The organism is Microbulbifer thermotolerans, assembly GCF_001617625.1.
Taxonomy (GTDB): Bacteria; Pseudomonadota; Gammaproteobacteria; order Pseudomonadales; family Cellvibrionaceae; genus Microbulbifer; species Microbulbifer thermotolerans.
In genome coordinates this window covers 1942808-2000478 of sequence record NZ_CP014864.1, presented here as the reverse complement: position 1 = coordinate 2000478, position 57671 = coordinate 1942808, and the positions used below count along the sequence as shown (strand labels likewise).

Sequence of the window (57671 nt, the reverse complement as noted above, 5' to 3'; positions counted from 1 at the left end):
CTGGGTCTTTTAGCTGGTAGTGATGTGTGCTGATTTTTTCGTAGGGAAGTTCCGATGACCACCCTTCGGGCAGCACCAGCTGTAGCTCCGCCTTGGAGTGCCCGCCACCGGTGACCGCCATTGAGGGGATCAGCTTATCGGAGCGGAGTATGGCCCATTGGTCGGTCATCAGGGAGTCGTAGCTGCCGCTGCCTTTGCGGTTGTCGACCATAAATTTGTAGCTCAGTTTGGCGCTGGTGCCCTGTGGGCGCCAGATGGCTCTGTTCTTTTGCAGTTCCAGTGGGGATTCGCTTTCAAGGGCTGAATAGCGGCCTGAGGAAATATTGAGAGACAGTTCACGGGGCAGCTTATCTCCGTCGAGGTGGATGTCCACTGCAGCCATACCGGAATCGGGGTTGAATTCTGCACGATAGAGAATGCTGTAGCTATCAGCAATTGCCCCTGTGGGCAGTAAAAATAGAAGGTAGACAACTAATCGCAATGACATAGATACGCCTATCTGGAAACCTGAGTCAGATTTGACAACGGGCAAGCGTAACGGTGCCCTGGACAAGGGTTCAAGCTCAGTGGAAGGGGATTTCGATGCCCGATGGGCGCTGTGTATGAGCGGTATAAGCGTAAGCGTGCGCCATAAGAAGCTGATAGGGCGAAGCTCGGGGAAAACCTGGGGAAGGCTATTGGTTGATATGAAGTTGGTCGGTGAGAGAGGATTCGAACCTCCGACCCCTTCCTCCCGAAGGAAGTGCGCTACCAGGCTGCGCTACTCACCGACATTTGAAGTGCTTCATCAGTGAAGCGGGGCGCATTATAGCAGCGATTTCCCCGCTGTAAACCATTGATTTACTTTTTAATTTGCCGAATCAGACCCTCCTGGGCCGTAGAGGCGACCAAAACGCCCTCGCGAGTGAAAATTTGGCCTCGGCAAAAGCCCCGCGCACCACTTGCTGACGGGCTGTCGGTCACATAGAGAAGCCAGTTATCAGCCCGAAACTTCCGGTGGAACCACATGGCGTGATCGAGGCTGGCCGGCATCAGATGCGGATCGAATAGGGACATAGGGTGGGGCTGCAGACTAGTGCCGAGCAGGGCGATATCAGAGGCGTAGCTGAGCGCGCAGCGGTGTTCCAACGGATCGTCGGACATTTCGCCCTCGACTCGAAACCAGAACATGCAGCGCGCCTCTCGAGCCTCCGAGTTGAAGTAACTGTGGGGGTCCACGGGTCGAAAATCGACCATATACCGGCGCTGGTCATGTTGGACAGTGGGAAGGCCAGCTTCTGCGGCCAGTTGCTGTGTGTTCTTAAGCCGCTCAGGTTCAGGAATGTCGCCACTGGGCATGGCTGCCTGGTGATCGAAGCCGGGCTCCTCAATTTGGAAGGAGGCGGACATATTAAAGATGGCGCGGCCCCTTTGCTTGGCCACCACGCGCCGGGTAGTAAAGCTGCCGCCATCCCGAATAGGGTCGACATCATAGATGACCGGTAATTCACTACTTCCAGGACGCAAGAAGTAAGCGTGCAGCGAGTGGGGCAGTCGCTCCTTTACAGTGCGGCTCGCCGCCATTAAGGCTTGCCCCAGCACCTGTCCCCCGAAGAGGATCTTGCGATAGTTTTCCACGTGATGACGGCTGCGGAACAGGTTGTGGTCCAGCTCTTCGACATCGAGTAATTTGCTCAGCTTGTCCAGCATGGTGGTACTGCCTTTTTTTGAAATGTTGCTAGTCAGCATGAGGAAGCGCGCAGGCTTGCCCTTTGGCTGGGGATAATAGCAATAGTTGGTGCTTTGGCCATTGCGGAATTGATCAAGGGGCATGTCCTTGTGGGCTTTCAAGCGGCCCAGTTGCCAGATGTGGGATGTCCGCACGCCCGCTCAGGGCAGCCTTGACCGGGCTTACCTCCAAATGAATCTCTCACAGGAGCGGCGGCGTTAAACCGACACTATTTTTGGGCTCTGCTTTCCCAAGCTGCGCGAATTGCCTATCATTCATGAATGAATAGTCAATTTCAGTCTCCAAGTTTAGGTATGCGGACAGGTAAGGTCGGAAGTATGGACAAGGCAAAAGAGAAAGTGCAGCGTTTTCGCGCCCGCGAGCAGCGCATTCTGGATGCAGCGCTGGAACTCCTGTTGGAGCACGGTGAAGAGAAGGTCACCGTGGAGCAGATCGCCGAACGCGTGGATATCGGCAAGGGTACGATCTACAAGCATTTCATTTCAAAAACAGAGATTTACATGCGTTTGTTAATGGACTATGAGAAGTCCTTGACCGAGCGCCTCAAGACCGCGCTGGCGGCGGCGGAACAGGGTGATATCACAGCGCCCGCCCGGGCATACTTCGAATCGCGTATGGCTGACCCTTCCAAGGACCGCCTGTTCCAGCGTCTCGAGGAGAAAATTATTGCATTGAATCTGGCGCCGGAGATGATCGAAGAATTGCACGCGATTCGCAATTCCAATGCCTCTGCTCTGAACCGGGTCTTCGAGCGGCGTATGGAGCAGGGTGTGCTGAAAAAAGTCCCAGCCTACTACTACTATTCCACCTACTGGGCGCTGGTGCAGGGTGCGGTTGAGTTGTACCACTCTAAATCCTTTGCCAATGTCATCGAGGACAGAGAAGGGTTGATGGAGTTCATCATGGATGTCGGCGTGCATATCGGCGATATCTCCGGCCGCCGTCCCGCTGGCGAGGCGGCAGATAATTTGAACCGGTGAGGGCCTGTCTTGGCTGAGAGTCTGTTTGAAACGCTGCAGCGCATGCAACGGGAGTTTTCCGGCCATCCTCCGGTACACAAGTGGAATCCGGACTTTTGCGGCGATATGGATTTGGTCATTCGACGCGATGGGCGCTGGATCCATGAGGGGGTCGAGATTCGGCGTCAGCCCCTAGTCAAGTTGTTCGCCAGCGTTCTCAAGCGGGAAGGTGATGACTACTTTTTGGTCACTCCGGTAGAGAAGCTACGTATTCGTGTTGAAGATGTGCCCTTTATTGCCACACAGGTGGCAAAGGGGGTGGAAGCCGGGCGCGAGTGTCTGCTTTTTACTTCAAATACCGGGGACATAGTACCGCTGGAATCCGGTCGCGGCTGGCAACTGAAACCCTACGGTGATCCCCCCTTGCAGATTCCCTACATAGAGGTGCGTCAAGGCCTAGAGGCGCGGATTTCCCGTCAAGTTTATTATCAGCTGGTGGATTGGGCCGAGGACAGGGCGGGCGAGAACTGCCGTCAGCTGTGGTTACACAGTGATGGTGAACAATTTCTGCTCGGTAGTTACTAGGGAACTTCTGATTCATTCACTTTCTGGTGGCAGAGATTCTTCGCGGGCAGATGAGAAGCTCTGGTGAGAGGATGGATATTTCGAAACCGTCGGATACAGGGATGTATCCGACGGAGCTACAGAGAAGTACTCGTGCGTTTTCGAAATATCCGTCCTATTGGCTGAGCGCCCCAAAACCTACCATAGTATTCACGCGGATTAATCAGAGGTTCCCTAGGTAACCTATGACGAATGCAGGTGGGGGAGTGGGCTTTGGGGTGGTCACTTCATCACCTGAGTTTCTTGTTTGGCGCCAAAGCAACCTTTCCGTCATGAAATGACATCGTCAGAGACTCCCCCGGTTTCTCACTTTGTCGCGACAAATCACTATTGGGTGAACTGGCCCGCGGGTGAGCGCTGCGCATGAATCAGTGGCTCTCTTGGGGTAGGCCGCACTTGGTCAGCGCGCGCGATATACTCTATCACTTTACCAACTGCCGCCCGGCATCCGCTGGTAATTTTCCCTTTTGATTCGACAAGTACCCCCTGGACGCGATGTCATTTCGGTTTACTGTAATAATAACTGGAAAATTGATTGCCGCGACTACCTGCAAATTTGTCCGATATTTGTACTTCTGAAACCTTATTGCAATAAAAATGTCATTTGTTTATTGAGATGAAAATATATTACAGGTTTTTTGAAAAAAAACTCCAAGAGTAACATTTTCGCAACATTCCCTTCCTAAACTCCCCCGCGTCCGAATCGCTCTGGCGAATAAAACAAGTCACAGTTTCAGGGCAGCCTGAAGATCGGAACCCAAATTCAGGACGCACAGCTGAGTTAGAAAAACAGGTTTTCAGCTGCCAAAAATTGCAACACTTCCTGTAGGGGGAAATATGAAGCGAGTAAACAATAAACTTCTGCTGGCAGCCGCAATTTCCGCGTTGTTGGCTGGTTGTGATAGTGGTGGTATCGATATTAATCCTACTACTGTCGACAATTCCGTTGACAACTCCACAAGTGGTGGCGGTAGCAGCGACAGCTCAGACAATCCCTGTGCATCTTATGAAAAGAGCGGTCAAGTCAAACAGGGAAGCTTTGATGGCACACACTGCACATACTCTGCTAGCTTCGTAGATTCCGGTAACCCGTTGACTGTCGACCTGTATATTCCGGCTCTGGACAATGGTGGTGTGCATATTTTCGAAGGAAGCCTGTTCGTCGGTAACAACTATGATGACGATGCCACTATGGCTGCGGCTGGTATCACTGAAGGTGGCGATGGCGCTAAACTCACCATCGAGGCGGGTTCGACCATCGCTTTCCCCGACAGTTCCAAATTTATCGTAATCAATCGCGGATCTCAGATCTTCGCAGTCGGTACCGCTACGGACCCGATCACTTTTACTTCCACATCTGATGCCATAGACGGAACTGTTGCCTTTGATGATGTGCAGCAGTGGGGCGGTATGGTGATCAATGGCTTCGGTATTACCAATAAATGCGCCTATGATGGCAACCTGAAAACTTCCGAGTGTCACGTGCTGGCAGAAGGTGCCGCCGGCAAGGATCAATCCAACTACGGCGGTGACAATAATGAAGACAATTCCGGCCAGCTCGAATATGTCCGTGTTAAGCACACCGGTGCCGAAGTAGCCAATGGTGACGAGCTGAACGGTATCACTTTCAGCGCCGTGGGTAGTGGAACTATCGTCAAAAACCTCCAGGTTTATTCCACTTATGACGACGGCATTGAAATGTTCGGTGGTGCGGTAAGTTTTGAGAACTATGTGGCTCTGTATGTACGTGACGACGCCATCGATATCGACGAAGGCTGGCAGGGCTCTATCACCAATGCGCTGGTGATTCAGGCTGAAGCCGACGGCAACCACTGTATCGAGGCGGATGGCATTGGCAGCTACAGTGACAGTAATGACTACTCAGCTCTGATTGCCGCCGGCTTGAACAGTCGCCCGACAATCAACGGACTAACCTGCATTATTTCCGCCCAGGCTGGTGGTACACACGATCCGGGTGCCGGCTGGCGTTTCCGCGAAGGTATCTTCCCGAAAATTACCAATTCCATGGTGGTGGCCTCTTTGACCGCTGATGAGAATGGGGCGGAAGGCAGCAATTACTGTCTGCGTGTAGAGAGTGCCGAAACGCTAGCCGAAGCCGAGTCGGGCTCAGAAGTGCAGATCGAGTCCAATATCTTCGCCTGTGAAGATAAGACCAAAGGCGGTCCTGTCGGTGCAGACTCTCTGGAAGACTGGGCTGTTGCCAACAACAACGTCTTCGCCGATGTAACTGGCGCTGTGGATGCAACAGCTATGAACAGCACGGAGCTGCAACTGCTTGAGGGCACACCGGCTGTTTACTCTATCGATACCGCCAATATGCGTGTCAACGATGCCGCTGTTGCGATTTCCCCAATTTCCCGCGCTTACTTTGGCGCTCTGAGCCAGGGTGGTACCGATTGGACTCAAGGCTGGACATATGGCTTGCATGAAGGCAGCCGCGCGCAGGCACTGTGGTTCGAGCAATAAGAAATATAAGTTGTAGAAATGGTTGGGGACTCGCTCCCTGATCCCACGGGGCGCCACTTTCTCAGCGGGAGTCGGCGCCCCGTTTGATTCTACCGCAGTGTTAACAGGAACGATTAAGAGGCCTGTGTAATGGTTAAAATCGATAAATATCAGAGAGCGCCGTTGGTACTGGCTATCGCCACGGCCTCAGCAGTTGCCCCCAACACATGGGCGCAGGTGGAAATGGACAATGTGCTGAGCCCGCAAGCCCAGCAGATCGAAGAAGTGATGGTGCAGGGGCGTCTGCGTGACTCGGCTGAATTGCTGATCAATGAACGCCTGGAAGAAGAAGTCGTGACGGATATTCTCGGTTCCGAGATGATCGGTCGTGTGGGCGATTCCACAGTGGCCGCAGTGCTGCGCAGGGTATCCGGCTTGTCTTTGGTGAACGGCAAATTTGTCTATGTGCGCGGCCTAGGAGAGCGCTACTCCAGTACGACACTGAATGGCGCTGCCGTGCCATCGCCGGATCTCACACGCAACGTGATTCCCCTGGATATATTTCCCACTTCTGTCGTGGACTCCCTGGCGGTGCAGAAGTCCTATTCCGCCGATCAGGCCGCGAGTTTTGGTGGCGGTAACGTGGATATCCGTACCAAGGGCATCCCGGATGCTTTGACCTATTCCCTTGAACTGGGTACCGGGTTCAATACGGAAACGGAAGGCGATGTACTGACCTATGATGGCGGTGACGACGATGTATTCGGGACGGATGATGGAACCCGGGCACTGCCGTCAGAACTGGCAACAGCTTTGCAGCGCTTTAAGGGGAGTCTGGGCGTCAGCGAAATCCGCACCACGCTCGAATCTGAAGGTAACGAGTACGGCTCGCCTCAAGAGGCCATTACTGCCGCACAGGCGCTGAACCGTGAACTGGCCCTGAGTCTAAATCGCGATATCGCGATCGAGGAAGAGTCTAGTAGCCCCGATAGCGATGTAAAAGCCAGTGTTGGTAATCGGTTTTACATCGGGGACAGCTGGGAGCTGGGTTTCCTGGCCGGCGGCTCCTACAAGAGCAGGTGGAGAGAGGAAGAGCGTATCAAGCGCAGCTACGGTTTTCCGGAAGAACGTATAGACACTCAGAACAAGTCTACATACTCGGTGGACCTCAGCGGCAACTTAAACCTTGGGTTGCGTTACGCGGATGAGCATGAGGTTTCCACAACCAGTCTCTACCTGCGCAATACTGACGACGAGACCGCGATTCGCGATTACTTCAACGAAAACCGTGAAGTTTCCGATGGGCGGGGCTTCCGCGAGTACACCATTAAATATGAAGAGCGCGATTTGCTTTTACATCAAGCGAAGGGGCGCCACTCATTGGGCCCTGAAACCAAGGCACTGTTCGGCTCTTACCTGGACTGGGTGCCCGAGGAGTTGGTGCTGGAATGGTTTTATTCGGACGCCACGGCCGAGACAAGTATCCCCAATGAGGTTAGCGTAAGCGCTGATACCATTACCAAGGAAAATGGCGAAGCGATAAGTTCAACCGTCAGTGTCGGTGTAAACAGCTCAGGGTTCCGCTTTACAGAATTGGAAGATGAAGTAACGAGCTACGGTTGGTCCGCGATGGTGCCTATGGAATTCTCCAGCTCGACTCTTGAGTTGAGTGGTGGTTTTTCTCGCACTGAGAAAGGGCGGACTTACAAGGAAACCGAGTTCCGTCTCGGAGCGTTGAGCGTAGCGGATCCGGATTCTTTGAGCGGATCCCTGGATCAGGTTTTCAGTGACAAGCAAATTACTGATCCAAATAACAACTATGTTTTCGACCGGGCTGGCACAAATAATCAGAGCTATATTGCCGCTACCACCACCGACGCTGCTTTCGGTAAAGTGGACTGGACGCTTAATGAAACCTGGCGTATTGCCGCCGGAGCCCGTTGGGAAGACTACAGTCAAGTCGCTCTAGACTGGAACCCCTACGGCTACAGCATCGACGACCCACAGATTACTATGGACGTTGAGGCGCTGAAAAATGCCACCTTTACCGAAGACGCAGTTTATCCTTCGCTCTCTTTGACTTATATGGGTTCCTTGTGGGCGGAAACCTTCCAGCTGCGTTTCGCTGCCAGTAAGACCGCGGTGCGGCCGGACTTGCGCGAAATCACTGATGCGATTTATATCGATCCGATTACCGATGAGCAGGTGAAGGGTAATCCGAATGTTCGGCCATCTGAAATCAATAACTACGATGTACGTGCAGAGTGGTTCTTTGATAACGGCGACAACCTCACAGTATCCGTTTATTACAAGGATATTGCGGACCCGATCGAATTTTTCGAATTGGCTTCCAGTGATACCAACGTGGCCCGCGAAATAATTAATGCTGAGTCCGGAGAAATCACGGGTGTCGAAATTGAGGGCCTGAAGACGCTGGAATTCCTCGGCGGAATCATGGATAGCTTCTTCGTGCAGGGCAATATCACCTTGCAGGATTCTGAACTGGTCGCCGGCTCTGAAGCGGATGCGCCTACCAATCCGGTAAGAGAGATGACGGGCGCCTCGGAGTATGTTGTCAATATGCTGGTGGGCTTCGATTCTCCGGACGGCGCCCATGCGGCCACCCTGGGCTACAATGTCTTCGGTGAACGGCTGTACCTGGCCGGCCGTAACGGTGCTCCGGATGCGTTCGAGCAGCCATTCCACTCTCTTGACCTGACGTATTCCTGGTACCCCACCCAGGAAATCACTGTCAAGGCCAAGATTCAGAACCTGTTGGATGAAGCCGTAGAAATCGAGCGCAGCGACGTGATTGTCTTCGAGGAGAAACCGGGGCAATCGTTTATGCTGAGTGCCCAGTATAAGTTCTAAGCAGCCAGATTTAGCAACGACTAAATCCAATAACAAGGAGAAGTTCACAGGGAATAAACCGGTTGCGGATAGCAACCGTAGGGCATGCGCTATGGAAGGCGCATTAAAACCGGATGCCGTTTTGGTATTCGGTTTTTTTATGCGCCGTCTGTGTGTAACACAAACAAAAAAGCGCCCATTGGGCGCTTTTTAAATGGCTCGCTTACATATTGGGGTAGTTGGGGCCGCCGCCTCCCTCTGGAGCCACCCAAACGATGTTCTGGGTTGGATCTTTAATGTCACAGGTTTTGCAGTGCACACAGTTCTGGGCATTGATCTGAAAACGCTGTTTACCCGCTTCCTCGACGACCTCGTATACTCCGGCGGGGCAGTAGCGCTGGGCCGGCTCGTCGTAGATGGGCAAATTGTGATTCAAGGGGATTTCGTCATCCTTTAACGTCAGGTGACAAGGCTGATCTTCCTCGTGGTTGGTATTGGAGATAAATACCGATGACAGCTTGTCGAAGCTGAGTACCCCATCGGGCTTCGGATAGTCGATTTTCTTACAATCCGCAGCCGGTTTTAGTTGGGCGTGATCCGCCTTGGAGTCACTCAGCGTCCAAGGCAGTTTGCCCTGGAAAATGTTGATATCGATAAAGGCGTAGGCGGAACCGAGGATATTGCCCCACTTGTGCTGTGCCGGACCGAAATTGCGCTGTTTGTAGAGCTCCTTCCAGGCCCAGCTGTCGCGGTACCTGTCGGTGTATTCAGTCAGCTCGTCGTTGGTGCGCCCCGCTTTAAGTGCTTCGACAATCACTTCGGCAGCGATCATGCCGGATTTCATCGCGGTATGGTTGCCTTTGATCTTGGCGAAGTTGAGGGTACCGGCGTTGTCACCGATCAGCAGGCCGCCGGGAAATGTCATTTTGGGCTGAGACTGGAGGCCGCCTTTAGTGATAGCGCGGGCACCATAGGCAACGCGCTGACCGCCTTCCAGGTACTGTTTGATCACGGGGTGATGTTTGTAGCGCTGGAATTCGTCGAAGGGGCTGACATGGGGATTGCTATAGGCTAGGTCAGTGATCAAGCCCACCACCACTTGGTTGTCCTCCAGGTGATAGAGGAAGCCCCCGCCGTGGGAGTTACTTTCATCCAGCGGCCAACCGGCGGTGTGCACAACCAGGCCGGGCTTATACTTGTCGTCGGCAACCTTCCAGATTTCCTTGATACCGATGCCGTAGTGCTGTGGGTCTTTACCATCAGCGAGTTTGAAGCGCTCGATCAATTGTTTGCCAAGGTGGCCGCGACAGCCCTCGGCGAAGAGCGTGTATTTGGCATGCAACTCCATGCCGGGCATGTAGGAATCCTTGTGAGAGCCGTCGGCGGCTACGCCCATATCACCAGTGGCGATGCCTTTCACAGAGCCGTCTTCGTTGTAGAGCACTTCTGCGGCGGCGAAGCCGGGGAAAATTTCCACACCCAGGGCCTCGGCTTGTTCCGCCAGCCAGCGGCACAGGTTGCCGAGGCTGATGATATAGTTGCCCTCGTTGTGCATGGTGTTGGGTACAAAGAAGCTGGGTACCCGCATCGCCTTGTCGGCGCTGCGCATCACGTAGATGTCGTCACCTTTTACCTCGGTATTGAGGGGGGCGCCGCGCTCTTTCCAGTCCGGGAATAGTTCGTTAAGGGCTGTGGGCTCAAAGACTGCCCCGGAGAGGATATGGGCACCGACTTCGGAACCTTTCTCCACTACACACACGGAGATATCTTCATTGAGCTGGCGCAGTTTGCAGGCCGCCGCCAAGCCGGAGGGGCCGGCACCGACTATCACTACGTCGTATTCCATTGATTCGCGTTCCACGGCGCTCTCCTCTGTTTATTCTATGGGTTCTGGGAGCCCACTTGGGCTACTTCAGGTGCGGGGGCATGCCGCAAGGCTTCCCGGCCCCTCCAACAGCGGGTATTCACAAAGGCAATAAGTTATCGGTGTGAATCCTGGCTATCATTGGCCGCGAAGTATATAGCGATTCAAACAGCCCTACCAATTGCAGGACTATTCAATTAGTGTGGCAAATACGCCGCATTTCAATGGCTTAGGTGGCTGAATTGCCCCTTTTTATACACAGAAATAGATTTGCTGAATGACGGTGTGGCTCTCTATTTGGCTATTGATTTTGAGGTATAGAAGGGCCACCATACACGCCGTTCAAACAGTTGTTTGACCGCTAGACCCTATCCGTTCGCGATTGTGAACAATCAGTCGCGGCTCCCAAAAGGCTTATTGAAGACGGGATTTCCATGAAAGTTCTAGTAGCTGTGAAACGCGTTGTGGACTACAACGTCAAGGTCCGCCCGAAGGCGGATGGCTCTGACGTCGACACCGCCAACGTAAAAATGTCTATCAACCCCTTCTGCGAAATTGCTGTAGAAGAGGCGGTCCGCTTGAAAGAGAAGGGCGTTGTCAGCGAGATAGTCGCCGTTTCCATGGGCCCCAAACAGTGTCAGGAGCAAATTCGCACTGCCTTGGCACTGGGTGCCGACCGGGGCATCCTGGTAGAGACCGACGCTGAATTGCAGCCGCTGGCAGTGGCCAAGTGCCTGAAGGCCATCGTAGAGAAAGAGGAGCCGCAGCTGGTGATTCTGGGTAAGCAGTCGATTGACGGTGACAACAATCAGACTGGCCAAATGCTCGGGGCCCTTACCGGCATGGGGCAGGGCACTTTTGCCTCTGAGGTCACCGTTGAGGGTGAGAAGGTTAAAGTAACCCGTGAAATCGATGGCGGCCTACAGACGCTGGAATTGAAGCTGCCGGCCATTGTCACCACCGACCTGCGTTTGAATGAGCCGCGTTATGCCTCTCTGCCCAATATCATGAAGGCGAAGAAGAAGCCGCTTGATACCACGACTCCGGATGAGCTCGGGGTGGATATCGCTCCGCGCACCAAGACACTTAAGGTTGAGCCGCCTGCTGAGCGTAAGGCTGGTGTCAAAGTGGAGAGCGTGGACGAACTGGTAGATAAACTGAAAAACGAGGCGAAGGTAATCTGATGAGCATTCTGGTTATTGCGGAACACGACAACGCCGAGATCAAGGGCGCTACGCTCAATACCATCGCCGCGGCCAAGGCGATTGGTGACGATATCCACCTTTTGGTTGCAGGTGCGAACTGCGCTGCCGCCAGCGAAGCCGCCGCCAAAATCGAGGGTGTGAGCAAAGTGTTGGTTGCGGACAATGCCGCCTACGAGCATCAACTGGCGGAAAACGTGGCCAAACTGGTTGCAGATCTGGGCAAAGACTACAGCCATATCCTGGCGCCAGCTACCACCACTGGTAAGAATATGCTACCGCGCGCAGCGGCCCTGCTGGACGTGCAGCCTATTTCCGACATCATCGCCGTGGAGGCCGCTGATACCTTTAAGCGCCCGATCTACGCCGGAAATGTGATCGCAACTGTACAAAGCTCAGACACCATCAAGGTGGTCACTGTGCGTGCAACTGCATTTGATCCGGTGGCGGCTGAAGGCGGTAGTGCGGCGGTCGAAAGCGTCACTATCGCTGAGGATGCCGGTGTTTCCACCTTCGTTGGTGAAGAGCTTGCTGCCTCCGACCGTCCGGAGCTGACTTCCGCCCGCGTGATCGTCTCCGGCGGCCGGGGTATGCAGAGCGGTGAGAACTTCGAAATGCTCTACAAACTGGCAGACAAGCTCGGAGCCGCAGTGGGCGCTTCCCGCGCTGCGGTGGATGCCGGTTTTGTGCCCAATGATATGCAGGTGGGGCAGACGGGTAAGATTGTCGCGCCGGACCTCTATATCGCCGTGGGTATTTCCGGTGCTATCCAGCACTTGGCGGGCATGAAGGACTCCAAAGTGATTGTGGCGATCAACAAGGATGAGGAGGCGCCGATTTTCTCGGTTGCCGACTACGGCCTGGTTGATGATCTTTTCAAAGTGATACCTGAGTTTGAAACAAAGTTGTAATCATCGATTAATATACTGAACTGCAGCTGGAAGGGCGGCATTGAGCCGCCCTTTCTTTTGGTTCAGGTCGTGTACGGCCCGAGCACCTGTGGCGCCTAAATTTTCTTTCGATCCAATAATTGCCGTAGGAAGAGGCGTGAAGCGAAGTGCGGCTAGGAATGTGTGATTTCTATGCAGTATCATCCAAAGCTTCCAGAACGTTGCCTTTCGTTAAATGACGAAAGAGAATAGGCGTCAATAATCAATAAATTCAGTCAATCGTTGCGCTGATATACAGGTTTGTTCATGTCCGCAGTAAAGCGAGCCGTTGGGGTCATCGGTGCCAGATTTGCGTCGCGAGAGCAGCGCAAACCCTTGCCGCGTAGCGCCGTTGTTTCCGTAGCTGTGATCGCCGGCTGGCTGTTGGTCAATTTGATGGCCTATGGCTCGCTGCTGATGCCCGCTGAACAGGCGGAGTCACTGCTGGTCGAGCGCAGTAGCCGTACCGCGCGAATCCAGCGGGCAGCCTCAATCCCAGATACTCCGTTCTTCGGCGTGGCCTCTGTAGAGAAGGCGCCACAGCTGGACTTGGACCTGTCGAACATCCCTATCACTCAGCTCAATCTAGTGCTGTCTGGCGTACTGGACAGCAGTGTAAAGGAAAGGGCCAGCGCCCTGGTGGCGGAAAAGGGCAAGCCGGCGCAACGTGTTTATATTGGCGACAGACTTCCGGGTGGCGCGGAACTCTATTCTGTGGCTGTTGACCATATTGTTCTGCGCCGTAACGGCAAAATGGAAAAGCTGACTTATCCAGACGAGGATGGTCGCCCCAGCGTCCCGTTGCGCAATTATTCTAATTATATTCGCCAAGCGGCTGAAATTAGCGCGGCCACCGGGGCCAATCGCTCGGAGAAGCAGCAATCTATCCGCGAACGCTTGGAAGAGTTGCGCGCCCAAGCGCGGAAGCACCGTGCTGAACGCAGAAATTAATTGAATTTTTTTGCCAAGACCATTTTAAAAAAATCAGAAGAGCCAGATACATAATGAAGAGGATGTTCTGTCAGCGGCTGCTTGCTGTCGGCCTGGGATTGTTGATATCTATCGCAGTACTGGCTCAGCCTCCGGAAAGAGTTACCCTATCTCTGGACAATGCCGACATTCGCGACCTGATCAACTGGGCCGCCGATTTCACCGGCAAAAATATCATTGTGCACCCGAATGTGAAGGGCAAAGTCACCGTGGTCGCCGGCGACCCGATGACTCATGAGGAGGCCTTTGAGGTCTTTATGTCCGTGCTGCAGGTCAATGGCTTCAGCCTGGTGGAGCAGGGTAGTACATGGAAGGTGGTACCAGACGCGCTGGCCAAGCAGCAGGCCATTCCGGTGACAGACGACGGGGTGCGTGTTCCAGGGGAGTCTCTGGTGGTGCGTACCGTGCGTGTCGAGAATATTTCCGCAGCACAACTGATCGCCATGCTGCGCCCCCTCATCCCCCAGACTGGCCACTTGGCGGCCTATGCCGACACAAATACACTGATCATTGCCGATCGGGCTGCGAACATCGACCAGATAGTGCGTCTGGTAAAACAGTTGGATCGCGCGGGAGCCATCGACATAGAACTGGTGCCTCTGCAGTTTGCTTCTGCCAAGGAAATAAAGCAGGTGTTGACTGAACTGCTGCAATCCGGAGGCAAGGCCGGCAACGAAGTGCAGCCTCTGCGTATTGCTGTTGATGAGCGCTCCAACAGTGTGCTGCTGACCGGCGACCCCGTCACCCGCCAGCAGCTTAAGAACGTGATTCACCGTCTCGACCAACCGCTGACGGGCGAAGGTAATACTGCGGTCGTTTACGTGCAATATGCCAACGCCGCGGATCTGAAACCGATCCTCGAAGGAATGAGCGGAAGTATCCAGAAGACTGAGAAGGATCAGCAGGCCGCGGATGTCGAGGTCAGTATTCAGGTCAACGAATCCCTCAACTCACTGGTACTTACCGCGCCGCCGTCCCTGCTGCAAACCATGAAAGAGGTTATTGCCAAGCTGGATGTGCGCCGTGCCCAAGTGCTGATCGAAGCGATTATTGTCGAAGTGTCTGAGGGCACCACAAGTGAGCTCGGTATTAAATGGATCGCCGGTGCCGACGACGACGTTTTTGCGGGCTTTAATAATGATGCCTCTGATGTGCCTTTAGAAGATGACGACGGCAACGAAATTCTGCCCTTTAACCCATTTTCTCTCAGTCCCGCTTCGCTCATCGGCAGCGGTTTGAACCTGGGTTATATCAGCGGCACCGATATCCGTGTGGCAATTAATGCGCTCGCAACGGAAAACAACGCGAATATTCTGTCTACCCCTACGATTATGGCGCTCGACAATGAGGAAGCGGAAATCCTAGTGGGTCAGAATGTGCCATTTATTACCGGCGAACAGCTGCTTTCCGGGAGTACCAGCGATCCATTCACCACCATCCAGCGCCAGGATGTGGGCACTACCTTGAAAGTAACGCCCAGGGTCAATAACAACAACTCCGTTACGCTGGAGATAGAACAGACAGTAGAGAATGTCCTGCCTGTAACGGCTGAAGCGGCCACCGGGGCTTCCGACATCATCACCAGCAAGCGGGAAATTAGGACCAAGGTTTTAATCGATGACGGCGCCATACTGGTGCTCGGCGGCCTGATTGAAGATACAGTTACTGAGACCAAGTCCAAGGTGCCGCTGCTGGGAGATATTCCCGGGATCGGACGTCTTTTCAGAACGAGCAACAAAGACGTAACCAAAACCAACCTGATGGTGTTTTTGCGCCCCAGAATCCTCAGTACCCAAGTGGCGGGATATGAAGAGACCCGCAGGCGTTATCTCGACCTTCAGCAAAAACAGATGAATCTGAAAGACAGGACCAGCTTGATTTGGGACTGGCATAGGGGTGACGTGCTGCCGGATCTGTTGCCACCCAGTGGCAGTTATGACGATGGCGATCAGGAGGCGCCGGTCGAAGTGCTGGAGGCGGAAGTCGGGAAATGACGTCGGAAGCTGTAGACACAATAAGTGCGGTGCGGCGTCTCCCCTATGCCTTCGCCAAGCGCCATCGGGTGTTGCTGGGTGACAGCAACGGCTGCCCGAGTTGCCGTTATGTTGAGCCGTTGGACCCCACGGTGCTGGCGGAGGTACAGCGCCTGTGCGGATGTGCGGTGGACTTGGAAGCTGTAGAAGAGGAAGCCTTTCAGGCCGAACTTCAGCGCCAGTACGAGAACCGCGAAGGTGGCAATCTGTCCGAGGTGGAAGGGCTTGGTGAAGAGCTGGATCTGGCCGCGGTGGTGGACTCCCTGCCGGAGGCGGAAGATCTGCTGGAGCAGGAAGACGACGCCCCTATCGTCAAGCTGATCAACGCAATCTTTGCCGAGTCCCTCAAACAGGGGGCCTCGGATATTCATATCGAGACGTTTGAGAAGCGCCTGGTGGTCCGCTTCCGGGTGGACGGCGTCCTGCGCGAGGTGCTACAGCCGCGGCGGGCTCTGGCGCCGCTACTGGTATCCCGTATCAAAGTAATGGCGAAACTGGATATCGCGGAGAAGCGTGTTCCCCAGGACGGTCGCATCTCTTTGTTGATGGCGGGGCGTGAAGTGGATGTGCGGGTTTCCACCATGCCGTCTTCCGCCGGTGAGCGTGTGGTGATGCGCCTTCTCGACAAGCAGGCGGGCCGTATGGACCTGACCAAGCTGGGTATGTCTGACCGGGACCTCAAGGTCATGACGGACTTATTGTCACGTCCCCACGGAATTCTGCTGGTCACCGGACCGACCGGCTCTGGTAAAACCACCACGCTCTATGCCGGCCTCGGTTCGATCAATAACCGGGAAAAAAACATCCTGACTGTCGAGGACCCGGTTGAATACAACCTGGAGGGGGTGGGGCAGACCCAGGTCAACACCAAGGCGGATATGACCTTTGCCCGCGGTCTGCGCGCTATTCTGCGTCAGGACCCGGATGTCGTTATGGTGGGGGAGATTCGTGATCTCGAAACCATGCAGATTGCGATCCAGGCAAGTCTCACCGGGCACTTGGTGCTATCCACATTGCATACCAACACTGCCCTGGGGGCGGTGACACGTCTGGTGGATATGGGGATCGAGCCTTTCCTGCTGTCGTCCAGCCTGATTGGTGTTCTGGCCCAGCGCTTGGTGCGGGTCCTGTGCCCGGAGTGCAAACAGCCCCACGCGCCAGACAGTAACGAGCGCCAGTTGTTGGGATTAGATCCCTCCGTGGAGGCCGCCATATACCGTCCCAATGGCTGCGAGCAATGTAACCACAGTGGCTATGTCGGACGGGTGGGCATCTACGAGCTGGTGCCGGTCAATGAAGTCATGCGCCAACTCATTCACGATCGCGCCTCTGAAAGCAAGTTGGTGGCCGAGGCGCGCAAGGTGGCACCGAGCATTCGCGAGGACGGTGTGGCCAAGGTGCTCGCGGGTATCACTTCACTGGAGGAGGTGTTGCGTGTTACACAAGAATCGTAAAAAAAGCACACCGTTTTGCCAGCCTGAATCTCGTTTGTCCGGGCCTGGAGGTGCCTGACGGTGGGGGCCTTTGAATACACAGCCCTGACGGATTCCGGGCGCAAGAGCCGTGGGACCCTGGAGGCAGACAGCGCGCGCGCCGCGCGTCAGCAGTTGCGTGCCAAGGGGTTGGTACCGCTGGAGGTGGCCCCGGCCACTGAAACGGGCAACGGCAGTGCCCGACTTTTCTCCGGTAGCCCAGGACTCAGTATTAAGCACCTGGCGCTCCTCACCCGCCAAATAGCAACGCTGTTGCGCGCCGGTATTCCACTCGAAGAGGCGCTCGGTGCCATTGCCAATCAGACCCGAAATCAGAAAATTCGCCGCATCGTTTTGGCTGTGCGGGGCAAAGTACTGGAAGGACACAGTTTCGCTCAGTCTTTGAGCAGTTTTCCGCGTGCCTTTCCCAAGCTGTACCGCGCCACCGTGGAAGCGGGAGAGCACTCAGGACACCTGGACGCCGTCTTGGAACGCCTCGGAGACTACACGGAAAACCAGCAGAAATTCCGCCAGAAGGTGCAGCTGGCGCTGATCTATCCTGCGGTACTGGTGGTGATCTGTATTTTGGTTGTGACAGGCCTGATGGTCTATGTGGTGCCGGATGTAATAGAGGTTTTCACTGGTACCGGCCAAGTCCTGCCCCTACCAACGCGGATACTGGTTGCATTTAGCGACTTTATTTCCGCCTGGGGCTGGTTGGTGCCGCCAGCCGTAGCGGCCTTGGTTGTCGCGATTGCAGTGTTGCTGCGCCGTCCGGCGGTGCGGTATCGCTTTCATCACAAGTTACTCGAGCTGCCAATGATCGGCTGGCTGGTACGCGGCAGCCAGAGCGCCCGCTATGTGGGAACCCTGGCCATATTGACCGGCAGCAGCGTACCCCTGGTGCAGGCAATGGGTATCGCCAGTGGCGTTATGAGCAACGATTTTCTCAAGGAGCGCCTGCAGATTGCCCAAAAGAACGTGCGGGAAGGCGGAAGCCTGCGCAAGGCTTTGGAGGATGTGGAATATTTTCCCCCCATGATGATCTATATGATCGCCAGCGGTGAATCCTCTGGCACATTGGACGAAATGCTTGGCCGCGCCGCTGAATCCCAGGAGCAGGACCTCCAGGGGGCGGTGACGGCTTTTGTCAGCCTATTTGAACCGGCCATGTTACTGCTGATGGCCGGTATCGTTTTGTTTATCGTCATGGCTATCATGATGCCCATTATGAGTATGAATCAACTGGTGGTTTAGATGCCTGTATCGAGGCGAGGAAAAAGGAAGATGAAAACTTTGCGAAAAAGCGGCGGCTTTACGTTGATCGAAATCATGGTGGTAATCGTGATTCTTGGCGTGTTGGGAGCTCTTGTGGTCCCGAATGTCTTGGGCCGCACGGGTGAGGCGCGCGTAAAAGCGGCACAGGTGGATCTCCGCGCGATCGAAACTGCGCTGGACATGTACCGCATGGACAATTTCGTCTACCCGAGCTCCGAGCAGGGTTTACAGGCGCTGGTGAGCAAGCCGTCCGGTTTTCCCGAGGCGAAAAACTGGACGGAACCCTACCTCAAAAAGGCGCCCAAGGATCCCTGGGGCAATGAATACCAGTACATCAGTCCGGGCAGCGATGGCCCCTACGACCTCTTCAGTCTCGGCGCTGACGGCAAGCCCGGTGGCGAAGGTGAAGCGGCCGACATTTTTGCCGCTGAACTCTGAGTCCGATGGGGATGACACACCGGCTTCAGTCCGTCCGGGGCGGTCGGGTTCGCAGGCAGGCAGTGTCTCGGGCCGCTGGTTCCTGGCACCCGGCCCGGCAAAAGGGCTTTACCCTGATCGAAGTGCTGGTGGTGATTGTCATCATCGCCACCCTGGCGGGCATGGCAGGGTTGTCCCTCGGCAATTCCGGTGCCCGCGCCTGGCGCTCTGAAGTTCAACGTCTCGCGGCGCTGCTGCAATTGGTGGCGGACAGGGCGTTGATCGACCGGGCCCATTACGGTGTGGTGATCGAGCCCGATGGCTACGCCGTAGTGCGTTTTAACTCCGCGCAACTGCAGTGGGAGACGCTGGAAGATAGCGGGACGAAATCAGCAGCGCGTTTTGTTGCGCATCAGCTGCCGGACAATATGCGCCTGGAAGTGCTGGAAGAAGCGCAGATGCCCGTTGCGGCCCCGGCTGAGTTCGCGGCCGAGGAAAAGAGCAAAAAAAAGCAGCCATCCCCCCATTTTGTCGCTCTATCAAGCGGAGAAATTCTGCCGGTGGAGCTGGCTTTCTATCTGTTGGAGGACAAGGATATCAGTCGGGGCGCGTTTATCTCCTACAACAGCCTGGACGGGATAAAGCTCGAGTGGCAAAGCGATGAATAAACAAAGGTTCGCGGCTTGTGGCTTGTCAGCACCGCCCGCTCAGCCCCGTGCTTTTAATTCGCACTGCTGTCCTTGTGCGCGCAGACGCTATACCGGTAACCCCAGAGTGTCTCCTGGCACTGCCTCTCGCTCCCGGAAGCAGGGCGGTTTCACCCTGGTCGAGGTGCTTGTGGCGCTGGTGATCTTCGGTGTAATTGCAGTCAGTGTTCTCAAGACAATGCAGGATAGCGTGCGTCAGCAAATGGCGATGGAAGAGCGACTGGCGGCCAATTGGGTGGCTCAGCAAGTATTGGCCGAGTTGCGAGTGAGGAGCCCCTGGCCGCCGCTGGGCGATAAGTCTGAACTGGTGCCTGTCGGTGAGCGCGAATGGCAAGTTACTGTACGCGTAGAATCCACCACCGAAGCGCGTATGCGCCATATCGCCATTGAGGTGGCGACGCCGGAGGCGGAAAACCCCACGCTCACCCTCGACGCCTGGGCGGCGAAGGAGGAATGACATGGGGCAGCGCGGCTTCACTCTGATCGAGATTCTTGTCGTGTTGGTGCTGGTATCCATTATCAGCATCGGCTCATACGCATTGCTGGACACCTTTAACGGCACAGATCGGGTGTTGGAATTGCGCGCTGAAGAACTCAGGCGCTTTTCCATGACCATGTACCGCATTGATGATGATCTGCGCCAGTTGACCGCGCGCCCCGTGAAAAACGCCTACAACGGCTACGAGCCGGCGCTGCGTGGGGATACGGACGAATTGGAATTCACCCGCCTCGGTGCCGCCAACCTGACAGGGGAGCCCCGCGGTGAGCTGCAGCGGCTGAGCTACAGCATCGGCTTCGCCGAAGGTGATGACGACGGGTTCGAGGAGGAGCCTGCGGCAGTGTTGCTGCGCAGCCGCTGGCAAGTACTCGACCGCGCACCGGACTCCGAGCCCTTGACTGAACCGCTGCTCGCCGGTGTCGAAAGCCTGAGTCTCCGCTACTACGATGCAAACACTGAAACCTGGCTGGACCAATGGCCGCCTATCACCTCGGCTTCTTCCACGGGGAATGTACAAACAAGCCTGCCGCGGGCCATAGAGTTTGTGCTCGTCACCCGCTCCGGCGGAGAAATGCGCCGCCTCTTCTCTCTGCCGCAAGTGACTCCCACGGGAAGTACTGGCAGCACTGGAACTAGCGGTGATGACGGTGAGGATGACGACAGTTCGGAGCGCGCGGATGATTGAGTCCTTCCAGCGTCAGCGGGGCGTCGCCCTGATCACTGTATTGTTAGTGATGGTGATTGCCATCGCGGCAGTTACTCACGCCATCACCCGCAACCGCGTCGCAGTGACCCGAACTGGGGCACTGCTTGCCAACACCCAGCTGGCTGAATTTGTGACAGGTGCAGAAGTCTGGGCGCGGGTGGCTTTGGAGAAAGACTATGAAGTTGACCGGGAGGCGAGTGAGTCCGCGGACACCGCGCATGAGGCCTGGGCGCAGAAGGCTCTGGCTTTTAATCCGGACAACGGAAGAATTCGCATTAATATCAAAGACTTACACTCTTGTTTTAATGTTAATAATCTTGTTAACAACGTGTCCAGTGCGGACCGTGAGGCGTTTGAGCGGCTGGTACGCAATATCAGTGGCAATACGGAGCTGGCCAAGTCAATTATGGACTGGGTCGATGCGGGCGATACGCCATTGCTTTCCGGCACTGAGGATGACGGCTATTTGGGCCGTGAACTGGCCCACAGAACCCCGGACACCCTGATCACGGACGTTTCTGAGCTGGTAGCCGTGCAGGGAATGGAAATGGAAGACTGGCAGAAGCTGCAGCCTTTTCTCTGTGCTCTGCCGGAGTCGGGCACTGCAATCAACATTAATTTTGCCCCGGCAGAGTTGATCGAAGCACTGGATCCACAGGCTAAGACGGCAGACATTCTTGGTTTCCGGGAGTCGGGTGGCGTTTTTCACGAGCGCTCTCAGCTGGCCAGCTATGGCATCACCAATAGCAATGGGTTCGTATTCCACAGCCAATATTTCCTGGCACGCATCGCGGTTCAGCTGGGAAGCGATGGGGATTACCAACAGTATTGGGAAAGTACACTGCAGCTGGACGAAGCCAGCGGTGAGGCCAGGGTGGTGCAAAGACAGCGCCGTGAGTTTTCGGGAGTCGCAATGCGGGAACTCCTGAATTACAAAACAGCTGAAGCGAATTAACAGTATTGAAGCCCTATGATTGCGATCAACAAATTTCATCCGGTAAAAAGTGCGCCGGCATCCGCGCCCGCACGACAACTGATGTTGCTGCGCCTTTCCTGCCCGGATAGCGGCGACCGCAGGTTGCAACTGCAATGCTGGAGTCGCGATGGGTGGCGCGCAGTGGCATTGGACGATGACTTTGTACGCGCTTTCTGTCCGGATGGTGATTTGGCCAGCGAGGAAAATGCGCTACAGCTCAGTTTTCCCGAGGGTGCGCGGGCCTTGCTGCTGGTGCCAGGCAATTGGGTGTGGACCGGTTTGGAGACAATTCCCAAGGCTGCACGCCGCCAGAGTAGGGCGATCGGCTACATGGTCGAAGAGCGTTTGGCGGAAGACGTAGAGGAGCTGCACTTTGTCTGCCAGGCCCGCCGGGGCGACACTTGCAGTGTTTACGCTGCGGCCACAGAAAAAATGGAAGCCTTGCACAGCCAGTTGCAACGGCTGGGATGGCCGGTAGCAGCGGTATTGCCGGAATATCAACTACTCGATCTGCTCGAGGGCGATATCGTGCTCTGGCTGGATGGGGCGCAGGCGCATATTTGGCACAAGAAGGGATATGGCCTCTCCGTGCGGCGCCAGTACCTTCAGCCGCTGCTGGGGAGCTTGCGTGGAGATGAAGAGGGAGCACCGCGCATCCAACTGCTTGGGGCTGGCGATGGGGATGGCATGATCCTCGCGGAGTTGGAATCCCTGTTCGGCGACCAGCTGGAGCTGATCGAAGGCCCTGCCGAAGAGGTAATGCTCGCTCGTTGTAAGTTGGGACCTTTGGTCAACTTGATGACCGGTGAGTTTGAACTGGCGGGCGGTGAAGAAGAGCGTAACTGGTGGCATCGTCCGGTCAAAGTTGCCGCAGCCTGCTTTGTGGCACAGTTGCTACTTTTCGCTGCCGCAGGCGGCTATTTCCAGTGGCGTGCCAGCAATGCCGAGCAGCAAGCTCGAGCGTTGTTCACCGAATTGTTCCCGCAAGACAGGCCCGGTGTGGATATCCGCCGGCAAATCGAGGGCTACCTGAAAAGGGCGAGTGCTAGTGGTGGCGGCTTTGGTAGCCAGATGCAATTGCTAAGCCGGGTTTGGGAGCAGCAAAAAGGGCGTGACCTGAAATTGCAGTCGCTCCGCTTTGACGGTAATCGGGGGGAAATGGTGCTGCAGCTGCAGGCAGCCAACCTCACGGATCTGGATACCCTGGTCAGCCGTCTTTCCGAGGGAGAATTCCGCGCCGATCTGCTGGGAGCCAACGAGCTGGAAAAAGGGGTTTCGGGAAGAATCAGGCTGCGCTGACAAGGCGTAGAGAAACTACAGTGTGGCGGTGAGCCCTCGTGTGGTCCCGGAGGAGCTGTTGGAATGACACGAAATATGTTGGTGATTCAAGCACAATGAAAGAACAAATCGAACAGTGGCAGCAAAAGTGGCTGGCTCTGCCTCCCAGCGACCAGAGAGCCTTGGGGGTATTGATCCTGTTCCTCGGTAGTATGTTGCTCATCTACGGACTCTTTTTACCGGCCAAACACTTTTTCGATGGCGCCCTGGCGCGCGCAGAGGAATCCCGGCAATTGGTAGCCTGGATTGAATCCCAGCGCCCGGTACTGGAACAGTTGGAGCCGGGAGCGGCGGGTCAGGCATCGGGCACTTTATTGCAGCGGGTTACCGCTGCGGCGAAGCAACACAAAATCACCATTAAACGCTTTGAACCCGAGGGGGATACCCGTATTCGGCTCTGGATCGAGGAGGCGCGCTATCAGGATATACAACCCTGGCTGAATAATCTGATACAGCAGCGTTTCACTATTCGTACGCTCAACATGGATGCCTTGCAGGAAGAGGGTATGGTTTCGGCACGGCTGACTCTGGAAGGGTGAGCAGCCAGTACCACCTACAGCGGTCAGTCGACTTAATCGGAGCTTCCTCTAATCATTGGTTCGATAGATTGTTGTCTATATAGACGGCTATCTCCTGTTTTTTCGATGTTTATCGTCGATAGGACGCTGAATCTTTCGATATATTAAAAGGGTTGGGAGGCTCCTAGATCGTCATGTATCGCCACCAGCCACGTAAATGGCGCCAAAATCCCTATACTTTGATAAGAGTGCTGTAATGGGTGGCGATATGCTGTTCAAAGATATAAACACCAACCATTTGGTTGAGGTGGCGGATGTCGTCACCCTGGTTAACCCCTATGAGCTAACCGTTGTCGGGCGCTATCTCTGGGGCGAGGAAATGCAAGATCCGGAGGTGTTCGATAAAACGCTGTTGCGTTTCTTATCGGGAGAGGTCTTGCCCCGGTGCTGGTACGACAGCCGCTACCGGGATAACGAGCTGCGGCGCCTGAAGTGTGGCACCAAAGTCAATGATGGCGACCACTACCAAGGCGCCTGACTGGCGGACTTGAAGAGGGGCGCCCACGGGCTTAGTCTCTTACCACTGGCCGCCAACCGCTGTACAATGCGCGCCAATTTTTTGGGGGGTAGCCGCATGTCGTTTGAGCAGTTCGAATTGTATTCCCTCTGGGTGGGAGTTGGCGGACTCATTCTTTTTATGATCTTCATCGTCTGGAACCTGGCGAAGGAGTCCAAGGCGGGACGTTTCGGCACTTTCATTCTGTTTATTGCCCTGGGGCTGGGGCTGCTCGGGTTTCTGATTAAGACGGTCCTGGTCGAACTTATGGGCATAGGCTAACCGCCAAGCAGAGAAGATTTCCATGCCGATATTCGATCGCCCCGAACTCAAGGTTCAGAAGGACCGCCGCGTCTGCCGAGTGACCGACACCCGTATGGTCAAATACAGCCGGCGCGGCATGCTGTTTTCTCTCGCAGCCCTGGCAGTCGCCGCGGCCGTCGGCGATATGCGTATAGAAGCGCCGAAACTACTGCTGGTGTTGGCAATCGGTTTCTTGCTGCTGACACTCCTGCGCGGTTATTACGTCTTCCGTTTCAACTACCTTTATTCCTCCGGTCCCCATCGCTGGCGCCGCCACTATTTTATCGCCTCCACGCTGGGGGCTGCCTGGTGGGGGGGCATTCTTTTTTGCCATGTATGGCTGTTGGGTTTTGTGCCGGAGACGCACTTTCTCTGGCTGTATTCGGTAATCTTTTGCTCCAGTGTTACCTCTGTATTCTCGCCTTATCACCGCTTCCTGACTTGGTTTATCTCCCTATCCCTGGTACCCGCGGCGCTAGTGGCCAGTCTGTCTGGTGAGATTATCGGCACTATCTACGGTGCCCTTACCATCGCCTTTGTATGGTTGACCGCCCATCAGGCGCGCCGGCGATCAGAAAACTACTGGGACCGCCTTGCGGCAATGCAGGAATTACAGCAGCGCGCTAGCCACTTGGCGGCGGAGCGGAAGCAATCACTGGCGGCGGCGGACCTGACCAATGAGTTTATTGCCAATGTGGGGCAGGAATTTCGCAGCCAGCTGTCGGATTCCCTTGGCGCGCTGGCACTGCTCGAGGCTGAGCCCCTCTCCGAACGGCAGAAGGCTTGGGTAAAGCTTGCCAAAACAGCGAGCAGTCAACAGCTCAAACTGGTAGATAATGTGGGTCTCTACACGCGGGTAGCACGCAAGAACATCCGCTTGCGCCACGGCCCCTTTAATCTCGTCAGAACGATCGAGAAGTCTTTTAAGTTCGCCGCACGCGTCGCCCACCGTCAGCGCCTGGAGTTTAACTTCCAGATCGATGACAACCTACCGGTGATGGTTACTGGTGACAACCGCAAGACTGCCCAGCTGATTCGTAATCTGGTGGATTCCGCCACCGTGATGGCACAAGTAGGGGAACTCTGGGGGCAGGTCAGCTTCACACCGATCAGCAATGCCGAGGGGCAGTTGACCATCAGTCTCAGCGACGATGGCCAGGGCGAGACGCTGCCGGATGAGAAGGCACTGTTCGGAACCTTTTCTAGCTTGGATAGCACCGAAGTCATTACGGGGCTCGGCCTGTCAATCGCCAAGGGGCTGGCAGAGGCGATGGGCGGTCATTTGCAATTGTATTCGACCCCCGAGGGCAATCGCTATCAAGTGGTGATCAAATTCGCGATGGAGCCGAACCAGCGCGTGTACCTGACGCCGGATCGGCGCCTGCAAGACAGTGAAGTGCTGCTGTTACATCAGAAAGGCCTGTTTGTCGCCGGTTTGGCGCAGATGATGCGTTCCTTCGGTATGGATGTCGGCACCGTCAAGTGGACACCGGATACCGCAGACAAGGTGGAGGAGGCGTTCCGCATGGCTCTGGAACGCAAACAGCTGGTGATATTGGCGCCGGCTATGGGAGATTCCCAACTGCTGGAGGCTGTGGGCGGATTTCTGCAGCGGGCGGACCCCGAACTTGAGGAGTGTAAACTGATATGCCTTGGGGCCTATGGGCATAAGTCGCAGTTTACATCGCTGTTACATTTCGTGTCTGGCGCTCTATACCTCGGGCGGCCGGTAACGCGCAAAGAGTTGCACGATGCGCTGATTAAACGTCTCTTCGGTGCGCCCAAAAAAGCCAGCCGACGTATCGTTTCCAGCGGCGGCGGTCAACCGCGCCAGTATTCGTTGTTACTGATCGAAGAGTCGCGCCAGCACCAGGGGGTGACTGAGGAGATGCTGCAGGCACTTGGCTACCGCGTGGATGTGGCTGCCTCGACCGAGGATGCCCTCGGGCAATTGACGGAAAGCGATTACGACCTGCTATTGGTGGATTGCCAGCAGAATACTGAGCGCAGTGCCGAGATTATCGAGAGTCTGCGCCACTGGGAGGCCGAGCACAAGCCGGAAGATCGGCTGCCTATTATCGCTTTGACTAGTACAACAGAAGAGCAGTTCGAGGGCCGTTGCCTCGCGGCGGGTATGGACGATTTTCTGACCAAGCCATTGAGCAAGGATCTGCTGCGGGAAACTCTGGATCGCTGGCTGGGTAACGCCTGAGCGCTCCGCTTCCGCGACACCGCGCAAGCGTCCACAATGACTTGTCGAATACGCGGGCGGTCGGGTTGGCAACATGCAGCAAGCCCCGGGCCACCCCTGGAAAGCTGGGAGCCGGCGCAGAGCGCCGGCTTTTGGGGATGGGGATCAGAAGTTATATTTCAGTCCCAGTTTTACTCGCCAGGTGGATTCCTCAGCCTGAAAACGGGTGTAGTTTTTCGTATTCAGACCGCCAAAAGGCTCGTAGTAAACATACTGGCCGTCTTCGTTGACGTCGTAGTCAAACAGAATCTGTTGCGGGTACTGAATGTCGTACACCTTGCCCCAGTCATCGTTCAACAGGTTGGCGAAGTTATCGATGGTCAGGTAAACCACGCCGCGATGTTCCGGTAGCAAGCCTGGTACTTCCTGAGTGATAGCCAAGTCCATAGTGGTGACCCAGGGCATGTTGTCGGAATACTTGTCCACGAAGCCGCCAGCTGCGCCTGAAACGCCCGCCGCCTTTGCAATTTCCATGATCTCCGCGTAGCTCAGGCCGTTCTCAAAATCCATGGCGGGATCGTCGGCACCGGAGGGAATGTAGGCGAGGTAGACATCGGAATCGTCGAAGTTTGTTTGATCTCCGAGGTCGCCATCGCGGTACGCGCCCAGAGTCCAGGAGAACGGGCGACCGGAGCGGCGCTCCAGGAACAGATTGAAGTTGGTGGCGTAACCGGGAACGAACTCCTTGCGATAGCCCAGATTCAGCACAAAGCGGTGTTCAATTTCGTAGTAGGCGGTATCCTCAAGTGGGACGTTGCGGTTCTCAACAACTTCGTACTGGAAATTGGATTCCGCAGTCGAGCTGGTGCCAGGATTGACTTCTGTGATGTCTTGATGGACATAAGACAGGTTGAGTGACAGTCCGTTTTCAAACGTTTTGTCCAGGCTGGTAGACCAGATGATACTGCGACCGCCATCGTCCACATTGGTTAACTCGAGATCGTAGTTGTCCTCGTACTCGGTACCCGCATAGACGTTGTCCCAGATAATACGACCGCCGTCCACAGTCCTATCGCCATTGTCCACCCGGGACAGGTCGCGCCAGAAAACGGAGTCCTGACGGTCTACGTAGGTTAGCTCTGTGGTCCAGTTAAACCCTTCTCCGACACCGGGAATATCAAAGGCGTAGTCCACGGCGAGTTGGTAGCGCCAATCTGACGGCAGCTCAAAATCCGGATCGATACTGTTTGTACTGCCGGCTCCGGGTGCTAGCGTATCCATTGCCACCTGGGGCACACTGGTAAAGTTTACCGCGCTTGGGTCCAGATCGGTGAGATAGACAGAGTCTTTGGTGGTGCCATCATTTGTGTAGGCATTGGCTACCCATACCAGCGGCATGCCGCCACTAAATCGGCCCATGCCACCGCGTAGGGTCAGATCGTCACGCAGATTCCAGTTGAAGCTGACTCTCGGTAGCCATATATCGCGCCCATCGAGATTTTCGTTATTGGCGTAGCCGTATGTTTCCTCAAAATGGCTGTTGCGGTTGGGAGCGTCGTCGACAGTGAGTGTCTCATAGCGCAGACCGGCCACCAGCTCGAAACCGGAGAATGGCTCCAGGGTGACATCGCCATAGAGCGAGTAGGTTTTGCCATTCACGTCATATGCGATATCGTCGACGTTGTTGGTGTAGGCATTGCTGTACTGGAAGTCACCGATTACACGATTTTCAAAATCATCGATGCTGTCAAAGCTCCAGGTACCGGAGGCATGGCGACCGTAGACGTTATAGTTCCAGGTGTCTTCGATTTCCGCGCCGAAACGGTACTGGGCTTTTTCAGCCATGTAGGTGCCATGCACACCAAAGTTCCAAACCTCATTCGCCAGTATGTTGGCGTGGCGGTTTTCATCTGCACCAGCCACAATAGTACCGTTGTCGGTCCGCACATTGATTTCACCCCAACTGGAGTTAGTCAGCGAGGCCTGCTCGTACTCCTTGTAGGACAGGTTCACCTCGGTACTGAACACGTCGCTCCAATCGGAGAACAAGTGCGCCGTATAGTAGGTGGTGTCCTGGGCCATGGTCCAGAGATTGGATGAGAGGTTAAGGGTGCCGTCGCTGTCAGTGTAATTTTGCGCTGAGCGGGTTTCCTGATCGCTATACGTAAAATCCGCGCGATGGTTTTCCGAGATGTTCCAGTCAAGTTTGACCAGAATTTTCTCGTCGCTGTCGGGGTCGGGAGCGGAGCCCACGGAGTCGCTGAGACCGTAGACATCTTGCATGATGTTTAGTACTCGAGACAGCTCCTCAACGCTTACGTCATGGTTTTCGAGGGTGTTGAGATTGTAGTTAAACTCGATTTCCTCTTCCCACTTCTCGTAGGAAGTGAAGAAGAAAAGTTTATCCTGAATCAGCGGTCCACTGAACGTGGCGCCGTAGGTTTCCTCTTCGTTATCGATGTCGTACTCGGTGCCATCGGACAGTTTGTCGTCTTCTGCGGTCCCTGACCAGGGCACGGACTCAAGGTAGGCGCTGCCATGGAATTCGTTGGTGCCGGACTTGGTTACCGCATTAATATTACCGCCGGTAAAATTCCCTTTGCGCGCATCAAAGGGTGCGTAGGAAAGGGAGATTTGTTCTACGGCATCCAGGGAAATTGGCGGGCGGTTAGTTGGATAGCCATTCGATTGCAGGCCGAAAGTATCGTTGATGCCCACGCTGTCGATGGTCAGTGAGTTGTATTTGGGGTTGGTGCCGGCAATGCTCAATTCGTTACCATCCGGGCTGACGACGGCCAGGGGGTTCGAGCGAATTACATCTTTTAGGTCGCGGTTAAAAGTTGCGGCGTTGGCGATCTGATCTTCGCCGAATACGCTGGTGGAGCCGCGGTTGCTGAAAATCTGTGCTTCCGCGGTAACTACGACTTCTTCGACGCCGTTTGTGTCAAGCTCAGAATCTGCCAGATCAATCGGCAATGTCAGTGGCTTGCCAAGACTTAGGTAGATCCCGTCCAGTACTTCTTCGCCTTCGTCGGATTGCACACGGATAGTATAGGGGCCACCAACCCGAAGTCCCTTTAGGTTAAAACGGCCCGAATCGCTGCTCAAAATTTCACTGCGGCTGTTAGAAGGAGTGTGAACGACGGTAATCTTGGCATTGTCTACCGGTTTACCATCCATCCCGGTGACGATGCCGCGAATGGTTGCTGATGTCTCCTGCGCAAATGCCACAGGCGCAGTGCCCATAGCGGAAACCACCGCGGCGGATAACAGCGCGCGGGGGAATATGCAGCGTTTCATGAAACTCTCCTGGTCTGATAGTGCCAACAAGGATGGTTGTGAGGAAGCCATCTATTGGCGGTTAACTTCTTTTGTTGTCGGCGCAGTGAATCAAGGTATGCATCTGAGCCAGCGCGTTTTTTAACAGTAAATATTTACGGAATAGTGAAGATTTTATTGCGCCTGTATCTCAAACCTTATGAAGGGGCGGTTTATTGTTAAATTCTTGTCATATCCAGGAGGTAAAGTGTTCGCGCATTTTTCTGGGAATTAATTCGGTGATCAAAATTAAGATGTTACTTCGCTTGGCTTTTCTTTTTGTCTTTTGTGGTGTCAGTGCTGGTGCTTTTGCCTGGGGGGCAGACGGGCACCGGATAGTTGGTGAAATCGCATGGCATTATTTACAGCCAGAGACCAAAACTAAAGTTAGCCGTTTGCTGAAAATCGCTGGGGAACCCAGCCTGGCCGAGGCATCCACTTGGGCGGACCGTATCCGTAGTGACCGGCGCTATGACTGGGCAGCCCCTATGCATTACATCAGCCTTCCGCGCCATTGGGATGGGTACCGGGAGGCGCGTGATTGTCCGCCGGCGGGATGCATTCTTAAAGCAATCGAAAATTTTGAGAAGAAACTGAGCGATCGCAATGTGATAGAGAGTGAGCGCGCAGAGGCTCTGATGTTTGTCGCGCATTTTATCGGTGATCTACATCAGCCGTTGCATACCGGCTTGGCGGCCGATCGGGGGGGCAATGATATAGAAGTTCGCTTTTTCGGTTTTCCAACCAATCTGCACTCGCTTTGGGACGTGTATTTGCCCGCTGGATTTGTGCAGGATTGGAAAAAATACGCCAGTGCACAGCTGGAAGTGATTGATGAACAACAGCAAAGCCGATGGTTGAGCGGCGATAAGACAGAGTGGGCCGCAGAATCCCAACGCTTGGTGCACAGTCACGCCTACACTACCGAGAAGGCACTCGGAGAGGACTACTATCTGCGCAATCGGGAAATCGTTGCGCTGCGACTGCGCCAGGGCGGCGTAAGGTTGGCTGCAGTTCTCAATCGGGCACTGGGTGAGTGAGTTTTTCTGCCGGGAAGCGCTGATTCATGCGCTTCCCGGTGGTAACGACATCATTCGAGACTAGGTAAGAATCCCAGGTATAGGACTGGCTTTCCCAGCCACTGAATACATTGGGGTTATCGTGCGCTCCGGAGAGGCCATCTCAATGCCTGAGCGCGACTTGATAAATGGCAGTTTTCAGCGGTCCCCTAGCTCTCAGGGTTTTGTAACGCGCGCTGGTCAATGCGTTTGCGGAACTCCTCTTCAGTTTCCTTGCGCTCTGAATAACGGTCGACAAAGTAATCCTTTTTGTCTTTCAGGAGCAGGGTAAATTTCATCAACTCCTCCATCACATCCACAATCCTATCGTAGAAGGATGATGGTTTCATTCTGTCGTTGTCATCGAACTCCAACCAGGCTTTCGGCACCGATGACTGGTTGGGTATGGTCACCATACGCATCCATCGTCCCAGTACGCGCATTTGATTGACGGCGTTGAAGGACTGCGAGCCGCCACAGACTTGCATCAGGGCAAGGGTTTTTCCCTGAGTTGGGCGCACACCACCCATCGACAGTGGGAGCCAATCAATTTGGGCCTTCATAACAGAGGTCATGGCGCCGTGTCGTTCTGGTGATGACCAAACCATGCCGTCGCACCACTGAGCGAGTTCACGTAGTTCCTGTACCTTCGGATGGCTTTGGTCGGCGCCGTCCGGTAGCGGAAGGCCGGCAGGGTTGAACATACGTGTCTCCGCGCCGAAAGCATCCAGCAGGCGGCGTGCCTCCTCTGCTGCGAGCCGGCTGAAGGATCGCGCACGAAGTGATCCGTAGAGCAGGAGTATCCTCGGCTTAGTTGCGCTTATTTCTGCCTGCAACTTGTCCTGGTCAATGGGTTGGAAGCATTCTGGTCTGACATTGGGTAGATCGTTACTGTTCATGCCGGGGCTCCTCCAAACCAATGGCGCGTGCGGTTGGCGAAGGCCACCAGGGTGAGCATCACCGGCACTTCCACCAGTACACCGACGACAGTGGCCAGAGCTGCGCCAGAGTTGAGGCCGAACAGGGATATGGCCACCGCCACTGCGAGTTCAAAAAAGTTAGAGGTGCCGATCATACAGGCCGGCGCGGCAACATTGTGTGGCAGACGTATCGCTCTGGCAGCGGCATAGGCGATAGCGAAAATGCCATAGGTCTGTATCAGCAACGGAATGGCGATCAGGACAATCGCCAAGGGCTGGGCCATGATGGTTTCCGCCTGGAAGCCAAACAGCAGAACTACGGTGGCCAGCAGGCCGGCAATGGATACCGGCTTGAGTCTGTGAATGAAATGATTCAAGCGCTCATGACTGGTGCCAGAATCCAGTTTCTTGCGTGTAATGACGCCGGCCACCAGGGGAATGACCACATAAAGCAGGACAGATAGCAACAGCGTGTCCCAGGGTACAGTGACATCACTGACGCCGAGCAGGAATCCGGCAATGGGAGCAAAGGCAAAGATCATGATCAGGTCGTTTACTGAAACCTGAACCAGGGTGTAGTTGGCATCACCTTCGGTCAAATGGCTCCAGACAAACACCATTGCCGTGCAGGGGGCTACACCGAGCAGGATCATCCCAGCAATGTACTCGGTTGCGGTCTGAGGATCGACGAGATCGGCGAAGATTACCCGGAAAAACAGCCAGCCCAGAGCCGCCATTGTGAAAGGCTTAACCAGCCAGTTGATAAATAGCGTCAGGAACAGGCCCTTGGGCTTTTTGCCGACATCCTTGATGGCGAAAAAGTCTACCTGAACCATCATCGGGTAGATCATTACCCAAATGAACAGGGCGACAGGAATGTTGACATGGGCAACTTCCTGGGCGGCAAACCACTCAAACAAGCCTGGAAACAAATTGCCCAAAGTGACACCGGCAACAATACACAGCCCCACCCACAAAGTCAGATAGCGCTCAAAAACTCCCATGGGATTAGTCCTCTTTGGCGATGGATTCCAGTGCGGCTTGCAGTTCAGATGGCGACATGCGTTCCGGCGCGAGTGCCAGCAACTTGCGAATGCGCCCTTCAATGGTGTCCATGACAGAGTTGAACGCGGATTCGAGCACTTCTTCGGGCGCGTCTAGTTTCGATGGGTCTGGTAGTCCCCAATGGACCTTGACTGTGTTGCCGAACCACACCGGACAGCTTTCGTTGGCGGCGTTGTCACAGACGGTAATGACTGCATCAGGTTCTACGTCCGAAAAAACGTCCCAGGACTGACTTTTCAGGCCAGCGGTGCTGATGCCGCGGGCTTCGAGGTACTTGAGGGACAAGGGATGTACCTGTCCCGCTGGCTGACTACCGGCACTGTAGGCAGTGATGCGGCCCTGGGCCAAATGATTGGTAATCGCCTCGCTCAAAATGCTGCGGCAGCGATTGTGGGTACAAATAAAAAGTAATTTCACGGTTTTTGGCTCTTGTGCTCGTTAAGGTCATTGGGCTTTGAGGGGGAGGTGATTTCCCTGGAGAAACGTCAGCCGGTATCACAGCAGCGGTTGGGGCGATCGACCATTAGGCTGAGACTGCGCAGGTTGTCCCGGATAAATGTCCGATTGGCGTCCAGGGTCTGGTTTAGGACAGATGTGACCCAAGAGGGCAGGGCCGGTTCCAAACGGTAAAAGATCCACTGGCCCTGACGTCTGTCCCGCAGCAGGCCGCAGCTTCGAAGCTGTGCCAGGTGGCGCGACACTTTGGGTTGACTGACCGCAAGCGCCTCGGTCAGCTCACATACACACAATTCGCCTTCGTGGGCGATTAGCAGCAGACAACGCAGGCGGGTTTCGTCGCCGAGGCATTTGTAAAACGTTAATGGATTCAAGTAGCTACCCTTGGCGCTCAAATATATACGTTTTTCATTATATATGGTTTGGCGAATATATAAAGGCACAGCAGGGTTGAAGGGAAAACACGGCGATGTCGTGGGATACAGGGGCGAGCATCATAGAGACCGAGTCGCACCCTGTTGAGTCAAGCATCCCATTGCTTGAGCCTACGGAACCAGCAACAGCACTCACGCGAAACAATCAGAAACTCTCCAAAGAGAGTATCCAGGGGTACCCAAACAGAGTATTCGGAGGCTATCCAAAGAGAGTGTTTAGCGTCTACCTAAAAAGAGCGCTATCGCTGGGCTTGTCGGTAACCGCTATATATTCCAGTATATGGCGCCCGGGAACTCTCGGGTCTGCCCCATAACGGAGGTTTTTCTGATGAGAGTGTGCCAGTTGGTGCTCTGTTTGCTTTTTGCGCTTACTGGTCTGCCAGCGGCTGCGGAGGATGTGAGAGTCGCAGTAGCGTCCAACTTCACCCCCGCGATGAAAGAGATCGCGGCGGAATTCGAAAAGTCCACAGGACACCGAGTCATACTTTCCTTTGGCTCTTCCGGTAAGTTCTATGCCCAAATCAAAAACGGTGCGCCTTTCCAGTTGTTCTTTTCCGCTGATACTGCCAAGCCCGAGGCTTTGGAGAGAGAGGGATTCACCGTGCCCGGCAGTCGCTTCACCTATGCAATCGGCGGCTTGGTCCTCTGGTCGGCCAGTCCGGATCTGCTGAGTGACGGTATCTCGGTATTGCGTGAAGGCACCTATAACAGATTGGCCCTGGCGAATTCAAAATTGGCGCCCTACGGTGTGGCCGCGGAAGAAGTACTGCACAATCTCGGCTTGCAGAAAAGCACTCAGGCAAAATGGGTACGGGGAGAAAATATTGCACAGACCTATCAGTTTGTCGCCAGTGGTAATGCGGAGTTGGGATTTGTGGCACTCTCGCAAGTGATGCATAACGGGCGTATCGATACAGGGGCCACCTGGATTGTGCCAAGCCACTTATACCACCCGATCCGGCAGGATGCGGTGCTCTTGTCAGGCAGCAATAGCGCAGCTGCTGCTACATTTCTCCGCTTCGTTCGCGGAGACAAGGCCAGGGCCATTATCCGCTCCTACGGATACAGGCTTCCTGAGTCCCGCTAGGGAGGTTGCCGGGTATGGGTTTTTCTCAAGCGGACTGGTCGGCTATCTGGCTGACGTTGCGTCTCGCGGGTACTGTTACGTTGTTGTTACTGTTTATTGGTACGCCCATTGCGTGGTGGCTGGCGAAAACCCACTCGCGCTGGAAGGGGCCCGTTGGAGCAATAGTGGCCCTGCCGCTAGTTCTACCGCCCACGGTACTGGGCTTTTATCTGCTGCTGGCAATGGGGCCGAATGGCCCGGTGGGCCAGCTCACTCTGGCCCTGGGGCTGGGAACACTCCCGTTCACTTTCTGGGGCTTGGTACTGGCCTCTTTATTCTACTCCTTACCCTTTGTTGTTCAGCCAATACAGAATGCCGTGGAGGCACTCGGAGACCGCCCTCTCGAAGTGGCAGCGACATTGCGTGCGGGCCCCTGGGATCGCTTTTTTACTGTGGTATTGCCCCTGGCACGGCCGGGTTTTGTCACTGCAACCATTTTGGGTTTTGCCCACACCGTTGGTGAGTTCGGCATGATATTGATGATTGGAGGCAATATTCCAGAAGAGACCCGTGTGGTGTCTGTGCAGATTTATGATTATGTCGAAATGCTCGACTATGCCAAGGCCCACCGACTGGCCGGCGCCATGCTGGTATTTTCTTTCATCGTGCTGCTGGGCCTGTATTTGTTCCAACACCGGGCGCACCGTCCCGGCCTGCGGTATTGGGTTTGATGCCGGACAATATTCGCGCGCGCTTTCACATCGCATTTCCATCAGAGCGAGGACAATCCTTCTGCCTGGACGTGGACGCAATGCTGCCCGGCAGTGGGATCATTGCGATTTTCGGTCATTCGGGGTCCGGGAAGACTACCCTGTTGCGCTGCATCGCAGGGCTGCAAAAAATCGACAGGGGGCGGCTGATCGTCAACGGGGAAACCTGGCAGGACGAAAAGAATTTTCTTCCAACCCATAAGCGGCAGCTGGGGTATGTTTTTCAGGAAGCCAGTCTGTTTCCCCATTTGTGCGGCCGAGACAACCTGGAATACGCGCTAAAACGCTCCGGTGGTCATTGCCAACCGAAAATGGTTCAGCGGGTAATCGCTCTGATGGGTATAGAGCCTGTACTGGATCGCTATCCCGACCAAATGTCGGGAGGAGAGCGCCAGCGCGTGGCCATTGCGCGCGCACTATTGATCCGCCCACGTCTGCTGTTGATGGATGAGCCACTGGCGTCTCTGGATATGGCGCGCAAGCAGGAAATTTTGCCGTATCTGGAGCGATTGCGTGCGGAGTTTGCTATTCCCATCCTGTATGTCAGCCACTCAATGTATGAGGTGGCGCGCCTCGCGGATTATTTACTGGTACTGGACAAAGGCAGGGTGGCGGCGCAGGGCGCGGTGTCCGATGTCCTCTCACAGCTGAATTTGCCATTGGGATTCGGCGAGGAGGCGGGAGTGGTGCTTACGGGCAAGGTGCTGGAGCGGGATAGCCGTTGGCACCTGGTACGCATCGGCTTCTCCGGCGGAGAACTTTGGCTGCCCGACAACAGCGATCTGGGGAAAGAAGCGCTGCGCGTACGCATATTGGCTCGCGATGTGAGTCTGGCGCTGGAAGCGCGCGATGACACAAGTGTTCTCAATCGACTGCCGGTTGAAGTATGTGAAATCGGGGCGGGCAGTAATGAAGCGACAGCCTTGGTGCGCTTGAAATGCGGGGACAGTTACATTATTGCCAGCCTGACGCGAAAATCACTGGCGCGGTTGCGCATTGAGCCGGGAATGAAAGTCTGGGCCCAGATAAAATCCGCGGCCATCGTGCAATAAACCGGGAGTTCCTGCTTATGCAGCTCTAGCTGATTCGTGTGAGTACGGTAGTGGGGGCAAGGCGCTCAGACAATGAGAAGAATATTTCATAGCCTGAGCGTCTCACAGGGTGAATAGTATTTTTGAGAAATGAACCAGAGTGGGCTTATATGTCGAATTGGGCCCACACGGGAGCGTGGTCTGAAGGGCGCTCCATGCTGCGGATATCATAATCCACACCGGCATCTACACATTTTTCCGCCAGTGGTTTGCTCGCCAGAATCAGATCGATGCGAAGGCCACGCTTGGGATCCCGTTCAAAGCCACGGCTTCGATAGTCGAACCAGCTGAATACGTTATCGCTATCGGGATAACGTGCGCGGAAAGTATCCTCCAGTCCCCAATCCTGGATCTTTTGCAGCCATTCGCGTTCTTCCGGTAAAAAACTGCATTTGCCGTCGCGCAACCAGCGTTTACGATTCTGTTCGCCAATGCCGATATCCTGGTCGGTAGGGGAGATGTTCATATCGCCGATTACCAATACGGGCGCCTCTGGGCTGCAGGTGGTCTGCAGGTAGTCTTCCAGGTCTGCGTAGTATTTGCGTTTATTGGGAAACTTCACCGGGTGTTCGCGGTTTTCGCCCTGGGGGAAATAGCCGTTGATAACCGTCAGAGGTTTATCGCTGCCGATATCGAATTTTCCCATGACCATTCGCCGCTGTGCATTATCGTCATCTCCGGGAAAACCGTATTCGCGATCGATAAAGGGAAAACGTGAAAGCAGGGCGACGCCATAGTGTGTCTTCTGACCGAAAAATATCAATTCGTAGCCCAGATTCCGAACCTCGTCCACCGGAAAATCCTCGTCTGTGACTTTGGTTTCCTGCAGACCGATGATGTCGGGCTGATGAGAATCAACCAACGCCTTCAGTTGGTGCAGGCGCGCGCGGATACTGTTGACATTAAAAGAGACAACTTTCATTTATTGTGTTCCCCAAACAAAGAAAAGGGCCGGGGCATGCCCGGCCTGAATCATTTTGCTGTGAGTCTGATTACCTTCCACCGGGCCCCTTGTGACTCTCGCCCGGGGACCTTTCAGAAGTTTGCCACTTGGGGTGGCGACTTGGCGATTTTGTCGTAGAGGCTGATAAAGTCAGCCATGATATAACCGGCCTCGTTCAGAATCGGGTCTTTTTCCAGTTTAATTTCCACAGGCCCGCCGATATTTGCCACTTCTTCTGATTCGCTTTCCTCATACTCTTCAAAGGTTTTATACGGCTCCAGGCCTTTGGCGGTGCGGCGGCGGTTTTCCATTGTGAGCAGGCGCTCGTTCAATTCTTTGCGTTCCATTTCGCGCGTCTTTTCGTTCAGGGATACATATTCCTGATCCGCGCGCTCGGTCTCGAACTGGAATTGTTCGCGCAGGAAAATAAAATCCGGGTCCGCCGCCGTGCGTTGCTGGTGTTTGCTGATCAGTGACGGCAGGAGCTCCTTGAGATTGAAATATTTGGCGTGGGGCACCGCGTGGATTCGGTCCCAGGGCAGGGCCGTGTCATAGGCACTCTCTCCGACAGTTTCCACATCGATCAGGCGCGGCATCTGTATATCCGGGGTTACCCCGGCGTGTTGCGTGCTGTCACCGGATACGCGGTAGAACTTGGATTGAGTGATCTTCAGCTGGCCTTCCTTCAAAGGCGCCATTGTCTGTACTGTACCCTTACCAAAGGACTGGTTGCCCACAACCAGCCCGCGATTGTAGTCCTGAATAGCGCCGGCAAAGATCTCCGATGCGGATGCGGACAGGCGGTTAATCAAAACCATCAGAGGGCCACGGTACATGGCACGGGAGCGGGAGCGGTTGTGGCGCGATATCTGTTCATTGGCATGGCGAATCTGCACTACCGGCCCCTGATCGATGAAGAGGTCGGTGAGCATCGTGGCTTCCTGCAGAGAGCCGCCACCGTTGTTGCGCAGGTCGAGGATGATGCCGTCTACTTTTTCCGCTTTCAGCTCCTCAAGCAACTTGGCGACATCGCGAGTGGTGCTTTTATAGTTGGGATCGCGCCGACGGTAGGCCTCGAAATCGATATAGAAGGTCGGCAGGTTGATGACGCCGATTTTGTACGTTTTTTCACCGTCGGAGAATTCAAAGGTCGCCTTTTTCGCGGCCTGATCCTCTAGTTTCACCTTGCTGCGCTTGATCAGGATGGTTCTGTGGGTGCCGTCCCCACCAGTGGGGATGGTTTCCAGGCGCACGTAGCTACCCGCTTCGCCGCGAATCAGGTCAACCACATCGTCCAGGCGCCAGCCGACGACATCGACCATTTCGCCTTCTTTGCCCTGGCCGACCGCGACAATCTTGTCGTTGGGCTTGAGCTTGCCAGAGCGATCGGCCGGACCGCCGGCAACCAAGCGTGCCACCTTGGTGTATTCGTCCTCCATTTGCAACACTGCGCCGATCCCTTCCAGGGACAGCGACATACTCATATTGAAGTTTTCCAGTGAGCGCGGTGACAGATAGTTGCTGTGCGGATCGTACAGACGGGTCAGAGAATTCATGTAGAGCTCAAAGACGTCATCGCTGCTTTGTTGGTGGATTCGTTTCAGCTGGCCTTTGTAGCGCCGTACCAGCAAGTCGCGGATTTCCTCATCTTTCTTGCCTGTCAGGCGCAGGTTGAGCACGCTGCTTTTAAGGCGTTTGCGCCACAGTTCATCAGCGGCGCTAATGGAGGCCGGCCAGTCGCTGTCTTCGCGGTCCAATTCGAGGTATTCGTCGCGGGTGAAGTCGAAGGCCGGCAGGCCTTTGTCCAGCTGGTTGAGAATATTGTTGAGCCGATCTGTCAGGCGCAGGCGGAAGCGATTGTAAATGTCAAAACCGGCCTTTACCTGACCCGCGCGCAGTTGGTCATCGAGCTTGGTGCGCCACTGGCGGAATTCGCTGATATCCGAGGCGAGGAAGTAGCTTTTGGTGGGGTCCAAGGCCTCGATATATTCCTCCCAGAGCTTTTCGGACATATCGTCGCTGAGCTTCAGCTTGTTGTAGTGCAGCATTTCCAGCTTGCCGACGATTTCGCGAGCGGTACTGCCCTGGTCCTCTTCGGGTTGCAGGCTGTCCAGCTCGGCCAGCGTCGCAGCGGAGAACAGGGTCAGGGTGAGAAACAAGAAGCCGGAAAACAGAGCGGCGATCCGATTGGTCTGCATAGAGAGTCTCTTTATACGTCCTACTTCACGGGCTGTCAGCGTCCGGTGGAGCGCTGGCGACCTATAGCTTAGGACAAGTATATAGGCTGAAAGCTCCAAAAGGCATGAATTGCCTCTAATCCGAGGCAAATGGTGCCGCCAAAAGCCTTTTTGCGAGAAGAAATTGCGCCATATGCCGGGTTTTACGGGTGTTGTCCTCTGTTGGCCGCATTGTGTCGATATAGAAAAGTCAGTGATAGGCGAATTTTTAACCTATTTTGCGAGCGCCCCCCTCACAACCGGCGGATTTTCCGATCGCCGCTAGCCGCTACAGGGGATAGGCTGTACGGGTATCAGCAGGTCATCTGCAACTGCATTGGTCGGCGTAGTGCCGGTGAGGCGTGGAGCATATCGATCAGCGCATCGACATAGCGCTCGCCCAATACCGCGAGGTCACCGATTTGAGGCTGCAGGAGCCAGTCCTGCAGTACCCCGACAAGCGAGCCGTGCAGCAGCGGCGTGGCAACTTCTATAGCCAGGTCGGCAGGCAGTTGTCCCCGCTGCACCGCGGCAGTGATGAGAAAGCGCATACGCTCCACCCCTTGGGCGTGCCCCTCCATTAAACGCTGGTGTATCTCGCCACTTTCTGTGACCAGCTCACAGCGGTGAAAGACGATTTCCAGGATTAGTTGCCACTCGCGGTTGCGGGCCACTTCCTGGAACATCCGCAGCCACCGGCTGCGCAGTACTCCAAGTGGATCTTTCATTATTTCATCGCAGGCGCACTCACACAGCCGCTCATCGGGGAACTGCACCCGCTCGGTGAGCGCGGCGAAAAGATCCGCTTTGTTGCGGAAGTGGCCATAGATAGCGCCCCGGGTGACGCCAGCGAGCTGTGCGATCTCAGTAAGGGAAGGGCGGACAACACCGCGTTTGTGGAACACCTCAATAGCGGCGTCCAAAATCCGCTCCCGCGTTTCCAGGGCATCTTCTTTTCTGCGTTTGGCCATTGGTTTATTAGATTCCGTTGAGGTTGCGATATTCAGTTGGTCCCAGTAGACAGACGCCTGGTCGCAGTGAAATTGAACTGTGTCGATCCAGAGCAGTTAATAGCGACCAAAAGGTCGGATAGCATCGGGGCACCTGCACGGAACAGCATACTAGTTTATATTCATTCATGAATGAATAATTGATGTTTGTTCATGCATGAATATAAAATGCCGGTTCCCTATAAGGGCCTAACTTGTCTGTCCGTACAAACCTGTTCAATTCCATTGGCCGCGGGGACGGCCTACCCCCTGTTGAGGTAGTCATGCTGAAGAAGAAAGTACTAATCAGCCTGCTGTTGTCATGCGCACTGCTCAGTGCATGCGGCAAGGAGGCCGCCGCGCCGCCGATGATGGTGCCGCAGGTGACTGTAGTCACTCTCAAGGCAGAACCCGTAACACTGACCCGGGAGCTGCCGGGCCGTACATCGGCGTTCAAAGTGGCCGAGGTACGCCCTCAGGTCAGCGGTATCGTAAAAGCGCAGCTGTTCCGGGAAGGTGGCATGGTAGAGGCCGGCCAGGCCCTCTATCAGCTGGATGACGCCACTTATAAAGCGGATTACGACAGTGCCCGCGCCAATCTGCAAGGTGCCCTGGCGGCGTTGAACGAAGCGAGTCTGACCGCGGAGCGGACTGCGGAACTGGTAAAAAGCGGGGCTGTGAGCAAGCAGGATAACGACAGCGCCCAGGCCGCACTGCAGCGGGCGGAGGCGGATGTGGCGGCAGCCCGCGCAGCGGTTCAGCGCAGCAAAGTGCAGCTGGATTATGCGCGTATCAGTGCGCCTATTGGTGGCCGGATCGGTAAGTCTTCCATTACCCAGGGCGCGCTGGTCACCGCCAATCAGACCTCGGCTCTTGCAACGGTGCAGCAACTGGATCCCATCTACGTGGATGTGACCCAGTCCACCGCCGAGTTGCTGGCACTGCGCAAGGCGCTAGAGGCGGGCACTGTGGAGAGTACGGAGCTGCCTGTAACCATCCTGCTGGAAGACGGCAGCCAGTATGAACATAAGGGCAAGCTGGAATTTGCCGAGGTTAGTGTGGAGCCATCCACGGGCAGTGTGCTTTTGCGGATTATTGTCCCCAATCCGGACAACATATTGTTGCCGGGTATGTATGTGCGCGCCCTTTTGGGCAGCGGAGTGCGACAACAGGCAATACTGGTGCCCCAGCAGGCTGTGGCCAGAGACCCGAAAGGCAATACGTCTGTGATGGTCGTCAGCGGAGAAGGTGTCGTGGCTCAGCGCTCAGTAGTAGTGAGCCGCACGATTGGCGACAAGTGGCTGGTGGAAGAAGGACTGCAGGCCGGGGATAAGGTGGTTGTAGAGGGGCTGCAGAAAATTCGTCCGGGCGTACCGGTGCAGGCTGTCGAACGGGAGGCACCGCAAACTCCGGCAGCGGGTGATGCTGTCGCCGGTGATGCCAACACTGAATCACAAGTTCAAGCGCCGACCGCTCAAGAGTCGTAAGGGAGCCCGGCAATGGCTAGTTTCTTTATCAATCGCCCGATTTTCGCTTGGGTGCTGGCAATTATCACCATGCTCGGCGGTGGCCTGGCCATTACCCAGCTGCCGGTGGAGCGCTATCCGGATATCGCACCGCCAGCGGTCACCATCGGCGCCGTGTATCCCGGTGCTTCCGCTAAGGTGGTGGAGGACTCGGTTACCCAGATTATCGAAGAAAATATGAAGGGGCTGGACGGATTGCTCTATATGTCCGCCACCAGTCAGTCCAATGGTACCGCTTCGATCACTTTGACCTTTGAGAATGGTACTGACCCGGATACAGCTCAGGTACAGGTACAGAACAAGCTGCAACTGGCGACCCCTCTGCTGCCGGAAGAGGTGCAGCGTCAGGGGCTGAGTGTCAGTAAAGGTCGTACGGGCTTTTTGATGGTACTCGGCTTTGTGTCCGAAGACGGCAGCATGTCTAAAGCCGATATCGCCGACTATATCTCGTCGAACCTGGTGGATCCGATCAGCCGGGTACCCGGAGTCGGTAGTCTGCAGGTCTTCGGCTCCAAATACGCCATGCGCATTTGGCTGGATCCGCACAAACTCGAGACTTACCGCCTGACACCGGCGGATGTCGCTGCAGCAGTACAGGCGCAAAACCAACAGGTGGCAGTTGGCTCCCTGGGTGGTACCCCGGCCGTACCCGGTCAGCAGCTGAACGCGACCATCAACTCGCAGGGTCGTCTGCAAACACCGGAGGAGTTCCGCAATATTGTGATCCGGGCCAACGATGAAGGCTCGGTGCTGCGCCTCGGAGACATCGCGCGGGTGGAAATCGGTGCGGAAAGCTATGAGACCCTGACCCGCTATAACCGCCAGCCGGCAACCGGCGTGGCGGTTACTCTGGCCACCGGCGCAAATGCACTGGAGACTGCCGAGAATGTCAAGGCGAAGCTGAAGGAGCTGGAGGAATTCTTTCCCACCGGATTGAAAGCGGTAGTGCCCTTCGACACAACGCCTTTCGTGCAGGTCTCTATCGAGGGGGTGGTCCATACCCTGGTCGAAGCGGTGGTTCTGGTATTCCTGGTGATGTATCTCTTCTTGCAGAATCTCCGCGCCACATTGATCCCGACTATCGCTGTGCCAGTCGTGCTGCTCGGCACATTCGGGGTACTTTTCTCGCTGGGTTACTCCATTAACATGTTGACCATGTTCGCCATGGTGCTGGCTATCGGTCTCTTGGTGGACGATGCCATCGTGGTGGTGGAAAACGTCGAGCGGGTGATGAGCGAGGAGGGGCTGTCGCCGAAGGAGGCGACCAAGAAGTCGATGCGGCAGATCTCCAGCGCCCTGGTGGGTATCGGTGTAGTGCTGTCCGCGGTGTTTGTCCCCATGGCGTTTATGAGCGGGGCCACGGGGGTTATTTACCGACAGTTCTCTGCGACTATCGTTTCCGCAATGGCGCTGTCTGTGCTGGTGGCCTTGATTCTCACGCCCGCGCTGTGCGCCACTATTTTGAAGCCGCTGAAAAAGGGCGAGGCTCACGGCCACAAAGGATTCTTTGGTTGGTTTAACCGCAATTTCGAGCGCGGCACTGACCGCTACCAGCGGGGTGTGCGCGGACTGCTTGCGCGCGGTGGCCGCTTTATGGCCATCTTCGCCGGGCTGTCGGCCGTGATGGTCGTGCTCTTTTTAAGGCTGCCGACATCCTTCCTTCCGGAAGAAGATCAGGGCGTGCTTTTCTCCATGGTGCAAACCCCAGTCGGGGCCACCCAGGAACGCACCATGGAGTCCATCTATAAGATTGAAGATCACTTCCTGAACAATGAGCCCGACAATGTGGTGTCCGTGTTCTCTGTGCAGGGGTTCAGTTTCGCCGGTTCCGGCCAGAACAATGGCATTGCATTTATCAAGCTGGCGGATTGGGATGAGCGCAAGGCGCCGGAGCAGGGGGCCAGCGCGATCGCCATGCGCGGCATGGGGGCGCTGATGCAAATTAAGGATGCCATCGCCTATGCCTTCTCGCCACCGGCACTTCCCGAGTTGGGCACATCCAACGGTTTCAATTTCTACCTGAAGGACAATGCCAACCTGGGACATGTGGCACTGACCAACGCGCGCAATCAGTTTCTCGGTATGGCTGGTGAAAGTCCTCTACTGGCGAATGTGCGTCCCAATGGGCAGGAGGATACCCCGCAGTTCCGGGTGAATATCGATACTGCCAAGGCAGCGGCCCTCGGTCTCTCGATCGCGGATATCAACTCAACCCTGAGCGCCGCCTGGGGGGGAGCCTATATCGACGACTTCATCGATCGCGGCCGGGTGAAGAAGGTCTATCTGCAGGCTGATGCGCCTTTCCGCATGGTGCCCGAGGATTTCCGCTTGTGGTCGGTGCGCAATAACCAGGGAGAAATGGTGCCACTTTCCTCCTTTGCCAGCTTTAGCTGGGAGTATGGCTCACCGCGTCTGGAGCGCTACAACGGCGTGCCGGCGATGCAAATCAACGGTGAAGCGGCGCCCGGTGTCAGTTCCGGTGAAGCCATGGCCGAAGTGGAGCGCTTGGTGAAGCAGCTGCCGGATGGAATCGGCATGGAGTGGAGCGGTCTCTCCTATCAGGAACGGGCTGCCGGTGCGCAGACACCACTGCTCTACACCTTATCACTGCTGATCGTGTTCCTCTGTCTCGCAGCGCTTTACGAAAGCTGGACCGTTCCCACCGCCGTTCTGTTGGTGGCTCCTCTGGGGATCCTTGGCGCAGTGTTGGCGAATACCTTCCGCGGAATGGAGCGGGATGTCTACTTCCAGGTGGCGATGCTGACAACCGTGGGATTGACCAGCAAAAACGCGATTCTGATCGTGGAGTTTGCCAAGCAGAACCTGGAAAGTGGTATGGAGTTGATTCAGGCGACGATGCGCGCAGTGCGTGACCGGCTGCGCCCCATCCTGATGACATCCCTTGCTTTTGGCCTCGGCGTATTGCCATTAGCGGTGGCTACTGGTGCCGGCTCGGGTGCGCAACGTGCTATCGGCACTGGCGTCCTGGGCGGAATGATTGTCGGTACACTGCTGGGGATCTTCTTTATCCCGCTGTTCTTTGTGGTAGTGCAGCGACTGTTCGGCAGCAAAACGGCCGCAATGGAAAGCTCTGAGGTTGAATCAGAGAAGCAGCGCCGAGAGGCCGCTGAAGCTGTTTGAGCCTTGTATTAGCGAAGATATCGCCTGTCTCAGTCAGGCTGTCATAAAACAAACGGCCGGTGGCTGCGATCGATGGAGGATGTTTTCGATCGCGGCCACCGGCCGTTTGTTTTAGGCGGCTGAAGACAAGGGGCTCGCCTTGGTTTGTGCCTCCTTAAACCAACTCAGCGATTTTTTCGCGGGCAGTTTTGACACTGTTTTCCTTGGCGTCCTGACTTACCGATAAGCCTTCAGCGTGGACAACCTCGACGTCGGTGATGCCGAGAAACCCGAGGAACTGGCGCACGTAGGCAGTTTGGGAATGATCTTCTCCGTGGAAACCACCGCGTGTGATAAACACCACCGCGCGTTTGCCTTTGATCAGTCCTTGGGGACCTTCGGGCGTATAACGGAAAGTCACGCCCGCGCGGGCAACATGGTCGAAGTAGGCGCGCAATGTGGATGGCACACTGAAGTTATACATCGGAATGCCCAGTACCAGCACATCCGCTGAGGTGATCTCTGCAATGAGTTGATCGGAATAGTTCACCACGGCCTTTTGCTCCGCAGTGCGCTCTTCTTCCGGAGTGATAAATGACTGGAAGCGCGCCAGATCGAGATGTGGGACTGGCTCAGCGCCGAGGTCGCGGGTGATTACCTGGCCCTGAGGGTTCTGTGCCTGCCATTGGCGGGCGAATTCATCTGCCAATTGAGACGATACACCGTCATTCTGAAATAGGCTGGTTTGGATCTTAAGTAGCTTTTGCTCTCGGTGTGTCATTTCGGTATTTCCTCACTGTATTCCGAATGTGAGGCCATTTAAACATTGATTAATTCGATAAAAAAATATAAAAAACTGCTAAAACTCATCGAACGGATAGATTTAATGGCCGACAAGAAGCAGATGGAGACCCCTTTGACACCGCGTATCAGTCTGGAACAGTGGCGTTGTCTGGTAGCGGTTGTCGAGGAGGGCGGCTACGCCCAGGCGGCGGCGCGCTTGCATAAGAGCCAGTCATCGGTGAGCTATTCCGTGCAAAAGCTGGAATCTGTGCTGGATATCAAGGCTTTTGTCATAGAGGGACGCCGTGCGGTTCTTACTAGGGCGGGAGAGATGCTCTACCGCCGTGCTCGCCAGCTACTGGAAGATGCCGCGGGCTTGGAGGTAGCGGCACGCAAAGCGTCAGCGGGCTGGGAAGCGGAGATTGCGATTGCCGTGGAAGTCTTGTTTCCCACCTGGTTATTGCTTGGCTGCCTGGATGACTTTGGCCGCGAGAGTCCGCAAACCAGGGTCGAGCTCTACGAAACGGTGATTGGTGGCGCGCCGGAGGCCCTGGAACAGGGCAGAGTGGATCTCGCGATCACACCACATGTGCCCAGAGGCTTTGTCGGTGAAATGCTTCCCCGGCCGGCGCAGGTGATTCCAGTGGCACATCCCGATCACCCCCTGCATCAGCTGGGACGCGAGGTCTCACTGCGCGACCTGCGCCAGCACCGGCATTTGGTGGTTCGGGACACAGGTTCTCAGCGCACCAGCAAAACCACTACCGTTGAAGTGACACGGCGCTGGACGCTGACCAATATGGCGACTTCTATCGGTGCCGCTTGCCGCGGTTATGGATTTGCCTGGCTGCCGAAGGAAAAGATCCTCGCGGAACTCGAGAGCGGTTTGCTAAAACCCCTGCCCATACGGGGTGGTAGTGCGCGCAGTATTCCCTTGTATTTGATCTTTGCCGATAGGGATGCCCCCGGACCGGGCGCTCTACGCCTAGCCGAGATAATCCGTGCGAAACTACAGGAACCCGGCGTTGGCACCTAGGGAACCTCTGATCCATTCGCGTGAACACTATGGTAGGTTCCGGGGCGCTCAGGCAATAGGATGGCCATTTCGAAAACGCACGAGTACTTCCCTGTAGCTCCGTCGGATACATCCCTGTATCCAACGGTTTCGAAATGGCCAGCCTATCACCTGAGCTTCTCCATCTGGCTCCAAAGAGTTTTTACCGTCAGGAAGTGAATTAATCAGAGGTTCTCTAGGGGAACTTCGATTAACTCACTTCTGAGGGTAAAGGTAAAAAAAGCCAGACGAGAAGTTCGGGTGATGGAGGAAATGTTAAAAACGCCGGATACCTTGAGGTAATCCGGCGGAGTTGCAGGGATGGTCTCGACTGTTTTCGCAATGCATTTCCCATCGCCCGGCGCACGGAAACCAATATAGATCGGGAGCCGGCTTTAAGCTCCGGAAGCTGATGTATTGGCCCCACCCCGGGAGGTGGCTTCAAATTGTTGGTGCCAGAAGTTGAAGAAATCCTCGGTAACTTTCTGTTCGATCTCGTGCGCCTCTTCTCGCGGACAGAAGACGGTAACTGTCAGCACATCGTGCCCCAGTTCATTGGTAGTGATGCGCACTTCAGCATCGGGACCGGATAGTTCAACGCCCATGCGGTGCTCAATGAGTTTGCAGTAGCGCTCAGCCACTTCCCGAAAAGGTTCGCAGTGCTCGCGTATGCGCGTGCTGATGTACTCTTTAGCCGCCATGGGGTTCACGCCATTACTCTCGCGCACCAGGGCGAAAGAATGTTCTATATAGCGGCGCATAAAGTTCAGGTTTTTTACCGGCTGTGTAAAGAAGGCGCTGTTGGGAATAAATAAGGTCGCCCCTGTGTATCCATTGCCGAGTCCGTGGGGATCTATTTCTAACAGGGTGGTACTGAGCCAGTCACTGTCGATTACTTCACCGAATTTATCGCCGATTTTAATCCAATCCCCCACATTGAATGCGCGCATACTCCGCTGAAAAACGCCGCCGACGAAGCACTGAACGAATTCCCGCAAGGCAAGGACAATCGCTACGGAAAATGCGGCGATAGACAGGGCAAACTCACGCAGCTCGGTGATCCATATGGCGATCAGGCCAATGACCAGCAGCAGATTGCTGTAATTGTGTACCGTGCTGATACGGCGGCGCTTATCTGCCTTGGCCCAGTTGCTGCGCGCTATAGCAGCGGCGAGCAACCAGCGCAGCAACAAAATAGTAACGATAGTCGCCAGGGTAAGGACAAATTTGTGCGTCAAAAGCGCTTCCAGCATTTCCGGTCCTGCTCGATAAAAACTCATATTGCTGGCGGCTTGAATCTGCGCCGCGCCGGTGTCTTGAATGCGGCGCACAGTCTTCCCGCGACCTCACTTGGTAGAAATACACGCCTCTCCTCGCCGGCCACACTGTAGCGCTTCGTGCCCTGTTAAGTAAATAGACGGTTGAGCCCCGCGCGTGTGCCATTGCGCGAATCAAAGACAGGGGGCAAGCCGGCGTTGCCCGTATTGTGGAAAAAGGTCAGGCTGAGGTTACTGCACTGCCGCGACCTGTTGGTGATCTGCAAACTCCAGGTAGTAGGACATATATTTGTGCATTGCCTGAACGGCTGCCGGGCTGCCATACATGAGCTTCTCAAAGTCACTGTTGTAGGCGATGGTGGCCGCCATCGCCAAGTGATAATCCGAGTACCCCAGGCTTCGCAATGATTTCGCTGCCACCCGTGCCATTTCCTCGGCATCAGCGCCTGGAGTACCGTCGCTGGTCAGCGCGTCCTGGAAGGCGAGCTCGAAGAGGTGGTAGTGAGGCTCTTCCGCGCTGAACAGCTCAACCGCCTGATAGATTCTCTCTGCTGTCGTCATGGGTGTGCTTCCCCGGGGTAGAAGCGGCGCATACTAAAGGAAGGGGAGGTCAGTCCAAACAGGTTTTCCGAACAAGATCATGAATTAAGCGACAATATTTTGCTAAGAGCGCATCGTGTCTCAGGCTTGAGGCAGCGCCGCAGCAGGATGAAAGGCACAAGTGATGGATAGCGATTGTAAAACCGCCGGCTACCGGGGGCTATCCGGGCCCTCCTAACACCGGCCCCTGCCGCCGCAGTAGCTTCTATTCTTTGAGATAAATCCATCATCATTGAGTACGGTCTGATGAAACGCGTTGCCATCAACGGTCTGGGCCGCATTGGCAGGTTGCTGTTGCGCCGCTATCTACAGGTGGAATACAAGCACTTTACCCTGGTAGCCGCCAACGAACCGATGCCTGCGGACAATCTGCGCTATCTGCTCGCCTACGACTCGGTACACGGCCGACTGGATGCACCGGTCTCCGTTGAGAATGGAAAGCTGACTGTGGGTAAACTCAGTGTGCCGCTGTTTAGCGAAACGCAACCGCAGAAGTTGCCCTGGGGCTCCGAGCAGGTGGACCTGGTGATCGAATGCAGCGGCCACTTTACCAAGCGCGCGGCCGCGGCCAAGCATATCGAGGCCGGGGCAGGGCGGGTTCTGATCAGCGCACCTTCGGCTGACGCAGACGTGATCTTGGTAATGGGGGTCAACGAGACCGACTATGTGCCGGAGCGTCACTATGTGATATCGAATGCTTCCTGCACCACTAACTCTCTGGCACCGGTACTGAAGGTGCTGGATGACGAATTTGGTATTGAGCAGGCCTCAGCCACCACTATCCACGCCTATACGGCCAGCCAGAGCGTAGTAGATCAGGCTGCGGGGAAGAAGATCCGTGGGCGCGCCGCGGCGCTCAACATAATCCCTACGAGTACCGGTGCCGACGCCGCCACAATTCGGGTTCTGCCGCAGTTGCAGGGCCGGCTAAATGCACTCGCGGTGCGGGTGCCGGTTGCGGACGGCTCCCTGAGTGATATATCAGCGCAATTGAAACGCAGCCCCAGCGTGGAGGATGTTAACGCTGCTTTCAGCGCCGCCGCACACGGTCCGCTGCAGGGCATTCTGGCATACAGCGAGGAAGAATTGGTTTCCAGCGATATCATCGGAGATGCGCATTCCTGCATACTGCACGCCTTATCCACGCGCGCACAGGGAAACCTCGTGAAGGTCCAGGTGTGGTATGACAACGAATTCGGTTATGCCTGTCGCTGTCTTGACCTGCTGGAGCGGGTGTTACTGAATGGCTGATCCTGGCGGTTCTCGGCCTCCGCACGCAGAGCCGTTCCGAGTGCGGTGAAATAGTTGCTGAATGCGTTGTTGATACGCCTGCGTTGCCCGGCATTTGGGTATAGCCCCATTTGCGCCTCCTCGCTCACTTTGGTGCCGGATACAAGAAAGTTATTGCTGATCGTTGCATCTTGGACAAAGGCTTCAAATGCTCGGGCGCAGATCTCTGCGGGCCTGCTGTAATACAGGCGGCCTGTTTCCCGGTCGATCCGGCAGGATGCACGGAACAGCTCACTGGGCTTTTCCCCGCTTTCATCCAACATGATGGACTTGAAGCAATCGAACAACCGGTCGTTGAGGGGGTGGGGAACCGGCGTGGCGTCTCTCAGCCACGCCTCGGAGGCAAATACACTGCCATCTGTATCGCTGAATGCCTTATCGCCTAGATAATGATCTAATGCGTGGAACCACTCGTGGGCAATAGCGCCGGGGCCGGCATTTTTCGCCAGCGAGAAGCATCGGCTTGCCGGTTCATAAAAAGCCGATACACCGGGCCGTCCTCCAATACCGTATTGGAAGGACAGGGTACCGCGCAGTGAAATGACTATTTCCGGGCCGCGCAGTATCGCCATAAGATCGGAGAGCGCATCGTAAAACAGGCTGGCCGCGACATCGCGCTCTTTCCTCGTTACCCAGCGGCCGATACCGATGGACCTAAAGCCAAACCGCTTCCGGATATCCGAAAAAGATACAGGGCCCGATTCTCTTCGAGTGGGACCGCGCCGATAAAATTTTCGCGACAGCAGCATGGATTGATTCACTCCGTTTTCCACAACGGATAAAGTTCTCTCGATGTTTCTTTCCGCGGCCGTATCTATGCAGCTGCCAGTGTGACGGATACTGCTCCCTGTAAAAGGGCGGGGTAAAGCGGCTGTCGGCCAGTATCAATACGCCGCGATCCGAGTCGGTGCGGATTACCCGATCCGCGGCTTGAGGCACTCGCATCATTCCCGGCTAGCGGTAGTCGGGGAAAGGAAACGCCAACCTGCGCGTACCTGTTTACGGTGTTGCTGACAGCATTTGGGACCTGTGAAGATCTCTGCATGATCTCCGTATTGCCGCTGAACTTCCAGCCTGTACTCTGCTACCGGCAGCCGCAAGATAGTTTCGGAACCCGCGGTCTGTGCTTCCCCTATCGGGGTTTCGACCTCGTTCACAGTTATTGCCACTCCACATGCAGGACTCCGTGGGGAATCTGATGCTGGGCAAAGAAGGTCAGCCAACGCAACTGATTCGGTTGCAGGCGATCGCCCGGCCCTTTGACTTCCAGCAGGCGATAGCCACCGGATTCAGGAAACAGAATCAGGTCCGGCAGGCCGTTTCGGTGATGGGTAATATCCGCGAGGAAGCGCCGAAACAACTGGTACCAATGCGGTGCGGGAATGTGTGTCAGTGCCAGTTGCAACAGCTTATCCGATAGGGCCTGCCAGATCACCAGCGGATTGGTGATGCCCCGCTTTTCGCGGTAGCAGCGCCATACACGCTGCGTCAGAGTTTCTGTGTTGAGCTCCGCGAGGCGTCGATCGAACGCCCACTGCCGCGAGGGATAAAAATCAGCTGTGCGAAAGTCCCCCGGTTCCGCCTGAAACGGGTTATAAAATGCTCCGGGTATCGGTTTGAAGACAATATCCCAGCAATAAAGCCCCAATACACTGCTAAGCAAGTTGTTTTCAACATAGTAACAGCAGCCCCCGTCCGACTTTTCCAGGTGCTTCATGACCAGCAGTTCCACCCGCTCCAGGGATTTCGGCAGCCTGATGGTTTGCGCTGGTGGCCGGTATTGGATGGGAGGGGGCCAGTCGTTTTCGAACACTGTATTTTTGGCTGTGCGGTGGCCGAAGCGTTCGGCAAATATCCGCTCGGCCTCGTTGCAGGGCGTGGCCAGAATTTCCCGGCACAGGGCGAGCCCGTTTTCGATATCTCCTCGCTTGACGGCGATACGCGCTCTGCGCTCTTTCGCAGGCGGATGGGTGCAAAGGCGGTACAGGCGTTCGGCATCCTCCAGCGCTTCCAGCCGTTCGAGCTGTCGGGCCAAGCTTAAACGCAGGCGATCCAGGCGGCGCTGAAGGGCGGCGTCCCCGTCAATTCCGGATGGCAACCGCTCGGCCAGTGCCAGAATAGCGTCTTTCCCTTTGTCGAGCGCGTCGCCCAGCTCTTCCTGGCACTGATAATAGAGCAGGTGCTGTTCGACCTGCGCCCGGCTCCGGAAGGGCAAGTGCCGCTGTTCCAGGGGATAGGGCTCGTAGCGATAAAGCCCCAGATCCCGCAACACAAATTCGCTCAGATCCTGACTTAGATTGCCGAAAAAAAGGAGGCGAAAGGTCTTGAAGTGCTCCGCCTTCTGCACGGCCAAGACCGGGCCGAACCGAGATAAGGCTTCCTGTAGGTTTAACGGTTGTGGACTTTGCTCCAGTAGTGCTCGCACCAGTGCCTGGCGTTTGAGTGAACGGGGGAGGGGGATGGGGCTGAGCGCGGCCAGTTCCGCTCGGTTGTATAGTGGCAGGTATGCTTCCACGGGCAGTTTCGGGTTGCGCTGTAGCAGACCCGCATCTATTAAGCGCACCACGGCCCGTGGCAAATGCTGAATTTCAGCGTAGTTGAGCTTGTCCTGCCGAAACAGCGCTCCGGCAGAAGAGGGTACCCCTTTACGCAGTAATAGCCGCACAAAGAGTCGTCGGCTGTTGATGTCTAGAGCTTCCAATCTGCGTCGGAAAGCCAGCTCCTTCTCCGAGAGTAAGTGCTGGTATCGTTTCACAACGAAATCGACCAATGTCTGAAAATTGGTCAGATAGTAGTCCGGCTTCAATTCGGCGGGGGAAGGCATTTTGTTGCTTATCTCGTAATGCAGGCACTGCTTGCGACCAGGATTGCATAGCGAGGACTGTATATTTATGCAGTATGATAAGGCAAGCCACTAAGGAATGCCTGGTTTTCTCCCCATGAGCGCAGTAGCCAATCCTGAGGAGACTGAGGCGCTCCTTTCCACGTTGACGATTGTGGTCGTGGGCTGTGAGCAAGTAATATAGTGCCTAAACGACACTATATGATGGGCTTTTATGAGCGAAGAAAAGTACTTACAGAACTACAAAAAAACGCTGTTCGAGAGTCCTTTGCTTACGGTGGACGCGGTTTTATTCACCTACCACCAGGGCGATCTCAAGGTACTGCTCATCGAGCGGTCCAACCATCCGGAGAAGGGGAAGTGGGCCTTGCCAGGTGGGTTCGTTGACGAGAAGAAAGACCGCTCTCTGGAAGACACGGTGATCCGTATCCTCAAACAAAAGACTTCGGTGGAGCCGCCTTATATTGAACAGCTGTATACCTTTGGCGGACCTGACAGGGACAAACGGGGTTGGTCGGTGACAATCAGCTATACCGCCCTGATTGCGCACCAGGCCTGCCGGAGCCATATTGAGACGGTATCGAATGTGGACTGGATGAATGTTGCGCGGGCGGAAAAGATGGAATTGGCATTCGATCACCAGCAAATACTGTATCGCGCCCGCGAACGCCTGCGCCAGAAAGCCTTGTACAGCATAGTGCCCGCTTATGCGCTTCCTGAAACCTTCACTCTTCCGGAGTTACAGCGGGTGCACGAAGTGATTATCGGCAAGCCGTTACAGAAGAAGTCCTTCCGGCGCAGGATCGAACAGGCCAACCTCTTAATTGATACTGGCGAGAAACGCTCCGAGGGTGGACGCCCAGCTGCCCTGTACCGGATGCGGGAAAAGTCTGGTGACTACACCTTTGTGCGCAATCTTGAGCAGTAGTGATTTAACGCCATTGCGTTGTCAATGAACGGTTATCAACTTATACGCATAGACGTTCCGGCGGGCAGCGGCGGCTTCCTCGAATATACATAGGTTCCCGGTATACAGCGTTATTGCGGTACTTTTTAACCGGTACGGCATACAGTCGGTGGGGACTACCCCTGTCAATCTCCTGAGGTGGCTGGGTTGTATTGGCGAAGTGTGAAACAACAAAAGCCCGGTTTGGCCGGGCTCTCGTCGCATAACTCCCTTCTGGGTTTATACGGATTGGTTGAAGATACGCTAAGAAACAGCTGCCATGACAAGCTCGTCCTCGTTGTGGGGGACTGCTGCGCGTCTACGGATATCCTCTAGGCTTTGCTCAGTCAGTAGCTTTCCATTGCGGAACACCGGTTGCAGCAGGTTTTGGCGATTTCCAAGGTCCTGTTCACGAATTGTCCGAAGTTCACCGTTGCCCCGGCGAATCAGAGCCAGGCGTCCTTTTTTTGAACGTTTACCGGTATCTGTAACTGGGTCTTTGAACACATCGCGCCATAGCCCGTTGACCCGTACTGCGCTCGCCTTCATGGCAAATTTCATAGTGTCCCGGTGTACTTTTTGCAGTAGCTCCGCCCCCATACCAAATGCGATGTTATCTGCGCTCTGCTTGCGGGCTTTCATCGCGGCCAGAATACCTTCGATGGTGTGCAGTGAGATACCATCCCCCTGGATTACGCGGATATAATCCGGCAGAACCCGATAACCTTTGCTATTGATTCGGGCTCCGAAGATACGCATCAGGCGCTCGATGGTTTGGGTTACCACGTCCACGGGATCACCGCTGTCGGGCCGAATCACCAGGGTGCCGCCGTTATTTTCCACCCGCTCTTTCAATTCACCGCCCCAGATATTATCGATGGCATTCCACAAGTTGTAGCTATCACTGACTACTGCTACGACGCGTCCGTCTCCGGCGAATTGGGTCAGCATATTGGCGTAGGCTTCGGTTTCATGCTCTCGCCCCCAGCTGGTCATAGTGCTGTGTTCTGCCGCCGGAATAGAGAAGCCGGCCATTGGGGCATTGTAGAAGCGGCGACCGGCAACCAGGGCTGCCACAGTGTCGGTACCCTGGAAGTTCACCAGGTGGGCAAGCCCGCCCAGGGCGGCGGTTTCCCCGCTGCTTGCGCCGCGCGCGCCGAAGTCATGTAGCTTAAAGGGCAGGCCGTCCAAAGTATCCGCGGTTTCCTCCAGGTAGCGCTGAATAATTTTTTTCGCCTCCCGGCTTTGTGTTGCCACTGTGGTCGGATACCAGATAGCGCGCAGCAGCGCAGTCTCAACATAACTGGTAATCCAAAAGCATTTGGGGTCGGTATTTACAACTTGCGCCAGCACATTTTGTACCGGTACCACGGTGCCCTCGGGCACGGCCTGTATTTCAATGGGCAGATAGCCTTGATGGGCTTCCAGGATATACTCCCAACCCGCGCGGTTGAACGGAACCCCATGGGCCAGGCAGAGCTCCTCCGCTTCCTCGATGTCATTCCGGGTAATGGGTTGGCTCAGGTATTGCGTGATAAAAGCCTGCAGACCGAAAAACACCGCTTCCTTGAACTGCCCGCCGCGGCTTTCAATATAGCTGCTTACGTATTGGGTACCCTCCGGGTATTGGAGGTAATGACTGGTTTTGTAGCTGTCTACGTTCAGTATCGGGTTGTAGTCTTGCATCGCGGAAACCCTCCGTCGAAAGAATTATTAGTGCCGGTCTATCCGGTACTCCGTTAGAGAAAGAGGCCACTTAGTTAGTGACGTTTCGTCTCTAACGCGAATGGTGTCTTAGAGACACTATCCTGTCAAGGGGAAATTGGTGAAAATTTTACGCAATGACGAAGTCGGGGTGGCTGGCAGGGGAGGACTGCAGAAGGTACGTAGCAAGGGCTGCGTTACGCAGCCCCCATCAGTGATTGAATGATAGCGTAGTGATCCTCAAACATCTCTCGTGGGTTCAGTGCGCCCAGAGGTACCCATTTGGCGTGGCTGGCGTCATCACCACCTTTTACCTTGGGCAGCTGGCTGTTGGGCTCCAACTCTATATAAAAGGCATGAGTAATGGTTCTGCCTCGGGCAGAGCGATGAGGATCGTCAAACACTTTCTGCCGGCGGATTGAACCCTTTAGCACTGGCGCCGGTACCTTGAGACGGGTTTCTTCGCGCAGTTCCCGTAAACATGCATCTACCAATTTCTCATGGGGATCGACAAACCCGCCAGGCAGGGCCCATAGGCCGCGTCCGGGGTAAGCGCGCCGTTTTACCAGCAGAACGTGCCCGGACTGCACAACCACCGCGTCGACGGTAACATGGGTTGGCGGGTAGGGAGCGGCGGCCCATGATGCTTTGTATTTGGCAACAAATTCCGCCTCTTTGCGTATTGCCTGATAGGCGGGATCCGCCTCCACAAAAGAGTGCAGTGCCTGTGCTACGGGCGGCGGCAGCACTCGTGATTCTTCTAAGTCATGCAATTGGCCAGTGGCGTTGTCGGAGAATATACGTTCCCGGATAGCTGTGGCACTGATCCCGTTAAAGTTTCCGATACCCACTGAATCCCACTGTGGAAACAGGCTCAGGTAGAAACCGGTGTGATCCTTGCGATGACCGATCAATGCGATTTTCGGTGGTTTGTGTGGCACTGAATGATGCGCCGTCACTATGCCATTGACTGAAGTCTGTACATTGCGAACCCATAACTCGTCGTTGTAGGGCACATCCATCAGGGGTAGGCAGATCAAGCGGCGGTTGTCTTCTGCCGGCAGACAAGCTCTGATTTGGGCTTCCCGCTCCTCATGCGTCCACGGGTTGCGGAGGTTGCGGGGTTGAAAAGCCGAGCCGATCAGTACTATCAGGTGCTCCGCTCTGGATAACCCTTCCTCCACTACTTTGAGGTGCCCCGCGTGAAAAGGCTGAAACCGGCCAATAAAGACGGCAAAGTCGTAAGTTTTGAACATGAAAGCAAGCTCCTTGCCAGATGGGCGGTACCGGTCTATCCAGTGCCGCAGTAATTTTCGCGATCATTTTTGTCTTTTAGCCACTAATAGTCAACGATCAGAGTTATCTGTAAGGCGGTTGGAGGTATAAGCGGTCAGGCTCTTTTCAATGCGTTGACGTGAAAACGGGTCGGGGGTATCGATGTAACGCATTGCAGACTGAACATCCCGCCAACCCACATATTCCATGAGAGTCTTGGTATCCCAGCCGTGACTGCTCGCCCAGTTGGCAAACCCCCTGCGCAATGAGTGGCTGCTTATTCCGGTATCAGCGGCGAGGTCGGACTCTGCAAACAAATGG

At 55.3% G+C, this 57671-nt stretch carries 49 protein-coding genes and 1 tRNA gene (2 of these 50 running past the window's edge); 29 read left to right on the top strand and 21 right to left on the bottom strand.

Translation table 11 applies throughout. From position 1 onward, the window contains the following. The 3 genes from A3224_RS08415 to A3224_RS08405 all read right to left on the bottom strand — a co-directional run. A protein-coding gene (locus A3224_RS08415; RefSeq protein ID WP_067153382.1) for a hypothetical protein crosses the window boundary here: on the bottom strand, positions 1 to 487 show its 5' end (the start). The gene continues 728 nt to the left of window position 1, outside the view; the window shows 487 of its 1215 coding nt (coding positions 1-487); the start codon lies at positions 485 to 487; its stop codon lies off the left edge, out of view. 206 nt (positions 488 to 693) lie between these two features. Then, positions 694 to 770: transfer RNA gene (locus A3224_RS08410), tRNA-Pro, on the bottom strand. Positions 771 to 840: 70 nt separating this feature from the next. Then, complete coding sequence (locus tag A3224_RS08405) at positions 841 to 1689, bottom strand: acyl-CoA thioesterase (protein ID WP_067157718.1); 849 nt, start codon at positions 1687 to 1689, stop codon at positions 841 to 843. 357 nt (positions 1690 to 2046) lie between these two features. Here A3224_RS08405 and A3224_RS08400 point away from each other — a divergent pair, with 357 nt between their 5' ends. The 4 genes from A3224_RS08400 to A3224_RS08385 all read left to right on the top strand — a co-directional run bounded on the left by A3224_RS08400 (position 2047) and on the right by A3224_RS08385 (position 8649). Further along, positions 2047 to 2709, top strand: coding sequence for a TetR/AcrR family transcriptional regulator (locus A3224_RS08400; RefSeq protein ID WP_067153380.1), 663 nt, complete (start codon positions 2047 to 2049; stop codon positions 2707 to 2709). A 9-nt stretch (positions 2710 to 2718) separates the two neighbouring features. Further along, positions 2719 to 3273, top strand: coding sequence for a DUF1285 domain-containing protein (locus A3224_RS08395; RefSeq protein ID WP_197462963.1), 555 nt, complete (start codon positions 2719 to 2721; stop codon positions 3271 to 3273). A gap of 876 nt (positions 3274 to 4149) precedes the next feature. After that, complete coding sequence (locus A3224_RS08390; protein WP_067153378.1) at positions 4150 to 5799, top strand: serine/threonine protein kinase; 1650 nt, start codon at positions 4150 to 4152, stop codon at positions 5797 to 5799. 129 nt (positions 5800 to 5928) lie between these two features. Next, on the top strand, positions 5929 to 8649 hold the full coding sequence (locus A3224_RS08385; protein WP_067153376.1) for a TonB-dependent receptor domain-containing protein: 2721 nt from the start codon (positions 5929 to 5931) through the stop codon (positions 8647 to 8649). A 202-nt stretch (positions 8650 to 8851) separates the two neighbouring features. Here A3224_RS08385 and A3224_RS08380 read toward each other — a convergent pair whose 3' ends face one another. After that, positions 8852 to 10474: an electron transfer flavoprotein-ubiquinone oxidoreductase gene (locus tag A3224_RS08380; protein WP_197463136.1), complete on the bottom strand. Its 1623-nt coding sequence runs from the start codon at positions 10472 to 10474 to the stop codon at positions 8852 to 8854. A 452-nt stretch (positions 10475 to 10926) separates the two neighbouring features. Between A3224_RS08380 and A3224_RS08375 the strand changes: the two genes are divergently transcribed. From A3224_RS08375 to A3224_RS08300, 16 genes are all read left to right on the top strand, one after another. Continuing rightward, positions 10927 to 11676, top strand: a complete 750-nt coding sequence (locus A3224_RS08375; RefSeq protein ID WP_067153372.1) for an electron transfer flavoprotein subunit beta/FixA family protein — start codon at positions 10927 to 10929, stop codon at positions 11674 to 11676. After that, complete coding sequence (locus A3224_RS08370) at positions 11676 to 12605, top strand: electron transfer flavoprotein subunit alpha/FixB family protein (protein WP_067153370.1); 930 nt, start codon at positions 11676 to 11678, stop codon at positions 12603 to 12605. The genes A3224_RS08375 and A3224_RS08370 overlap by 1 nt, the downstream gene beginning before the upstream one ends. 285 nt (positions 12606 to 12890) lie before the next feature. Further along, on the top strand, positions 12891 to 13574 hold the full coding sequence (locus A3224_RS08365; RefSeq protein ID WP_067153368.1) for a type II secretion system protein N: 684 nt from the start codon (positions 12891 to 12893) through the stop codon (positions 13572 to 13574). 53 nt (positions 13575 to 13627) lie between these two features. After that, positions 13628 to 15607, top strand: coding sequence for a type II secretion system secretin GspD (gspD, locus tag A3224_RS08360; RefSeq protein ID WP_082817448.1), 1980 nt, complete (start codon positions 13628 to 13630; stop codon positions 15605 to 15607). Continuing rightward, positions 15604 to 17100 carry a type II secretion system ATPase GspE gene (gene gspE, locus A3224_RS08355; RefSeq protein WP_067153366.1) on the top strand — a complete coding sequence of 499 codons (1497 nt, stop codon included), beginning with the start codon at positions 15604 to 15606 and terminating at the stop codon, positions 17098 to 17100. The genes gspD and gspE overlap by 4 nt, the downstream gene beginning before the upstream one ends. Before the next feature lie 60 nt (positions 17101 to 17160). Further along, a complete protein-coding gene (gene gspF / locus A3224_RS08350; RefSeq protein WP_067153364.1) occupies positions 17161 to 18375 on the top strand; it encodes a type II secretion system inner membrane protein GspF in 1215 nt (404 codons plus the stop codon). Positions 18376 to 18405: 30 nt separating this feature from the next. Beyond that, positions 18406 to 18834 carry a type II secretion system major pseudopilin GspG gene (gene gspG, locus A3224_RS08345; RefSeq protein ID WP_067153362.1) on the top strand — a complete coding sequence of 143 codons (429 nt, stop codon included), beginning with the start codon at positions 18406 to 18408 and terminating at the stop codon, positions 18832 to 18834. A gap of 62 nt (positions 18835 to 18896) precedes the next feature. Beyond that, positions 18897 to 19481 carry a type II secretion system minor pseudopilin GspH gene (gene gspH / locus A3224_RS08340; protein ID WP_067153360.1) on the top strand — a complete coding sequence of 195 codons (585 nt, stop codon included), beginning with the start codon at positions 18897 to 18899 and terminating at the stop codon, positions 19479 to 19481. Between the two features lie 106 nt (positions 19482 to 19587). Further along, the gene (gspI, locus tag A3224_RS08335; protein WP_067153359.1) at positions 19588 to 19977 is read left to right on the top strand and encodes a type II secretion system minor pseudopilin GspI; all 390 of its coding nucleotides are present in this window, start codon (positions 19588 to 19590) and stop codon (positions 19975 to 19977) included. A gap of 1 nt (position 19978) precedes the next feature. Then, positions 19979 to 20704, top strand: coding sequence for a type II secretion system minor pseudopilin GspJ (gene gspJ / locus A3224_RS08330; protein ID WP_074901096.1), 726 nt, complete (start codon positions 19979 to 19981; stop codon positions 20702 to 20704). Next, positions 20697 to 21680, top strand: coding sequence for a type II secretion system minor pseudopilin GspK (gene gspK, locus A3224_RS08325; protein ID WP_067153357.1), 984 nt, complete (start codon positions 20697 to 20699; stop codon positions 21678 to 21680). Before gspJ ends, gspK begins: the two co-directional genes overlap by 8 nt. Before the next feature lie 15 nt (positions 21681 to 21695). Next, positions 21696 to 23000, top strand: coding sequence for a type II secretion system protein GspL (gspL, locus tag A3224_RS08320; protein ID WP_067153355.1), 1305 nt, complete (start codon positions 21696 to 21698; stop codon positions 22998 to 23000). Positions 23001 to 23095: 95 nt separating this feature from the next. Beyond that, entirely contained in the window at positions 23096 to 23578 is a 483-nt protein-coding gene (gspM, locus tag A3224_RS08315) for a type II secretion system protein GspM (protein WP_067153353.1), read from the top strand. A gap of 247 nt (positions 23579 to 23825) precedes the next feature. Beyond that, complete coding sequence (locus A3224_RS08310) at positions 23826 to 24095, top strand: acetyltransferase (RefSeq protein WP_067157709.1); 270 nt, start codon at positions 23826 to 23828, stop codon at positions 24093 to 24095. Between the two features lie 96 nt (positions 24096 to 24191). Then, positions 24192 to 24395, top strand: a complete 204-nt coding sequence (locus tag A3224_RS08305; RefSeq protein WP_082817608.1) for a DUF2788 domain-containing protein — start codon at positions 24192 to 24194, stop codon at positions 24393 to 24395. Positions 24396 to 24417: 22 nt separating this feature from the next. Then, complete coding sequence (locus tag A3224_RS08300) at positions 24418 to 26628, top strand: response regulator (RefSeq protein ID WP_067153349.1); 2211 nt, start codon at positions 24418 to 24420, stop codon at positions 26626 to 26628. Positions 26629 to 26772: 144 nt separating this feature from the next. On the opposite strand, the gene A3224_RS08295 is transcribed toward A3224_RS08300, so the two are convergent. Further along, a complete protein-coding gene (locus A3224_RS08295) occupies positions 26773 to 29907 on the bottom strand; it encodes a TonB-dependent receptor (protein WP_067153347.1) in 3135 nt (1044 codons plus the stop codon). A gap of 272 nt (positions 29908 to 30179) precedes the next feature. Here A3224_RS08295 and A3224_RS08290 point away from each other — a divergent pair, with 272 nt between their 5' ends. Next, positions 30180 to 30965 carry a S1/P1 nuclease gene (locus A3224_RS08290; RefSeq protein ID WP_231902520.1) on the top strand — a complete coding sequence of 262 codons (786 nt, stop codon included), beginning with the start codon at positions 30180 to 30182 and terminating at the stop codon, positions 30963 to 30965. A 188-nt stretch (positions 30966 to 31153) separates the two neighbouring features. Here A3224_RS08290 and arsH read toward each other — a convergent pair whose 3' ends face one another. From arsH to A3224_RS08270, 4 genes are all read right to left on the bottom strand, one after another. Then, positions 31154 to 31882, bottom strand: a complete 729-nt coding sequence (arsH, locus tag A3224_RS08285) for an arsenical resistance protein ArsH (protein ID WP_067153342.1) — start codon at positions 31880 to 31882, stop codon at positions 31154 to 31156. Beyond that, a complete protein-coding gene (arsB, locus tag A3224_RS08280; RefSeq protein WP_067153340.1) occupies positions 31879 to 32907 on the bottom strand; it encodes an ACR3 family arsenite efflux transporter in 1029 nt (342 codons plus the stop codon). Before arsB ends, arsH begins: the two co-directional genes overlap by 4 nt. 4 nt (positions 32908 to 32911) lie before the next feature. Continuing rightward, complete coding sequence (locus A3224_RS08275; RefSeq protein ID WP_067153338.1) at positions 32912 to 33385, bottom strand: arsenate reductase ArsC; 474 nt, start codon at positions 33383 to 33385, stop codon at positions 32912 to 32914. A 68-nt stretch (positions 33386 to 33453) separates the two neighbouring features. Beyond that, positions 33454 to 33798, bottom strand: coding sequence for a metalloregulator ArsR/SmtB family transcription factor (locus A3224_RS08270; protein ID WP_067157706.1), 345 nt, complete (start codon positions 33796 to 33798; stop codon positions 33454 to 33456). Between the two features lie 457 nt (positions 33799 to 34255). Here A3224_RS08270 and modA point away from each other — a divergent pair, with 457 nt between their 5' ends. Genes modA through modC form a run of 3 tightly spaced genes read left to right on the top strand, consistent with a single transcriptional unit; the run spans position 34256 to position 36746 of the window. Continuing rightward, positions 34256 to 34945, top strand: coding sequence for a molybdate ABC transporter substrate-binding protein (gene modA / locus A3224_RS08265; protein ID WP_231902506.1), 690 nt, complete (start codon positions 34256 to 34258; stop codon positions 34943 to 34945). Between the two features lie 14 nt (positions 34946 to 34959). Next, the gene (modB, locus tag A3224_RS08260) at positions 34960 to 35655 is read left to right on the top strand and encodes a molybdate ABC transporter permease subunit (protein ID WP_067153335.1); all 696 of its coding nucleotides are present in this window, start codon (positions 34960 to 34962) and stop codon (positions 35653 to 35655) included. Further along, positions 35655 to 36746 (top strand): molybdenum ABC transporter ATP-binding protein, encoded by a 1092-nt coding sequence (gene modC, locus A3224_RS08255; protein ID WP_067153333.1) that lies wholly within the window; start codon positions 35655 to 35657, stop codon positions 36744 to 36746. The genes modB and modC overlap by 1 nt, the downstream gene beginning before the upstream one ends. A 145-nt stretch (positions 36747 to 36891) precedes the next feature. On the opposite strand, the gene xthA is transcribed toward modC, so the two are convergent. The 3 genes from xthA to A3224_RS08240 all read right to left on the bottom strand — a co-directional run bounded on the left by xthA (position 36892) and on the right by A3224_RS08240 (position 40915). Further along, the gene (gene xthA, locus A3224_RS08250; protein WP_067153331.1) at positions 36892 to 37707 is read right to left on the bottom strand and encodes an exodeoxyribonuclease III; all 816 of its coding nucleotides are present in this window, start codon (positions 37705 to 37707) and stop codon (positions 36892 to 36894) included. Between the two features lie 113 nt (positions 37708 to 37820). After that, a complete protein-coding gene (locus tag A3224_RS08245) occupies positions 37821 to 39926 on the bottom strand; it encodes a carboxy terminal-processing peptidase (protein WP_067153329.1) in 2106 nt (701 codons plus the stop codon). Between the two features lie 332 nt (positions 39927 to 40258). Then, positions 40259 to 40915 carry a TetR family transcriptional regulator gene (locus A3224_RS08240; RefSeq protein WP_067153327.1) on the bottom strand — a complete coding sequence of 219 codons (657 nt, stop codon included), beginning with the start codon at positions 40913 to 40915 and terminating at the stop codon, positions 40259 to 40261. A gap of 302 nt (positions 40916 to 41217) precedes the next feature. On the opposite strand from A3224_RS08240, the gene A3224_RS08235 reads away from it, so the two are divergent. Beyond that, the gene (locus tag A3224_RS08235; protein WP_067153326.1) at positions 41218 to 42420 is read left to right on the top strand and encodes an efflux RND transporter periplasmic adaptor subunit; all 1203 of its coding nucleotides are present in this window, start codon (positions 41218 to 41220) and stop codon (positions 42418 to 42420) included. A 12-nt stretch (positions 42421 to 42432) separates the two neighbouring features. Further along, the gene (locus A3224_RS08230; protein WP_067153324.1) at positions 42433 to 45600 is read left to right on the top strand and encodes an efflux RND transporter permease subunit; all 3168 of its coding nucleotides are present in this window, start codon (positions 42433 to 42435) and stop codon (positions 45598 to 45600) included. A 154-nt stretch (positions 45601 to 45754) separates the two neighbouring features. Here A3224_RS08230 and A3224_RS08225 read toward each other — a convergent pair whose 3' ends face one another. Continuing rightward, complete coding sequence (locus A3224_RS08225; RefSeq protein WP_067153322.1) at positions 45755 to 46360, bottom strand: FMN-dependent NADH-azoreductase; 606 nt, start codon at positions 46358 to 46360, stop codon at positions 45755 to 45757. A 105-nt stretch (positions 46361 to 46465) separates the two neighbouring features. Here A3224_RS08225 and A3224_RS08220 point away from each other — a divergent pair, with 105 nt between their 5' ends. Further along, on the top strand, positions 46466 to 47398 hold the full coding sequence (locus A3224_RS08220) for a LysR family transcriptional regulator (RefSeq protein ID WP_231902505.1): 933 nt from the start codon (positions 46466 to 46468) through the stop codon (positions 47396 to 47398). Between the two features lie 413 nt (positions 47399 to 47811). On the opposite strand, the gene A3224_RS08215 is transcribed toward A3224_RS08220, so the two are convergent. Next, complete coding sequence (locus tag A3224_RS08215; RefSeq protein WP_231902504.1) at positions 47812 to 48747, bottom strand: mechanosensitive ion channel family protein; 936 nt, start codon at positions 48745 to 48747, stop codon at positions 47812 to 47814. A gap of 177 nt (positions 48748 to 48924) precedes the next feature. Beyond that, entirely contained in the window at positions 48925 to 49254 is a 330-nt protein-coding gene (locus A3224_RS08210) for a hypothetical protein (protein ID WP_067153320.1), read from the bottom strand. A 285-nt stretch (positions 49255 to 49539) separates the two neighbouring features. Here A3224_RS08210 and gap point away from each other — a divergent pair, with 285 nt between their 5' ends. Continuing rightward, the gene (gene gap / locus A3224_RS08205; RefSeq protein WP_067153318.1) at positions 49540 to 50544 is read left to right on the top strand and encodes a type I glyceraldehyde-3-phosphate dehydrogenase; all 1005 of its coding nucleotides are present in this window, start codon (positions 49540 to 49542) and stop codon (positions 50542 to 50544) included. Here the strand turns inward: gap and A3224_RS08200 are convergent. The 3 genes from A3224_RS08200 to A3224_RS08195 all read right to left on the bottom strand — a co-directional run bounded on the left by A3224_RS08200 (position 50493) and on the right by A3224_RS08195 (position 53407). Beyond that, positions 50493 to 51344: a CLCA_X family protein gene (locus A3224_RS08200; RefSeq protein ID WP_231902503.1), complete on the bottom strand. Its 852-nt coding sequence runs from the start codon at positions 51342 to 51344 to the stop codon at positions 50493 to 50495. The genes gap and A3224_RS08200 overlap by 52 nt on opposite strands. After that, positions 51238 to 51528, bottom strand: a complete 291-nt coding sequence (locus tag A3224_RS16560) for a helicase C-terminal domain-containing protein (protein WP_231902519.1) — start codon at positions 51526 to 51528, stop codon at positions 51238 to 51240. The genes A3224_RS08200 and A3224_RS16560 overlap by 107 nt, the downstream gene beginning before the upstream one ends. Before the next feature lie 214 nt (positions 51529 to 51742). Beyond that, positions 51743 to 53407, bottom strand: coding sequence for a VRR-NUC domain-containing protein (locus A3224_RS08195; RefSeq protein WP_067153316.1), 1665 nt, complete (start codon positions 53405 to 53407; stop codon positions 51743 to 51745). A 232-nt stretch (positions 53408 to 53639) separates the two neighbouring features. Here A3224_RS08195 and A3224_RS08190 point away from each other — a divergent pair, with 232 nt between their 5' ends. Then, entirely contained in the window at positions 53640 to 54353 is a 714-nt protein-coding gene (locus tag A3224_RS08190) for an NUDIX hydrolase (protein ID WP_067153314.1), read from the top strand. 282 nt (positions 54354 to 54635) lie between these two features. Here A3224_RS08190 and A3224_RS08185 read toward each other — a convergent pair whose 3' ends face one another. From A3224_RS08185 to A3224_RS08175, 3 genes are all read right to left on the bottom strand, one after another. Continuing rightward, entirely contained in the window at positions 54636 to 56057 is a 1422-nt protein-coding gene (locus A3224_RS08185) for a nicotinate phosphoribosyltransferase (protein WP_067153313.1), read from the bottom strand. A 215-nt stretch (positions 56058 to 56272) separates the two neighbouring features. Continuing rightward, complete coding sequence (locus A3224_RS08180; protein WP_067153310.1) at positions 56273 to 57331, bottom strand: bifunctional nicotinamide-nucleotide adenylyltransferase/Nudix hydroxylase; 1059 nt, start codon at positions 57329 to 57331, stop codon at positions 56273 to 56275. A 90-nt stretch (positions 57332 to 57421) separates the two neighbouring features. Next, on the bottom strand, positions 57422 to 57671 hold the final stretch of the coding sequence (locus tag A3224_RS08175) for a site-specific integrase (protein WP_067153309.1). The gene runs 725 nt beyond the window's last position; only the last 250 of its 975 coding nucleotides appear in the window; the start codon falls outside the window, past its right edge; it ends in the stop codon at positions 57422 to 57424.

What these genes read in the sequence shown, in the direction of transcription:
- A3224_RS08290 (WP_231902520.1), top strand. Translation starts at nt 30,180, where the DNA reads ATGTTACTTCGCTTGGCTTTTCTTTTTGTCTTTTGTGGTGTCAGTGCT.
- gspK (WP_067153357.1), top strand. Translation starts at nt 20,697, where the DNA reads ATGATTGAGTCCTTCCAGCGTCAGCGGGGCGTCGCCCTGATCACTGTA.
- modB (WP_067153335.1), top strand. Translation starts at nt 34,960, where the DNA reads ATGGGTTTTTCTCAAGCGGACTGGTCGGCTATCTGGCTGACGTTGCGT.
- xthA (WP_067153331.1), bottom strand. Translation starts at nt 37,707, where the DNA reads ATGAAAGTTGTCTCTTTTAATGTCAACAGTATCCGCGCGCGCCTGCAC.
- A3224_RS08190 (WP_067153314.1), top strand. Translation starts at nt 53,640, where the DNA reads ATGAGCGAAGAAAAGTACTTACAGAACTACAAAAAAACGCTGTTCGAG.
- gspL (WP_067153355.1), top strand. Translation starts at nt 21,696, where the DNA reads ATGATTGCGATCAACAAATTTCATCCGGTAAAAAGTGCGCCGGCATCC.
- arsB (WP_067153340.1), bottom strand. Translation starts at nt 32,907, where the DNA reads ATGGGAGTTTTTGAGCGCTATCTGACTTTGTGGGTGGGGCTGTGTATT.
- A3224_RS08220 (WP_231902505.1), top strand. Translation starts at nt 46,466, where the DNA reads ATGGCCGACAAGAAGCAGATGGAGACCCCTTTGACACCGCGTATCAGT.
- gspE (WP_067153366.1), top strand. Translation starts at nt 15,604, where the DNA reads ATGACGTCGGAAGCTGTAGACACAATAAGTGCGGTGCGGCGTCTCCCC.
- A3224_RS08210 (WP_067153320.1), bottom strand. Translation starts at nt 49,254, where the DNA reads ATGACGACAGCAGAGAGAATCTATCAGGCGGTTGAGCTGTTCAGCGCG.
- gspD (WP_082817448.1), top strand. Translation starts at nt 13,628, where the DNA reads ATGAAGAGGATGTTCTGTCAGCGGCTGCTTGCTGTCGGCCTGGGATTG.
- A3224_RS08180 (WP_067153310.1), bottom strand. Translation starts at nt 57,331, where the DNA reads ATGTTCAAAACTTACGACTTTGCCGTCTTTATTGGCCGGTTTCAGCCT.
- A3224_RS08225 (WP_067153322.1), bottom strand. Translation starts at nt 46,360, where the DNA reads ATGACACACCGAGAGCAAAAGCTACTTAAGATCCAAACCAGCCTATTT.
- A3224_RS08385 (WP_067153376.1), top strand. Translation starts at nt 5,929, where the DNA reads ATGGTTAAAATCGATAAATATCAGAGAGCGCCGTTGGTACTGGCTATC.
- A3224_RS08370 (WP_067153370.1), top strand. Translation starts at nt 11,676, where the DNA reads ATGAGCATTCTGGTTATTGCGGAACACGACAACGCCGAGATCAAGGGC.
- gspG (WP_067153362.1), top strand. Translation starts at nt 18,406, where the DNA reads ATGAAAACTTTGCGAAAAAGCGGCGGCTTTACGTTGATCGAAATCATG.
- arsH (WP_067153342.1), bottom strand. Translation starts at nt 31,882, where the DNA reads ATGAACAGTAACGATCTACCCAATGTCAGACCAGAATGCTTCCAACCC.
- A3224_RS08230 (WP_067153324.1), top strand. Translation starts at nt 42,433, where the DNA reads ATGGCTAGTTTCTTTATCAATCGCCCGATTTTCGCTTGGGTGCTGGCA.
- A3224_RS08240 (WP_067153327.1), bottom strand. Translation starts at nt 40,915, where the DNA reads ATGGCCAAACGCAGAAAAGAAGATGCCCTGGAAACGCGGGAGCGGATT.
- A3224_RS08235 (WP_067153326.1), top strand. Translation starts at nt 41,218, where the DNA reads ATGCTGAAGAAGAAAGTACTAATCAGCCTGCTGTTGTCATGCGCACTG.
- A3224_RS08305 (WP_082817608.1), top strand. Translation starts at nt 24,192, where the DNA reads ATGTCGTTTGAGCAGTTCGAATTGTATTCCCTCTGGGTGGGAGTTGGC.
- A3224_RS08405 (WP_067157718.1), bottom strand. Translation starts at nt 1,689, where the DNA reads ATGCTGGACAAGCTGAGCAAATTACTCGATGTCGAAGAGCTGGACCAC.
- A3224_RS08400 (WP_067153380.1), top strand. Translation starts at nt 2,047, where the DNA reads ATGGACAAGGCAAAAGAGAAAGTGCAGCGTTTTCGCGCCCGCGAGCAG.
- gspM (WP_067153353.1), top strand. Translation starts at nt 23,096, where the DNA reads ATGAAAGAACAAATCGAACAGTGGCAGCAAAAGTGGCTGGCTCTGCCT.
- A3224_RS08300 (WP_067153349.1), top strand. Translation starts at nt 24,418, where the DNA reads ATGCCGATATTCGATCGCCCCGAACTCAAGGTTCAGAAGGACCGCCGC.
- A3224_RS08365 (WP_067153368.1), top strand. Translation starts at nt 12,891, where the DNA reads ATGTCCGCAGTAAAGCGAGCCGTTGGGGTCATCGGTGCCAGATTTGCG.
- A3224_RS16560 (WP_231902519.1), bottom strand. Translation starts at nt 51,528, where the DNA reads ATGCGAGTGCCTCAAGCCGCGGATCGGGTAATCCGCACCGACTCGGAT.
- gspJ (WP_074901096.1), top strand. Translation starts at nt 19,979, where the DNA reads ATGGGGCAGCGCGGCTTCACTCTGATCGAGATTCTTGTCGTGTTGGTG.
- gap (WP_067153318.1), top strand. Translation starts at nt 49,540, where the DNA reads ATGAAACGCGTTGCCATCAACGGTCTGGGCCGCATTGGCAGGTTGCTG.
- A3224_RS08295 (WP_067153347.1), bottom strand. Translation starts at nt 29,907, where the DNA reads ATGAAACGCTGCATATTCCCCCGCGCGCTGTTATCCGCCGCGGTGGTT.
- A3224_RS08195 (WP_067153316.1), bottom strand. Translation starts at nt 53,407, where the DNA reads ATGCCTTCCCCCGCCGAATTGAAGCCGGACTACTATCTGACCAATTTT.
- A3224_RS08185 (WP_067153313.1), bottom strand. Translation starts at nt 56,057, where the DNA reads ATGCAAGACTACAACCCGATACTGAACGTAGACAGCTACAAAACCAGT.
- A3224_RS08310 (WP_067157709.1), top strand. Translation starts at nt 23,826, where the DNA reads ATGCTGTTCAAAGATATAAACACCAACCATTTGGTTGAGGTGGCGGAT.
- A3224_RS08245 (WP_067153329.1), bottom strand. Translation starts at nt 39,926, where the DNA reads ATGCAGACCAATCGGATCGCCGCTCTGTTTTCCGGCTTCTTGTTTCTC.
- A3224_RS08380 (WP_197463136.1), bottom strand. Translation starts at nt 10,474, where the DNA reads ATGGAATACGACGTAGTGATAGTCGGTGCCGGCCCCTCCGGCTTGGCG.
- A3224_RS08375 (WP_067153372.1), top strand. Translation starts at nt 10,927, where the DNA reads ATGAAAGTTCTAGTAGCTGTGAAACGCGTTGTGGACTACAACGTCAAG.
- A3224_RS08390 (WP_067153378.1), top strand. Translation starts at nt 4,150, where the DNA reads ATGAAGCGAGTAAACAATAAACTTCTGCTGGCAGCCGCAATTTCCGCG.
- modC (WP_067153333.1), top strand. Translation starts at nt 35,655, where the DNA reads ATGCCGGACAATATTCGCGCGCGCTTTCACATCGCATTTCCATCAGAG.